The 57,347-nt window shown below is 64.9% G+C and carries 50 protein-coding genes (2 of these 50 only partly in view); 35 read left to right on the top strand and 15 right to left on the bottom strand.

Translation table 11 applies throughout. The annotated features are described in order from the left end of the window. A protein-coding gene (locus tag ACVWYP_RS36375; RefSeq protein WP_304496703.1) for a cupin domain-containing protein crosses the window boundary here: on the bottom strand, positions 1–12 show its beginning. It extends 636 nt beyond the left edge of the window; 12 of the gene's 648 nt are visible here — the first part of the coding sequence; the start codon lies at positions 10–12; its stop codon lies beyond the left edge, outside the window. 182 nt (positions 13–194) lie between these two features. Here ACVWYP_RS36375 and ACVWYP_RS36370 point away from each other — a divergent pair, with 182 nt between their 5' ends. The 7 genes from ACVWYP_RS36370 (at position 195) to ACVWYP_RS36340 (ending at position 8,541) form a co-directional block, all read left to right on the top strand. Beyond that, on the top strand, positions 195–962 hold the full coding sequence (locus ACVWYP_RS36370) for an ABC transporter substrate-binding protein (protein WP_304496702.1): 768 nt from the start codon (positions 195–197) through the stop codon (positions 960–962). 153 nt (positions 963–1,115) lie between these two features. Beyond that, positions 1,116–1,769: an amino acid ABC transporter permease gene (locus ACVWYP_RS36365; RefSeq protein ID WP_028341235.1), complete on the top strand. Its 654-nt coding sequence runs from the start codon at positions 1,116–1,118 to the stop codon at positions 1,767–1,769. Next, the gene (locus ACVWYP_RS36360; protein WP_304496701.1) at positions 1,766–2,497 is read left to right on the top strand and encodes an amino acid ABC transporter ATP-binding protein; all 732 of its coding nucleotides are present in this window, start codon (positions 1,766–1,768) and stop codon (positions 2,495–2,497) included. Before ACVWYP_RS36365 ends, ACVWYP_RS36360 begins: the two co-directional genes overlap by 4 nt. Before the next feature lie 194 nt (positions 2,498–2,691). Beyond that, entirely contained in the window at positions 2,692–3,984 is a 1,293-nt protein-coding gene (locus ACVWYP_RS36355) for an NAD(P)/FAD-dependent oxidoreductase (protein WP_304496700.1), read from the top strand. 80 nt (positions 3,985–4,064) lie between these two features. Further along, positions 4,065–7,295: an adenylate/guanylate cyclase domain-containing protein gene (locus tag ACVWYP_RS36350; protein WP_304496699.1), complete on the top strand. Its 3,231-nt coding sequence runs from the start codon at positions 4,065–4,067 to the stop codon at positions 7,293–7,295. Between the two features lie 48 nt (positions 7,296–7,343). Continuing rightward, the gene (locus ACVWYP_RS36345) at positions 7,344–7,838 is read left to right on the top strand and encodes a hypothetical protein (RefSeq protein WP_028341231.1); all 495 of its coding nucleotides are present in this window, start codon (positions 7,344–7,346) and stop codon (positions 7,836–7,838) included. Between the two features lie 7 nt (positions 7,839–7,845). Beyond that, complete coding sequence (locus tag ACVWYP_RS36340) at positions 7,846–8,541, top strand: class I SAM-dependent methyltransferase (RefSeq protein WP_304496697.1); 696 nt, start codon at positions 7,846–7,848, stop codon at positions 8,539–8,541. A 12-nt stretch (positions 8,542–8,553) separates the two neighbouring features. Here ACVWYP_RS36340 and ACVWYP_RS36335 read toward each other — a convergent pair whose 3' ends face one another. Both ACVWYP_RS36335 and ACVWYP_RS36330 read right to left on the bottom strand, forming a co-directional pair. Next, entirely contained in the window at positions 8,554–8,955 is a 402-nt protein-coding gene (locus tag ACVWYP_RS36335) for a PaaI family thioesterase (RefSeq protein ID WP_453945898.1), read from the bottom strand. A gap of 442 nt (positions 8,956–9,397) precedes the next feature. Beyond that, positions 9,398–10,987: a gamma-glutamyltransferase gene (locus ACVWYP_RS36330; protein ID WP_304496695.1), complete on the bottom strand. Its 1,590-nt coding sequence runs from the start codon at positions 10,985–10,987 to the stop codon at positions 9,398–9,400. Positions 10,988–11,091: 104 nt separating this feature from the next. On the opposite strand from ACVWYP_RS36330, the gene ACVWYP_RS36325 reads away from it, so the two are divergent. Then, the gene (locus ACVWYP_RS36325) at positions 11,092–11,865 is read left to right on the top strand and encodes an enoyl-CoA hydratase-related protein (protein WP_304496694.1); all 774 of its coding nucleotides are present in this window, start codon (positions 11,092–11,094) and stop codon (positions 11,863–11,865) included. 258 nt (positions 11,866–12,123) lie between these two features. On the opposite strand, the gene ACVWYP_RS36320 is transcribed toward ACVWYP_RS36325, so the two are convergent. Next, positions 12,124–13,137: a zinc-dependent alcohol dehydrogenase family protein gene (locus ACVWYP_RS36320; protein WP_304496693.1), complete on the bottom strand. Its 1,014-nt coding sequence runs from the start codon at positions 13,135–13,137 to the stop codon at positions 12,124–12,126. 202 nt (positions 13,138–13,339) lie between these two features. Here ACVWYP_RS36320 and ACVWYP_RS36315 point away from each other — a divergent pair, with 202 nt between their 5' ends. Further along, positions 13,340–14,209: a DUF2066 domain-containing protein gene (locus ACVWYP_RS36315; RefSeq protein ID WP_304496692.1), complete on the top strand. Its 870-nt coding sequence runs from the start codon at positions 13,340–13,342 to the stop codon at positions 14,207–14,209. 30 nt (positions 14,210–14,239) lie between these two features. Here ACVWYP_RS36315 and ACVWYP_RS36310 read toward each other — a convergent pair whose 3' ends face one another. After that, on the bottom strand, positions 14,240–15,193 hold the full coding sequence (locus ACVWYP_RS36310) for an AraC family transcriptional regulator (RefSeq protein ID WP_304496691.1): 954 nt from the start codon (positions 15,191–15,193) through the stop codon (positions 14,240–14,242). Positions 15,194–15,853: 660 nt separating this feature from the next. Here ACVWYP_RS36310 and ACVWYP_RS36305 point away from each other — a divergent pair. The 19 genes from ACVWYP_RS36305 (at position 15,854) to ACVWYP_RS36215 (ending at position 39,028) form a co-directional block, all read left to right on the top strand. Next, positions 15,854–16,189, top strand: coding sequence for a hypothetical protein (locus ACVWYP_RS36305; protein WP_304496690.1), 336 nt, complete (start codon positions 15,854–15,856; stop codon positions 16,187–16,189). Between the two features lie 84 nt (positions 16,190–16,273). Further along, on the top strand, positions 16,274–17,203 hold the full coding sequence (locus ACVWYP_RS36300; RefSeq protein WP_439711216.1) for an SUMF1/EgtB/PvdO family nonheme iron enzyme: 930 nt from the start codon (positions 16,274–16,276) through the stop codon (positions 17,201–17,203). Positions 17,204–17,337: 134 nt separating this feature from the next. Further along, the gene (locus ACVWYP_RS36295) at positions 17,338–18,864 is read left to right on the top strand and encodes an arylsulfatase (RefSeq protein ID WP_304500363.1); all 1,527 of its coding nucleotides are present in this window, start codon (positions 17,338–17,340) and stop codon (positions 18,862–18,864) included. A 90-nt stretch (positions 18,865–18,954) separates the two neighbouring features. Continuing rightward, positions 18,955–19,965: an AAA family ATPase gene (locus tag ACVWYP_RS36290; protein WP_304496688.1), complete on the top strand. Its 1,011-nt coding sequence runs from the start codon at positions 18,955–18,957 to the stop codon at positions 19,963–19,965. 7 nt (positions 19,966–19,972) lie between these two features. After that, a complete protein-coding gene (locus ACVWYP_RS36285) occupies positions 19,973–20,959 on the top strand; it encodes a DUF58 domain-containing protein (RefSeq protein ID WP_304496687.1) in 987 nt (328 codons plus the stop codon). Beyond that, positions 20,952–21,443, top strand: a complete 492-nt coding sequence (locus ACVWYP_RS36280; protein ID WP_304496686.1) for a DUF4381 domain-containing protein — start codon at positions 20,952–20,954, stop codon at positions 21,441–21,443. Before ACVWYP_RS36285 ends, ACVWYP_RS36280 begins: the two co-directional genes overlap by 8 nt. Next, on the top strand, positions 21,436–22,434 hold the full coding sequence (locus ACVWYP_RS36275) for a VWA domain-containing protein (RefSeq protein ID WP_304496685.1): 999 nt from the start codon (positions 21,436–21,438) through the stop codon (positions 22,432–22,434). Before ACVWYP_RS36280 ends, ACVWYP_RS36275 begins: the two co-directional genes overlap by 8 nt. Beyond that, positions 22,427–23,947 (top strand): VWA domain-containing protein, encoded by a 1,521-nt coding sequence (locus ACVWYP_RS36270; RefSeq protein ID WP_304496684.1) that lies wholly within the window; start codon positions 22,427–22,429, stop codon positions 23,945–23,947. Before ACVWYP_RS36275 ends, ACVWYP_RS36270 begins: the two co-directional genes overlap by 8 nt. Then, the gene (locus ACVWYP_RS36265) at positions 23,944–25,335 is read left to right on the top strand and encodes a BatD family protein (protein ID WP_304496683.1); all 1,392 of its coding nucleotides are present in this window, start codon (positions 23,944–23,946) and stop codon (positions 25,333–25,335) included. Before ACVWYP_RS36270 ends, ACVWYP_RS36265 begins: the two co-directional genes overlap by 4 nt. An 85-nt stretch (positions 25,336–25,420) precedes the next feature. After that, positions 25,421–27,091, top strand: coding sequence for an arylsulfatase (locus ACVWYP_RS36260; RefSeq protein ID WP_304496682.1), 1,671 nt, complete (start codon positions 25,421–25,423; stop codon positions 27,089–27,091). 38 nt (positions 27,092–27,129) lie between these two features. Further along, on the top strand, positions 27,130–28,131 hold the full coding sequence (locus ACVWYP_RS36255) for an HAD family hydrolase (RefSeq protein WP_304496681.1): 1,002 nt from the start codon (positions 27,130–27,132) through the stop codon (positions 28,129–28,131). 63 nt (positions 28,132–28,194) lie between these two features. Further along, positions 28,195–29,595 carry a DUF1254 domain-containing protein gene (locus tag ACVWYP_RS36250; RefSeq protein WP_304496680.1) on the top strand — a complete coding sequence of 467 codons (1,401 nt, stop codon included), beginning with the start codon at positions 28,195–28,197 and terminating at the stop codon, positions 29,593–29,595. Between the two features lie 57 nt (positions 29,596–29,652). Further along, entirely contained in the window at positions 29,653–29,892 is a 240-nt protein-coding gene (locus ACVWYP_RS36245; RefSeq protein ID WP_304496679.1) for a DUF3302 domain-containing protein, read from the top strand. Continuing rightward, positions 29,892–30,833: an HlyD family secretion protein gene (locus ACVWYP_RS36240; RefSeq protein WP_304496678.1), complete on the top strand. Its 942-nt coding sequence runs from the start codon at positions 29,892–29,894 to the stop codon at positions 30,831–30,833. Before ACVWYP_RS36245 ends, ACVWYP_RS36240 begins: the two co-directional genes overlap by 1 nt. Before the next feature lie 16 nt (positions 30,834–30,849). Then, a complete protein-coding gene (locus ACVWYP_RS36235) occupies positions 30,850–32,277 on the top strand; it encodes a DUF1254 domain-containing protein (RefSeq protein WP_304496677.1) in 1,428 nt (475 codons plus the stop codon). A 29-nt stretch (positions 32,278–32,306) separates the two neighbouring features. Beyond that, positions 32,307–33,332 carry a DUF1254 domain-containing protein gene (locus tag ACVWYP_RS36230; RefSeq protein ID WP_304496676.1) on the top strand — a complete coding sequence of 342 codons (1,026 nt, stop codon included), beginning with the start codon at positions 32,307–32,309 and terminating at the stop codon, positions 33,330–33,332. A 69-nt stretch (positions 33,333–33,401) separates the two neighbouring features. Further along, a complete protein-coding gene (locus ACVWYP_RS36225; RefSeq protein WP_369525538.1) occupies positions 33,402–35,831 on the top strand; it encodes a DUF1214 domain-containing protein in 2,430 nt (809 codons plus the stop codon). Between the two features lie 47 nt (positions 35,832–35,878). Then, positions 35,879–36,904, top strand: a complete 1,026-nt coding sequence (locus ACVWYP_RS36220) for a SphA family protein (protein WP_304496675.1) — start codon at positions 35,879–35,881, stop codon at positions 36,902–36,904. A gap of 21 nt (positions 36,905–36,925) precedes the next feature. Beyond that, entirely contained in the window at positions 36,926–39,028 is a 2,103-nt protein-coding gene (locus ACVWYP_RS36215) for an adenylate/guanylate cyclase domain-containing protein (RefSeq protein ID WP_304496674.1), read from the top strand. 139 nt (positions 39,029–39,167) lie between these two features. Here the strand turns inward: ACVWYP_RS36215 and ACVWYP_RS36210 are convergent, their stop codons facing one another. The 7 genes from ACVWYP_RS36210 to ACVWYP_RS36180 all read right to left on the bottom strand — a co-directional run bounded on the left by ACVWYP_RS36210 (position 39,168) and on the right by ACVWYP_RS36180 (position 44,952). Further along, positions 39,168–39,449: a hypothetical protein gene (locus ACVWYP_RS36210; protein WP_028341211.1), complete on the bottom strand. Its 282-nt coding sequence runs from the start codon at positions 39,447–39,449 to the stop codon at positions 39,168–39,170. Positions 39,450–39,645: 196 nt separating this feature from the next. Continuing rightward, entirely contained in the window at positions 39,646–40,158 is a 513-nt protein-coding gene (locus ACVWYP_RS36205; RefSeq protein ID WP_304496673.1) for a MarR family winged helix-turn-helix transcriptional regulator, read from the bottom strand. Positions 40,159–40,235: 77 nt separating this feature from the next. After that, positions 40,236–41,549, bottom strand: coding sequence for an MFS transporter (locus tag ACVWYP_RS36200; RefSeq protein WP_304496672.1), 1,314 nt, complete (start codon positions 41,547–41,549; stop codon positions 40,236–40,238). Between the two features lie 41 nt (positions 41,550–41,590). Next, positions 41,591–41,914 (bottom strand): non-heme iron oxygenase ferredoxin subunit, encoded by a 324-nt coding sequence (locus ACVWYP_RS36195; protein WP_304496671.1) that lies wholly within the window; start codon positions 41,912–41,914, stop codon positions 41,591–41,593. A gap of 8 nt (positions 41,915–41,922) precedes the next feature. Continuing rightward, a complete protein-coding gene (locus ACVWYP_RS36190; RefSeq protein ID WP_304496670.1) occupies positions 41,923–42,441 on the bottom strand; it encodes an aromatic-ring-hydroxylating dioxygenase subunit beta in 519 nt (172 codons plus the stop codon). Beyond that, the gene (locus ACVWYP_RS36185; protein WP_304496669.1) at positions 42,438–43,811 is read right to left on the bottom strand and encodes an aromatic ring-hydroxylating oxygenase subunit alpha; all 1,374 of its coding nucleotides are present in this window, start codon (positions 43,809–43,811) and stop codon (positions 42,438–42,440) included. The genes ACVWYP_RS36190 and ACVWYP_RS36185 overlap by 4 nt, the downstream gene beginning before the upstream one ends. A 244-nt stretch (positions 43,812–44,055) precedes the next feature. Then, complete coding sequence (locus tag ACVWYP_RS36180) at positions 44,056–44,952, bottom strand: LysR family transcriptional regulator (RefSeq protein ID WP_304496668.1); 897 nt, start codon at positions 44,950–44,952, stop codon at positions 44,056–44,058. A gap of 109 nt (positions 44,953–45,061) precedes the next feature. Here ACVWYP_RS36180 and ACVWYP_RS36175 point away from each other — a divergent pair, with 109 nt between their 5' ends. From ACVWYP_RS36175 to ilvA, 5 genes are all read left to right on the top strand, one after another. Beyond that, positions 45,062–46,681 (top strand): FAD-dependent monooxygenase, encoded by a 1,620-nt coding sequence (locus tag ACVWYP_RS36175; RefSeq protein ID WP_304496667.1) that lies wholly within the window; start codon positions 45,062–45,064, stop codon positions 46,679–46,681. 11 nt (positions 46,682–46,692) lie between these two features. Next, positions 46,693–47,484 (top strand): alpha/beta fold hydrolase, encoded by a 792-nt coding sequence (locus ACVWYP_RS36170; RefSeq protein WP_304496666.1) that lies wholly within the window; start codon positions 46,693–46,695, stop codon positions 47,482–47,484. 18 nt (positions 47,485–47,502) lie between these two features. After that, entirely contained in the window at positions 47,503–48,921 is a 1,419-nt protein-coding gene (locus ACVWYP_RS36165) for an MFS transporter (RefSeq protein WP_304496665.1), read from the top strand. 19 nt (positions 48,922–48,940) lie between these two features. Next, a complete protein-coding gene (locus tag ACVWYP_RS36160; protein ID WP_304496664.1) occupies positions 48,941–50,131 on the top strand; it encodes a M24 family metallopeptidase in 1,191 nt (396 codons plus the stop codon). 331 nt (positions 50,132–50,462) lie between these two features. After that, positions 50,463–52,004, top strand: a complete 1,542-nt coding sequence (ilvA, locus tag ACVWYP_RS36155; RefSeq protein ID WP_304496663.1) for a threonine ammonia-lyase, biosynthetic — start codon at positions 50,463–50,465, stop codon at positions 52,002–52,004. Between the two features lie 24 nt (positions 52,005–52,028). On the opposite strand, the gene ACVWYP_RS36150 is transcribed toward ilvA, so the two are convergent. Genes ACVWYP_RS36150 through ACVWYP_RS36140 form a run of 3 tightly spaced genes read right to left on the bottom strand, consistent with a single transcriptional unit; the run spans position 52,029 to position 55,214 of the window. Beyond that, positions 52,029–53,057 (bottom strand): class II aldolase/adducin family protein, encoded by a 1,029-nt coding sequence (locus ACVWYP_RS36150; protein ID WP_304496662.1) that lies wholly within the window; start codon positions 53,055–53,057, stop codon positions 52,029–52,031. 10 nt (positions 53,058–53,067) lie between these two features. After that, the gene (locus ACVWYP_RS36145; protein ID WP_304496661.1) at positions 53,068–53,937 is read right to left on the bottom strand and encodes a TIGR01459 family HAD-type hydrolase; all 870 of its coding nucleotides are present in this window, start codon (positions 53,935–53,937) and stop codon (positions 53,068–53,070) included. Further along, entirely contained in the window at positions 53,934–55,214 is a 1,281-nt protein-coding gene (locus ACVWYP_RS36140) for an FGGY-family carbohydrate kinase (RefSeq protein WP_304496660.1), read from the bottom strand. The genes ACVWYP_RS36145 and ACVWYP_RS36140 overlap by 4 nt, the downstream gene beginning before the upstream one ends. Positions 55,215–55,346: 132 nt before the next feature. Between ACVWYP_RS36140 and ACVWYP_RS36135 the strand changes: the two genes are divergently transcribed. Both ACVWYP_RS36135 and ACVWYP_RS36130 read left to right on the top strand, forming a co-directional pair. Then, positions 55,347–56,363 (top strand): sugar-binding transcriptional regulator, encoded by a 1,017-nt coding sequence (locus ACVWYP_RS36135; protein WP_304496659.1) that lies wholly within the window; start codon positions 55,347–55,349, stop codon positions 56,361–56,363. Between the two features lie 28 nt (positions 56,364–56,391). Then, positions 56,392–57,347 carry the 5' portion of an extracellular solute-binding protein gene (locus ACVWYP_RS36130; protein WP_016846935.1) on the top strand. It continues 484 nt past the right edge of the window, so 956 of the gene's 1,440 nt are visible here — the first part of the coding sequence; its start codon is at positions 56,392–56,394; its stop codon lies off the right edge, out of view.

Raw genomic sequence — 57,347 nt, 5'->3', positions numbered from 1 at the left:
GCCTTTACGCATTCTCTTGCCGCCGCTCACGTCAATCCGCTTCCTTCATGTGCATGAAAACCGCTTGCATTGACCGCGGTTTCGTGACCACAATTTCATATTGGTGAAAATAGGCCGGAACGGCGTCGCCCGCAACCAAAAGCGCGAAACGCGCGGACGATGCGGCGCCAGGGCCAGCTTCGGGAGGTGTTGCGATGTCGTTTCAGCGTCTCGTCCAGGCCGCGGTGGCGGCGCTTGCCCTTGCCTTGAGCGCGCCGTCAGGGGCGCAGCAGGTGCTCAAGGTCGGCTCGACCCCGACCGGCATTCCCTTCACCTTCCTCGACACCAAGACCAATTCGATCCAGGGCATCATGGTCGATCTCGCCACCGAGATCGGCAAGGATGCCGGCTTTACCGTGCAGATCGAGCCGATGCAGTTCTCGGCGCTGATTCCCTCGCTGACCGCAAACAAGATCGACATCATTGCCGCCGCGATGTTCGCCACCGCCGCGCGCAAGGAGGTGATCGACTTCTCCGAGCCGGTCTACACCTATGGCGAGGGCCTCGTGGTGCCGAAGGCCGACACCAAGGCCTATGCCTCGCAGGAGGATCTGAAGGGCACCGTGGTCGGTGCCCAGGTCGGCACTGCCTTTGTCGACGCGCTGAAGAAGACCGGGCTGTTCAGCGAGGTCAAGGTCTACGATACCATTCCCGACATCCTGCGCGACGTGAATGCGGGCCGTCTCAAGGCCGGCTTCGCCGACTATCCGATCCTCGCCTACAATCTGCAGCAGGGCAATTTCGCCGACGTTCGGCTGGTCGACGGCTACAAGCCGGTCACCGTCGGCACGGTCGCGATCGGCGTCCGCAAGAGCGACACCGAGCTGCTCGCAAAGATCAACGCCTCGCTCGGGAAGCTGAAGGCCAACGGCACGATCGCGAAGATTCTTGAGAAATGGGGCCAGAAGGCCAACGCGTCGTGACAGCGCGATCCGTCATCCTGAGGAGCGCGTAGCGCGTCTCGAAGGATGCACGGCCCGGCTGGTGGCCGTCGACCCTTCGAGACGCGCTACGCGCTCCTCAGGGTGACGGGAACAATATTCGAGCGTGTGTCGGGACTGGATATGTTTGAGCCGATGCAAAAATTCTTCCATGACGCCGTCGAGTTCGTGCCGATCCTGCTGCAGGGGGTCTGGCTGACCATCGTCGTCACCGTCGGCTCGCTCGTCCTTTCGACCGTGCTCGGGCTGGTGTGGGCCTTGATGCGGGTGTCCGGGATCGGCTTCCTGGTCGGCCTCAGCGCCTCGCTGATCAACGTGATCCGCGGCATCCCGATCATCGTGCTGCTGTTCTACATCTATTTCGTGATGCCCGATTTCGGCATCGCGCTATCGGCGCTGCAGGCCGCGATCATCGGGCTCGGCATCGCCTATTCGGCCTATCAGGCGGAAAATTTCCGCGCCGGCATCGAGGCGATCGACAAGGGGCAGATCGAGGCGGCGCAGACCATCGGGATGGGCTGGTGGCTCACCATGCGCCGCGTGGTGCTGCCGCAGGCGGTCAGGATCATCCTGCCGCCCTACGGCAACATCATGATCATGATGCTGAAGGATTCCTCGCAGGCGTCCACCATCACGGTCGCCGAACTGGCGCTGCAGGGCAAGCTGATCGCCTCCTCGACCTTCAAGAACACCAGCGTGTTCACGCTGGTGGCGCTGATGTACCTCACCATGAGCATTCCGCTCATCCTGCTGGTTCGGCACTTCGAGAACAAGGCGAACCGCAAATGATCGAGCTCCGCGACATCCACAAGAGTTTTGGCAAGGTCGAGGTGCTGAAGGGCATCACCGCCTCCGTCGCGAAGAGCGAGGTAGTCTGCATCATCGGCCCGTCCGGCTCCGGCAAGTCGACCATCCTGCGCTGCATCAACGGGCTCGAGAGCTACGATCGCGGCGAGATCAGCGTCGAGGGTGCGCGCGTCGACAGCAACGACCGCTCGATCGTGGCGATCCGCACCCAAGTCTCGATGGTGTTCCAGCGTTTCAACCTGTTTCCGCACCGCACCGCGCTCGAGAACGTCATCGAGGGGCCGCTTTATGTGAAGAGGGAGCCGCGCGAGCAGGCGGTCGCCCGCGGCCGCGCGCTGCTCGCGCAGGTCGGGCTCGCCGACAAGGCCGAGGTGCATCCGCCAAAACTCTCCGGCGGCCAGCAGCAGCGCGTCGCGATCGCGCGGGCGCTGGCGATGCAGCCGAAGGCGATCCTGTTCGACGAGCCGACCTCCGCGCTCGATCCGGAGCTGGTCGGCGAGGTGCTGTCGGTGATGCGCAAGCTCGCCGACGATGGCATGACCATGGTTGTCGTCACCCATGAAATGGGCTTTGCCCGCGACGTCGCCGACCGCGTGCTGTTTATCGACGGCGGCGTCATCGTCGAGCAGGGCGCCGCCAAATCCGTCCTCAACCAACCCCAGCACCCGCGCACCCAGGATTTCCTGCGCCGCGTGCTGCATCCGCTGTGATCGGTTCATGATGCCGCTTGGTCAGGCCGTTTCAGCATCGACGGTCCACCTCTCCCCTTGTGGGAGAGGTCGGATTGCATCGTTGGATGCAATCCGGGTGAGGGGTTGCGCTCTCTCGTGGGACCTGAACCCCTCACCCGGCGCTGCGCGCCGACCTCTCCCCGACGGGGAGAGGTGAAATACGAGTTCCTCCCATGACCACACCCACCCGCCTGCCGCTGCCACCGAGCCTCTACGCCGACATCGCGGTGGAGGCGACGCCGACGCCTCAGCTGACATCGGACAAGAGCGTGCCGGTCGCGATCATCGGCGGCGGCTTCACCGGCCTGTCGACCGCGCTGCACCTCGCCGAGCAGGGCGTGTTCGCAACCGTGCTGGAAGCGCAGGAGCCGGGCTGGGGCGCCTCCGGCAATAATGGCGGGCAGACCAATCCCGGACTGAAGCACGACCCCGACCAGATCGAAGCGGATTTCGGCGCCGATCTCGGCCGCCGCATGATCGAATTCTCCTACGGCACCACCAACTTCACGCATGATTTGATCCGCCGCTACCAGATCCCCTGCGAGGCCAGGCAGAACGGCACGCTGCGCGCCGCCTACAACGAAGCCAGCGCGGCAGCGATCGAGACCACGGCAAAGCAATGCATCCGGCGCGGCATGCCGGTGAAGCTGCTCGACGCCGCCGAGATGCGGGCGATGACCGGCAGCGACCGCTACCTCTGCGCCATGCTGGATGCGCGCGGCGGCGACCTGCATCCGCTGAGCTATGCCCGGGGTCTTGCGCGCGCCGCGATCGGGGCCGGCGTCGCCGTCCATGGCGAGACCCCGGCGCTGTCGCTCCGCCGCGACGGCGGCCGCTGGCGGATCGAGACCCCGCGCGCGGTCGTGCTCGCCGACAAGGTGCTGCTCGCGACCAACGGCTTTACCGACGATCTCTGGCCGGCGCTCCGCCGCAGCATCGTGCCGGTGTTCTCGTCGATCGCGGCGACCGCGCCGCTGTCCGACGAGATTGCACACGCGATCATGCCGACCCGGCCGGTGCTCTACGAAAGCGGCCACATCACGGTCTATTACCGCATCGACCAGCACAATCGGCTCTTGATGGGCGGCCGCGGCCCGATGCGCTGGATCAGCAAGCCGACCGACGTCGCCTATCTGATCCGCTACGCCGAGCGGCTGTGGCCGCAGCTCAGGGGCGTCAGCTGGACCCACGGCTGGAACAGCCGCCTTGCCATCACCGCCGATCACTACCCGCATGTCCATGAGCCCGCGGAGAATTTGCTGATCTCGCTCGGCTGCAACGGCCGCGGCGTCGCGCTCTCGACCGCGATGGGCGCGGAGCTGGCCCGCCGCCTGATCGGCGGCCCCAAGGCCGAGATCGACATGCCCGTGACCGGTATCAAACCGATCCCGATGCACGCCTTCTGGCGGGTCGGCGTCACCACGGCGGTGCTGACCGGCCGGGTGCGGGACCGGCTCGGTGTGTGAGGCATTTAACACAATTACAGAATGTGCTGGGCTAATCTCGCGCGTCGGATATATTCGCAGTCTTTACTGAAAGGCTGTTCATGCAGTGCGAGCGATGCGGCCGCGCAAACCGGGCTGGCAACGATTATTGTGAAGATTGCGGTGCGCCGTTAGGCCTCAAATGTGACTCCTGTCAGCATGTGAACGGGCCCTCCAGCCGCTTCTGCGGCCGCTGCGGCACCGCGATCGCCGCGGGCAGCGTCCGTCCCGATGCGCCCTCGCAGCGGCTGCTTCGTTCGCTCAGCACCAAGGGCGGCGAACGCAAGAACCTCACTCTGCTGTTTGCCGATATCCGCAACTCGACCAATCTGATCGACAGCCTCGGCGATCCCGAGCTCGGCATGCGGCGGCTGGAGCCGGTGCTCGACCTGATGAAGGAGGCCGTCCACCGCTACGACGGCATCGTCAACAAGATCCAGGGCGACGGCGTCATGGCGCTGTTCGGCGCGCCGCCGCGCCCGCATGAAGACCATGCGGTCCGCGGCTGTCTCGCCGCGCTCGCCATGCAGGATTCGGTGGCCAGGCTGGCCGATCCCGGCATGCAGATCCGGGTCGGGCTGCACACCGGCGAAGTCGTGGTGCAAACGGTGGAAAACACCATCTACCAGACCTACGACGCCGCCGGCGCCAACGTCCATATCGCCAACCGGATGGAGCAGATGGCCGATGAGGGGACGATCCTCATCACGCGGGACACCTATCTCGGCGCCAGGCAATTCGTCGAGGTCGTGCCGCTCGGCATGCAGACCATTCGCGGCATCTCGATGCCGGTGGAGGTCTTCAAGCTGACCGGGCTGCTCAGCGCGCCCGCCAGCGACGTTTTCCGCAGCGGCCGCCGCCTGACCTCGATGGTCAACCGGACCGAGCAGATGGCGGCGCTGGAGCATGAGCTGTCGCGTGCGGTTGCCGGCGACGGCCGAGTCGTCGGCATGGTCGGCGATGCCGGCATCGGCAAGAGCCGGCTTTGCTTCGAGTTCGCCGAAAATTGCCGCCGCAAGGGCATTCGCGTCTACGAGGCGCGCGTGCTGGCGCATGGCCGCGCAACACCGTTCCAGCCCGTGCTCGAGCTGCTGCGCGACATCTTCGGCATCCGTGTCAAGGAGCCGATCGAGACATCCCGGCGTCGCGTCATCGACCGCTTTGCCGAGATGGCCGCGTCGGAGCAGGAGCTGCTGGTGCTGCTCGAATTTCTCGGGCTTGCCGATCCGGAGCATCCGGCCCCGAAGCTCGATCCGCGCGCGCTGCGGTTGCAGCTGCTCGATCTCGTTCGAACCCTGGTGCACGCGCGCCCCGGGGACACGCCGGCGGTCGTCATGATCGAGGACCTGCACTGGATCGATGCCGCCAGCGAGGAGTTCGTCGAGACGCTGGTCGATGCCATCGTCGGCACCGCGACGTTCCTGGTGGTCAATTTCAGGCCGGGCTTCACGGCACCTTTCATGCAGCGGTCTCACTACCGTCAGATCGCCATCCCGCCGCTGCCGTGGTCCGATTCGAACGAGCTGCTCCGCGAGCATTTCGGCAGGCATCCCTCGCTGGCCTCGCTGAGCAGCAATGTCATTGAACGCGCGCAGGGCAATCCGTTCTTCATCGAGGAGCTTGCCAACACCGTCGTGGAGCGCGGCAATGTCGAGGGCGAACGCGGCAACTACCGGCTCAAGCATGGCGTCGATGCGGTGCCGCTGCCCGCAACGGTGCAGGCCGTCGTGGCCGCCCGCATTGATCACCTCGAGGATATCGCCAAGCAGGTGCTCGAGACGGCGGCGGTGATCGGCCGGCTGGTCGCGATGTCGGTGCTGCGCCCGGTCGCGGCGCTGCCGAACGACGATTTGCAGAACGCCATCGCGCAGCTCCGCCAGGCCGAGCTGCTGTACGACCTGCCGCCCTACGACAAGGGATTGCTGGCGTTTCGCCATCCATTGATCCAGGAGGTCGCCTATGCAACGCAGTTGCGGTCGCGGCTGACCACGCTGCATGCGACCGTCGCCAAGGCCATCGAGGGCTTCGACTGGGGCAAGCTCGACGAGTTTGCCGGGCTGCTCGCCTATCACTACGAGGCCGCGGGCCAGCCGCTGGAGGCCGTCACCCATTTGCAGCGTGCGGCGCGCTGGATCGGCAAGACCAACTCCGCCGAGGCAATGAAGAGCTGGAAAAAGGTTCGCGCCCTGCTGCAGGACCAGCCTCCGTCCGAATATGTCGACCGGCTGCGGGCGATGTCGAGCGGCCAGATCCTCAACTTCGGCTGGCGTGAGGGCATGTCCGCCGAAGAGGTCAAGCCCTACGCCGAAGAGGCGATCAAATACGCACGCGCGGCGGACCCGGTGCACGAGCCGATCCTGCTCGGCGCCTACGGTAGGATCCTGGCCGCGACCGCGGCGGCCGACGACTATGTCAATCTCGTGCAGGACGCCTTGAAGCTCACTTCCGGCACCGGGGACGTCGGACGGTTTGCGACGGTCAATGCCATGCTGAGCCAGGCGTTCTTCCTGTCGGGTCGTCTTGCCGAGGCGCTCGACGCCGGGCAGGTGGCGGTTGCCGCGATTGCCGAGCAGGGCGGTTTTCACAACAACGTCACACTCGGTCTCAACCCGAACCAGATTCTCGGCTTCGACGTCGAGCACTGGATCAGGTGTCTCGGCACCAGAATTCTGGTGCGGCTCGGCCGGTTTGACGAGGCCGAGCGGCGGATCGCCGAGGTGCTGCGGGCCGAGCCGGAGCGCTTCGCCGCCGTCGTGCAGTTCATTCCGCATTTTGCGATGGTGGAGATGGGCTGGAGCCGCGGCCGGCCGGAACTCGCCAAGCCGCATGCGGCGAGGATCGCCGAATTGGCCGAGCAGTCCGGCACGCCCTATCTGCGGGTCGCGGCGCTCGCCAGCGCCGGCCTCGCCAGCGGCGCCGCAGGCGACTTCAAGGTTGCCGCCGCCCAGCTTCAGGAAGCGATCGACTTTGCGCGCTCTGCGCGAGCCGGCCTCGAATTCGAGGCCCGCATGCTGGCGGATCTGGCCGAAGCGCTCTATCGCGCCGCCGACCACCATGCGGCCCTGCAAGCGGTGGACGAGGCGCTGATGGTCGCGCGGCGAAGGACCGATCGCGTCGCCGAGCTGCACGCGACCGTGCTGCGCGGCCTGATCATTTGCGCCTTGGGCAGTACGTCACATGATGAGCTTGACGAGATTGTCGGCGGCGCTCAGAATTTGCTCGACGTCTCGGGGGCAGTCTACTTCACGCCACAACTCGATCAGCTTCGATTGCATCTTGAGCGACGCCGCTAGACGCGACGATTTTTTCATTTCTGGAAACAAGGTATTGAGGGGGTTCTAATGGGACGGATGATTCAAGACGATACGACGCGCGATGTTCTGGATCTGCTGAACAAGCGGTTTGGTCCCGGCGGGATCATGGAGATGGTCGAGCTGCAAAAGGAGTTCGACATCTTCTCTCCCAATCATCCCCTCGAGCAGTCGTTCCGGCTGATCGGGATCGAGCCGGCCGACCGGATCGAACGGAAGCGCTGGTACACCTTCCTCGGCACGCTGAAGGACTATCCTTCCGATCAGCCCAATGTGAGCGGATACAAGCGGGTGGTCCAGGCGTTCCGCCACGCGCTCACGCAGAATCCGTATCTGCCGGTGCTGGTTAGCGTTCACGCCATGAAGGAAAATCCGAAGGTGACGTTTGCGGCCGATGGCCACACGCCGCTGATCTACTCGACCCAGTCGTATCGGGTTCTGTCGATCCCGACCAAGCCAAGCCAGGTCGCCCGCAAGGAGCTTGCCGCGATGGCGAAGCAGCGGCGGGCCAAAGCCAAGAAGTGAGCAAGACGTGAGCATCGCGGCGGAGACCGCAGGTTTCGGCGCCGAAGGCGACCGGGCGCGATTCTCCGACCTCTATGCCGATGTCGAATCCTACTACAGCGCGCGGGTCGCCAAATACGGCGCCACCCCGCGCGGGGTGGACTGGTCCTGCCAGGCCACCCAGGACCTCCGCTTCGTCCAGTTGCTGAAGCTCTGCGACTTCTCCGCACCGTTCAGCCTGAACGATATCGGCTGCGGATACGGCGCGCTGTGCGCCTATCTCGCAAGGCGCCATCCGCAAGCGGAGATCGATTATCTCGGGATCGATCTGTCATTCGCCATGATCAGCCGCGCGCGCCGCCGTTTCTCGGCGCCGGGGCGTCGCTTCAAGGTCGGCAAGGGTAGCCCGCGGCGCGCGACCTATTCGGTCGCGAGCGGCATCATGAATGTCGATGTCGGCGGCTGCCGCCGATCCTGGGAGGCATTCGTCGCCGAGATGCTGGCCGACCTGCGCCGAGCCAGCGTGCGCGGCTTCAGCGTCAACTTCGTCACCGGGGAGGCCGCAGCCACCGCGGATGCGGATGCGGCGCAGGTGCAGCTGTATTGCACGAGCCCCGAGCCGTGGATCCATTATTGCGAACGCGAGCTTGGCTGCACCGTCGAGACCGTCGACGGCTACGGACTGAACGAAGTCACCCTGCTGGCGCGATGCAGGGATTGCTGATCGGGCTGCGGACTATCGCTTGTCCAGAATCCGCAACTCGGCCGTGGCGCTGGCGACCGTCACATCGTTGGCGTCGATCAGATCGGCTTCCACGATCATGTCGCGGTCGGTCTGCGAGATGACCTTCGCCTTGGCCGTGATCGGGCCGATGCGCGCCGGTTTGAGAAACCGCGTGGTGAGGGTCTTCGTCACGACGGTCCGCGTTGCGGGCAGCGCTGCGAGCGCGCCGAGGCCCGTCGCTGAATCCAGCATCGCGGCAAGGAAACCGCCCTGGATCGTTCCATGGCGGTTGGTGAACAAGGGTTGCGCCTCGAAACGGACTGTGGCGGTTTCACCGTCGAAGCCCAGCCACTCGCGTCCAAGAAGTTGCGCGCCGGGCGGCACGTCTGCGCTTGCTTCACTCAAGCCGGTCACCGCAATTGTTGTCGGTCCAAATGTATCAGCCCGTTCGGGTCATGCAATAAACTCGGTGTCGTCCCTGCCTAGTGCGCAATTGCGCACGGGAGCAGGGACCCATAACCACAAATGGCCATTGTTGAACGACGCTGGAACGACGAGCCCCTTTCACAACACCCGCCGCGGAGTATGGGTCCCTGCTTTCGGAGGGACGACGGCGGTGGATGTGGCATCCGCATGCGCGGGTGATGACACCGCATTGTTTGAGCATCTTGAATTGCGAACCATCCCATCGTCGTCCTGGCGAAAGCCAGGACCCATTACCCCGAATCTCAATTGTTGCACGCGCTGCAGCCGCGATCCCGTTCATCACCGATTGCGGTGGTTATGGGTCTCTACTCCCGTGCGCAATTGCGCACTAGGCAGGGACGACGACCGCAATGAACCGCGCGACTTGCCGTCACCCCTCCGCGACCGCATCGCCCCAGGGCTGGAACGGCTCGGTGACGCCGCTGTTGGTGGTGCCGTCGCGCAGCACGACGCTCGGGCAGGCGAACTTCATCGGCAGGGTCTGGATACGGGCCTCCTCGAAGTCGAAGCGGCCGCGCAGCGCCTCGCGCACGCTCGCGGGCAGGCGCTTGTCGCCGATCACCACGGCGCCCTCGCTGGCGTCGATCCGCGGCTGGTGGATCGCGGTGTCGAGATCCATGCCGAAATCCATCACGAAGGAGAGCAGTTGCGACACCGCCGGCAGGATGCGGCGGCCGCCCGATGCGCCCGCGGCTAGCGTGCGGCCGTCGGCTGCCTGCGCCACCACAGGCGTGTAGTTGGTCAGGCAGCGCTTGCCGGGCGCGAGCGAGTTCGGATTGCCTTGCGTCGGATCGAACCACATGATGCCGTTGTTCATGGTCAGCCCGGTGTTCGGCGTCACGAATTTGGAGCCGAAGGTCGACAGCAGCGTCTGCGTCACCGCGGCCATGTTGCCATCGCGGTCGACCGCGGAGAAATGCGTGGTGCAGCTTGGCGCGATCGCTTCGGCGCCGAGCGCGCGGCGGCCGTCGACATCGCCCATGTCCTTCAGCCGTTCGCGATAGGCGGCTTGCAGCGCCTCCGCATAGGCAGCGTAGGCTGACGCATCCGGACCGCCCCGCGCGGGCGCGAGCGCCTTTTGCAAAAGGCCGAGCGTGCGCGCCATGGTCGGACCCGCGGTCAACTCCGGCGTCGCATAGACCGTGCCGCCGCGATAGGGAATCTTCAGCGGCTCGCGCAGATGGGCGCGGAAGGCGGCGAGGTCGCGCACCGACAGCGCGCCGCCGGCGGCCTGGATGTCGTCGGCGATGCTGCGCGCAAGATCGCCCTCGTAGAAATCGCGCGGGCCGGCCGCGGCGAGCTGCGCCATCGTGGCCTTGAGCTTGTCCTGCGGCATGCGGACCACCGACCTGATGCCCCATTGCGCGTTCGGCGGCAGGCCGTCCTGCAGATACGCCGCGGCGCTGGCGGGATAGCGCCGCAGATCGGCCGCGGAGCTTGCGATCATCGCGGTGGTCCACCAATCGACCAAAAGGCCGTCGCCGGCGAGCTTGACGCTCGGCGCCAGCAGGTCCTTCCACGGCATCCTGGCGTGGCGGCGATGCGCTTCCTCCATGCCGGCAACGACGCCGGGCACCGCGATCGAGCCGGGGCCGTGCAGGTTGCGGTCGTCCTTGACCCGCGCCCAGGGGAACAGGTCGGAGGCCGCGCCGCCGGTCAGCGGATAATCCTCGATGCGCAGGCCGTCGGGCGCGCGCATGCCGTAGTCGATCACCTCGACGCGGTTCTCCTTGGCGCGATACAGCACCATCGCGCCGCCGCCGCCGGCGCCGCTCATCCACGGCTCCACGACGCCAAGGGCGAAGGTGGTGGCGATCACGGCGTCGACGCAATCGCCGCCCGCGGCCAATACCTCCGCGCCGACCTCGGCCGCCCGGCGCGACTGTGCGGCGACGATGCCGCCCTTGGCGCTGACGGCCGGCTTGCGGATCACTTGCGAGTTGGAGAACTGGTCGGACATGGCGTTGCTTTCGCTGTTCTTGTTGCGGGTGGGGCACGTTGGCGTAGCATGCCAAGCATGGCATTGTCAGTGCAACAACAAGAACCAATTTCAGGGAGCGGAAAATGACTGGTGTGAAGCGTGAACGGGACGGCAAGATCGGCATCCTGACGCTCAACGATCCCGCGAGCCTGAACGCCATGACGCCGGAACTGCTCGGCGATCTCGCACTCGCCGTCGGCGAGATGAGCCTCGATCCCGGCATCCGCGCGCTGGTTCTGACCGGGGAGGGACGCGGCTTCTGCTCCGGGCAGAACCTCAAGGCGTTCCAGTCGCTCGGCGACAACATCTACACCGGCGTGATGAGACATTATTGGCCGGCGATGCAGGCCTTGCGCGAATGCCGCGTGCCTGTGGTGGTCGCGGTCAACGGCGTCGCGGCCGGCGGCGGCTTCAGCCTCGCGATGTCCGGCGACATCATCCTGGCCGCGCGCTCGGCGAGCTTCATCCAGGTGTTCAGCCGGATCGGCCTGGTGCCCGATCTCGGCTCGACCTGGCTGTTGCCGCGCCTGATCGGCCGCCAGCGCGCGCTCGACCTGATGCTGCTGAACGAGCCGCTGCCGGCCGAGCGGGCCAGGGAGTGGGGGCTGGTGCGCGATGTGGTCGATGATGCAAAACTGCTCGACGAGGCGAAGGCGCTTGCCGGTCGCCTTGCGGACGGACCGACGCGCGCGCTGGTCGCGACGCGGCAGCTGCTCGAGGAAAGCGAGCACGCCAGCTACGCCGATCAGTTCCGCCGCGAGATCGAGCTGCAGCAGGTGATCCGCGAGAGCGCCGACGCGAAGGAAGGCCGCCAGGCCTTCGTCGAGAAACGCAAGGCTCGGTTCACGGGGCGCTAGGCCTTGGTCCACGGCACGTTACAGCAGACGCGATTGAGTCGGGCCATCACGGCATCGGACTTGCGTCCCCTCTCCCGCTTGCGGGGGAGGGCCAGGGTGGGGGCTCTCTCCGCGAATCGCATCGTGGAAAAAGCCCCCACCCGCATCGCATCAGATGCGATGCGACCTGAGAGCGAGCTTCGCTCGTCTCGACCCCCGCAAGCGGGAGAGGTGCAGCGAGCGTGCCGCTGGACTGTTTCGACTTCACATCATCATGCTTTACCCGATCGCAATCGCGATCTTGCCGAAATGCGCGCCGCTCGCCATGTGGGCGAACGCGGCCTTGGCCTGGTCGAACGCGAACACCTTGTCGATGACGGGCTTGACGCCGTGCAGGCTGATGCCGTCGCACAGTGCCTGCAAATCCTCGATCGAGCCGACGGTGACGCCTTGCAGCCGCTGCTGCTGCATCACCATCAGCGGCAGCCGCGTATCGGACGAGGCGGGACCTGCGAGCACGCCGATGAAGGCGATGGTGCCGCCGATCCTGGTGGCGCGGATCGATTCGTTCAGCGTGCCGACGCCGCCGACCTCGACGACGAGATCGACGCCGCGCCCGGTCAGCTCGCGCGCCTTCTTGCCCCAATCGGGCGTGGTCTTGTAGTTGAGCGTGACATCGGCGCCGAGCTGCTTCAGCCGCGCGATCTTGGCGTCGCTGGAGGAGGTCGCGATGACGCGGGCGCCGCACATCTTGGCGAATTGCAGCGCGAACAGCGAGACGCCGCCGGTGCCCTGGGTCAGCACCGTCTGCCCCGGCTTGAGGTCGCCGAGCTTGACCACCGCGCTCCACGCCGTGAGGCCGGCGCATGGCAGCGCCGCGGCCTCGATATCGCTCAGATGATCCGGCGTGCGCACCAGCGCATGCGCGGGGAAGACCCGGTACTCGGTCAGCACACCGTCGACGCTGCCGCCGAGCGCCGCGCGCATCCGCGCCTCGCTCGGCTCGCCGCCGAGCCAGCTTTCGAAGAAGCTGCCGATCACACGATCGCCGGGTGCGAAGCTCCTGACTCCGGCGCCGACCGCCTCGACCACGCCGGCGCCGTCGGAGACCGGCACCAGCGGAAATTTCTGGCGCGAGCCGTAGCCGCCCTTGACCGTGAGCAGGTCGCGATAATTCAGCGTCGCCGCCTTCAGCCGCACCAGGACTTCGCCGGGGCCGGCTTGCGGGACCGCCTTGTCGACCAGCGCCAGCGCGTCGACGCCGCCGGGGCCTTGCAACTCATAGCATTTCACGGAACGTCTCCTGCTCGGTGCTCTTGTGTTGGGCAGCGCTCGCGGCGCCGCCGTGCATGCTCCGAGCATATGTCAGGCCTGCCGCGCGTGGCCATAGCGCGCAGCGGGGCCGATGGAATGGCGCCCATGTCCGAACGTGCTGGCGGTGCCCGAAAATACCGCCAATCTGTGCCGTCAATGAAGTGACCGAGCGGAGGTGACGATGGCTGCCTTGCTTGAGACCAAGCGCGATCTGATCGCCACGCTCGCACGCGGCGCGGTTCGCGTGCTGCTTGCCGCTGCATGGATCGCTTGCGGTGGTGCGATGGCCGCAGCAGACGACGGCCTCTACCGCGCGCAGACCGTCGTCACCGGCCAGGGCGAGCCGAACCGCATCATAGGCTTCGGTGCATGTCTGGAGGACGTCCTGATCAAGGTATCCGGTCAGCCAATGCTGGCAGGCGACCGCCGGCTTGCCGCATACAAATCGAAAGCCAAGGAGTTCGTCAGCAGTTTCGATTATCACGATCAATATGCCGGCAAGCCGCATCATGACGAGCAGGGCACCCGCGACCGGCCCTACGACCTGACGGTGGATTTCGACGACAAGAAGATCGACGGCATTCTCGCCAGGCTCGATCTCAAGCCGTGGCGGTCGCGGCGGCCGGTGCTCGGCGTCTTCGCGGAAATGCAGCACGGTCCGAAGGACTACATCGTCACATCCGACGGGACGCAGTCCGACCTGCAACGCGATGCGCTGGCGGCTGCGGCCGGAAAGCGCGGCATGCGCTTCGTGCTGCCCGATGCAGCGGCGTTGACGAGTGCCAACCTCACCGCCGCCGAACTGTCGAAGACGGCGCCGGCGAAGCTGAGTTCGATCGTCGCGCCGCAGGGCGGCGAAGCCACCCTGCTCGGACGATTGGTCTGGAACGACAAGGACCTCGGTTGGGCCACGCAATGGCGGATGGCCTGGAACGGCAAGGATTACAAATGGCAGTTCCGCGGCGTCACCTTCGACGAAGCCTTCCGCCGCGGCATCGGCGGCGCCGCGCAGCTGCTGTCGGGCAATGGCGATCCGGGGCGATCGAAATAATGAGCTTGCGCGCGCGCAGCGGCTGATTTGCTAGCCGGCGTAGCCGAGCGTTTGCGATGGGTATTCCCCGAACATCGCGCGGTAATATTGCGAGAAGCGCCCGAGCTCGATGAAGCCCTGTTCGATCGCAACCTTGGAGACGGTGGTCTGGTCCGGGGTGCTTTCGCGCAGGATCGAACGGATCATGCAGAGCCGCTTATAGCGCAGGAACGTCACCGGGCCGACCCCGAACACCTCGTGGAAGGCGCGGTGCAGGCTGCGTCGCGACAGCCGAAGCTCGGTGCAGATTTCCGAGACATGGACCGGGCGCGTGCCCGCGGCGTGCAGATAGTCCTCGACATGGCGCACCAGTCGCATCGCCGACGGCAGATAGCTCGTTCCGTCGGGCGGCAGCGACGTGATGACCGTCGCGGTCACGCAGTCGATGATCGCGCGCTTCCAGAAGCTGGCCGACGTGTCCGACAAGGCGTCCGGATAGCGCGCGAGATGCGCGACGATCTGCGGTAGTTTGTCCGCGGCGCCCATGCCGATCATGGGGTCGGCGCGAAAGTGGTTCTTCACTTGCCAGGTTTCGGCGTCGGCGAGCCGCGGCTCGCCGCCGAATATGTCGGGCAGCTCAGCCAGGTCGAAGCGGATGGCCGCGTAGGATGAAGCGCTGTGAAAGACACCGTCATGCTCGACCGACGGAGGAATCACCAGCACATCGGCCGGCTGCATGTCGAACGCCCAATGCGTGACACGGTCGGTCGCGTTCAGCAGCATTCCGATGATCAGCTTGGGATCGGTCGAGATGCGCTGGGTGCGGACCCCGACATTGAACGCGCCGATGCTGAGCGAAAAGTCACCGATCCCGACGTGAGACAATGTGCCGCGCAGCTTGCCGCGCTCAAGCTGCATGACTTCGACATGCGAGCCTTTGACGGCATCGTGGAGACCCTCGAAGCCGTCAAGCTCGCCGGTGCTAACCGTCAGGTGCTGGCCCATATCCACGTTCACAACTGCAGCGCGATTAATCTACTAAAACCAAATGCTTGAAGTCGGTACAAAAAGTGCGGCCGTGACAATGTGCCTAGATTGGTTCGATTCGCATGGCGAGATCGTGGTGTGGATTTGCATACGTGCGGATTTTCGCTTGTTTTTTCGAGAAAGCAACAATGCCGACCACATCGGATTGATCGAATTGGAGCATCTTTCGTTAAGCCTGCACGCCTCGGGGTTGAGATTGGCACAAAGTGCACATCACTTGTATAGTGCGTTCCGCTATCGTTTGAACTGACAGCAGAATTCGCTCGTGACAACGTCCAGTGGAACGGGAGTCGCGATCGAGAACCCTGTGCACGCAAGTGTGCACATGGATTAGCAACGGAGGAGAAAGGGAAGAAGGCCTGACGGATCAACGCTGCCGAAAAGTGCAGCATAGAAAAATGGAAGGGCGCGACAATGCACTCAGGCACGACGCAATCATGCACGAGATTCGATCACCGAGATCATAAGTCTGCGATCTTCAACAAGATTTTCCGTCTGGCGCTCGTCGGAGCAGCCGCGATTGTCGCGCAAGCCGGCCCAGCGTCGGCGGTCAGCATCGGCTCTTCCGCTTCACTGCCGATCATCAAACAGCAAGAAGGCAGCGGTAACGTTGTGCAGGTGCGCGCTGTCGCGCGCCGCGGCGGCGTTGCGGTCGGACCGCGCGGCGGTGCGGTTGCTTATCGTAGCCGGACGGTAGCGCGTCCGGGAGTTCGGCCCGGCTGGCACGGCGGCGGCACGCGCTGGGTCGGGCCCGGACCGCGGCCGGGAGGTTGGGCGCGGCCTGGCTGGTACGGCTGGCCGATCGGGGGCGCGGTCGCGGCCGGCGCGGCGATCGGTTTCGTCAGCGCGGCGAGCGCAGCCGCCTGGGCCGGACCGCCGCCGGCAGCGGGCATGTGCTGGTACTACACCGACCCGTCGCGAACACAGGGCTTCTGGGACTACTGCTCACGGTAATGCGCAAAGAGGTGCATCGCCATGTCCCGGCTAGAGATCGCCTCCGCTGAATCAGAGCGTGACGACCGCGTCCAGGCCGACGACATGGTCTGGATTCCCGGCGGCACGTTCCGCATGGGCTCCGACCATCACTATCCCGAGGAGGCGCCGGCGCATCGGGCGTCGGTCGACGGCTTCTGGATCGACCGCACCCCGGTGACCAACGCTCAATTCCGCGAATTCGTGCGGGAGACCGGGCACATCACGGTCGCCGAGCGGCCGCCGGATCCTGCGCAATATCCGGGCGCGCTGCCGCATATGCTCTATGCCGGCTCGCTGGTGTTTCAGCCGCCGCGCCGGGTCACCACCCTGCGCGACTGGAGCCAATGGTGGACCCTGATGAAGGGCGCCAACTGGCGCCGCCCCTACGGCCCGCGCAGCAACATCAATGTGCTCGGCAGCCACCCGGTCGTCCACGTCGCCTATGCCGATGCGCTCGCCTACGCCAAATGGGCCGGCAAGGAACTTCCGACCGAAGCCGAGTGGGAGTTCGCGGCGCGTGGCGGGCTGGAGGCCGAGGAGTTCGCCTGGGGCAATGCCTTGACGCCGGGCGGCAAGCACATGGCCAACACATGGCAGGGCAATTTCCCTATTCAGAACCTCTGCGAGGACGGCTTCGACCGGACCTCGCCGGTGACCGCGTTTCCGCCGAATGGCTATGGCGTCCACGACATGATCGGCAATGTCTGGGAGTGGACCGCCGACTGGTGGTCCACCCGTCATGAGGCCGACGCCGCGAAGCCCTGCTGCATCCCGCAGAATCCGCGCGGCGGCCGCGAGGAAGCAAGCTACGACCCCGCCCAGCCCGCGATCAAAATCCCGCGGAAAGTGCTGAAGGGTGGCTCGCATCTTTGTGCCCCGAACTATTGCCGCCGCTATCGCCCCGCCGCGCGGCACGCCGAACCGGTCGACACGTCCACCAGCCATGTCGGGTTCAGATGCGTGGTGCGGTCGCGGACGTCTCAGCCAGCTTAAAGAGTAGGGAGCGACGAATGAGCGATGAAGCCGAATTGAAGAACAATGGGGCGGCCAAACTCAATGGTAATGGCCGCGGTTCGTTACTTCGCACCTTGTTCGCGGCAGCGCTGATCGCGACAAGCCTGTCGCCAATGGGCAGGTCGCCCGCGCTCGCGCAGCAGCCGGGCACGGCGAAGCCGAACATCCTCGTCATCTTCGGCGACGACATCGGCCAGTCCAACATCAGCGCCTATACGCGCGGCGTGGTGGGCTACAAGACGCCGAACATCGATCGCATCGCCAATGAAGGGATGACGTTCACGGACTATTACGCCGAGAACAGCTGCACGGCCGGCCGATCCACCTTCATCACCGGGCAGGCTTGCCTGCGCACCGGCCTCTGCAAGGTCGGTATCCCCGGCGCGACCGTCGGCCTGCAGGATCGCGACGTCACGATCGCGCAGGCGCTGAAGCCGCTCGGCTACGCGACCGGTCAGTTCGGCAAGAACCATCTCGGCGACCGCGACGAATATCTGCCGACCAAGCACGGCTTCGACGAGTTCTTCGGCAATCTCTATCACCTCAATGCCGAGGAGGAGCCGGAGCGGCCGTATTATCCGAAGAACGACACAGCGTTCACGAAGAGCAACACACCGCGCGGCGTGTTGAAGGCGTCTGCCGACGGAAAGATCGAAGATACGGGCCCGCTGAACCGGAAGCGGATGGAGACCGTCGACGACGAGACCACGGCTGCAGCGATCGATTTCATGCAACGTCAGGCGAAAGCGAACAGGCCGTTCTTCACCTGGATGAACACCACGCGCATGCATGCGTTCACCCATGTCCGCCAGTCCATGCAAGGGCAGAGCGGCATGCCGGGCAACGAATATGCCGACGGCATGATCGAGCATGACGGCGACGTCGGAAAGCTCCTGAAGGCACTGGACGACCTCGGGATCGCCAACAACACCATCGTCGTCTACACGACCGACAACGGTCCCAACCAGTGGTCCTGGCCGGACGCCGCGACAACTCCCTTCCGCAGTGAGAAGGACACCAACTGGGAAGGTGCATTTCGTGTGCCGGCGATGGTCCGCTGGCCCGGCCACATCAAGGCCGGTGAAGTTTCCAATGAAATGATGTCGGGGCTCGACTGGTTCCCGACGCTGCTGGCCGCCGCAGGCGACACCGACGTCAAGGACAAGCTGCTCAAGGGCGCTGATCTCGGCGGCAAGTCGTTCAAGGTGCATCTCGACGGCTACAACCAGTTGCCGTATCTGACCGGCCAACAGCCGAAGTCCGCACGCAACGACTTCTACTACTTCAACGACGACGGCCAGGTCGTGGCATATCGCTACAACGACTGGAAGATCGTGTTCTGCGAGCAGCGTGAGCCGGGCGGATTCATCGTCTGGGCGAATCCGTTCACCTGCCTGCGCGCGCCGAAAGTGTTCAACCTGCGCATGGATCCCTTCGAACGCGCCGATGTGGTCTCCGACCAGTACTACGACTGGTTGGCCAAGAACGCCTATCTCATTCAATACGGCGTATGGCGGGTCGCTCCGTTCCTGCAGACCTTCAAGGAATTCCCGCCGAGCCAGCGGTCGGCGAGCTTCAGCATCGACCAGATGGTCGATGCCCTGATGAAGACGCTGGACAAGCAACCGGGTGCAAAATAGCGCAAGCAATGCGCGGATCCGGCCGCCGCTCGCCGGCGGCCGGACCCTTTTTCAGGTTCAGTCCACATGTCGGATCTTCGATCGAGTCAGTTGAAAGCCGCGACGGAGCAGGGCGGTCAAGAGAAATCCGCGGCCCGCGAGGCCGTGCTCGATCTCAAGGCGCGCATCGGCAGATCGGTGCTTGGGCAGGATCATCTGGTCGAGAGCATGCTGATCGGCTTGCTGGCCAACGGCAACCTTCTGATCGAAAGCCTGCCGGGGCTTGCCAAGACACGCGCGGTGAAGACGCTGGCGAAGAATCTTGCCGCGGACCTGTCGCGCGTGCAGTTCACGCCGGACCTGCTGCCGTCGGACGTGACCGGCGCGGAAATCTACCTGCAGACCGAGAAGGGCGGCCAGTTCCAGTTCCAGAAGGGGCCGATCTTCGCCAACCTCGTGCTGGCGGACGAGATCAACCGCGCTCCGGCCAAGGTGCAGTCGGCGCTGCTGGAAGCGATGGAGGAACGTCAGGTCACCGTTGCCGGCAAGACCTACAAGATGCCTGACCTGTTCATGGTGCTCGCGACCGAGAATCCGATCGAGCAGGAGGGCACCTATCCGCTTCCGGAGGCGCAGCTCGACCGTTTCCTGATGCATGTCGTGATCACCTATCCCGACGAGGCGACGGAAGGCGAGATCATCAAGCTCAATCGCGCCGAGAATGCGCGCAAGCCGGCAGCCGGAGCTGCCGAGCCGCCGGCGGTGCCGCAGCAGGCGATCCTCGATGCGCGCGGCGAACTCGATGGCATTTTCGTCTCCGACCTCGCACAGAAATATATCGTCGACCTGATCTATGCGACGCGGTTTCCCGGCCGCTACGGCGAGCCCTTGAGTAAATGGATCCAGATCGGCGCCAGCCCGCGCGGCAGCCTTGCCATCGACCGCTGTGCGCGGGCGCGCGCATGGCTCGACGGGCAGGACTTCGTCACGCCCGACCACATACGGGCCGTCATCCACGACTGCCTGCGGCACCGGCTGATCCTGAGCTACGAGGCCGTATCGCAGGGCATCAGCCCCGACCAGGTGATCGACAAGATCACCGAGCTTGTCGCTGCAGCGTGAGGCCGTGATGACGGAGACATCAGCCAGAACGCCCGGTGTCTACGTCAGTCTCGACGACCTGATCGCGCTCGAATTCAGGGATCGCAGGGTTTCGTTCCTGCCGCGCCAGCCGGTGCATAGCTTGCTATCCGGGCGGTTCGCCTCGCGCATGCGCGGCCGCGGGCTGAACTTCGAGGAGATCAGGGACTACCGCCCGGGCGACGATGTCCGCGAGATCGACTGGAAGGTCACGGCGCGGCTGCAGAAGCCGCATGTGCGCGTCTTCAACGAGGAGCGCGACCGCCAGGCCCTGCTCGTGGTCGATCAGCGGCTGTCGATGTTCTTTGGCAGCCGGCGCGCCATGAAGTCGGTCACCGCGGCCGAGACCGCCGCGATCGGCGCCTGGCGTGTGCTCGGCGTCGGCGACCGGATCGGCGCGATCGTGTTCAATGACAGCGATGTCGTCGAGCTGGCGGCGCGGCGCAGTCGGGCGACGGTGTTGCAGATATTGTCCACCATCGTCGCGCAGAACCAGGCGCTCGGCGTCGGCCGCGGCATCGTTCCGGCGTCAGGCATGCTCAACCGGGCGCTCGAACATGCCGAGCGGCGGACGATGCACGACGCCACGGTGATCATCATCAGCGATTTCGATGGCGCGGATACCGCGACGCGCCGGATGATCGGGGCGATCGCCCGGCATAACAACGTGGTCGCGGTGCTGGTCCACGATCCCTTGCAAAGCGATTTGCCTGCCTCGAGCCGGATGACCGTCACCGATGGCGAGCTGCAGATTCAGCTCGAAGTCGGCCGCGAGAGTGTCCGCAAGAGTATCGCGCAGGCGTCGCAGGAGCGGCTGCGCGGCGTATTCGCGTGGACGCGCGAGCTTGGCATTCCGGTGCTGCCGCTGAGCACGGCCGAGGAAACGGCGCCGCAACTCCGGCGTCTCCTGGGCGGGCTGCCGGCCCGGCACGGACGCGGTGGCGGTCACACCAGAGCGGAGGCGGCTCTTGGCTGACACCCAACCCGTCATTGTGGATCCCGTCGCGGGCCTGATCGATATCCCGCTGCCACCGTCGGTGAGCCTGCTTCCGGCGACATGGGCGTCGCGGATCGTGATCGTGCTGGTTGCCGCGGGGCTCGCCGTTGCGGCGTGGCGCCTGCTGCGGCGTTTCCGCGCCAACCGCTATCGGCGCGCGGCGCTCGCGGAGCTTGACCGGCTGCTGCAGACACAAGGCGGCGTCCCGGAGGGAATGGCCGCGAGTCTCGCGCTGCTGGTGCGGCAGACTGCGCTCGATGCCTTTCCGCGCGAAACCATCGCGCCACTTGCCGGCGCGGGCTGGCTTGCGTTCCTCGACCGCAGCTATGGCGGTGACGAATTCTCGCAAGGCGCCGGACGGCTGCTCGCGACCGCGCCCTACGGGCGGACGACGGCGGATGCCGGCGATCTAACGGCGCTGCAGGATCTGGTGCGGCGCTGGATCAGGGGGCACCATGCTTGAGTTCGCATGGCCCTGGATGCTCGCGCTCCTGCCGCTGCCGATCCTGGCGTGGTGGCTGTTGCCGCCGTATCGCGCGCGGCAGGCCTCCGTGATGGTGCCGTTCTTCGACCGCCTTGCGGCGGCAACCGGACAGACCCCGCAGCGCGGCGCCGTCGTGCTGCAGCGGCGGCGCATCCAGATGGTGACGGCGGCATTGATCTGGGCGCTGGTCGTCGCGGCGCTGGCGCGGCCGCAATGGGTCGGCGATCCCGTCACCCGCGAGGTTTCGGCGCGCGATCTCATGCTCGCGATCGACATCTCCGGCTCGATGGAGCAGCGCGATTTCCGAAGCAGCGATGGCGCGATGCTGACGCGGCTCGACGGCGTCAAGCGCGTGGTCGCGGATTTCATCGCGCACCGGCACGGCGACCGCGTCGCGCTGGTGCTGTTCGGCACAAGGCCCTATGTGCAAGTGCCGTTCACGCAGGATCTGCAGACCGCGACCGCGCTGCTGGCGCAGACCGAGGTCGGCATGGCCGGACAGCAGACCGCGATCGGCGACACCATCGGGCTTGCGATCAAGACCTTCGAGGCAAGCAAGGCGCGCGAGAAGCTTCTGGTCCTGCTCACCGATGGCAACGATACGGCGAGCCGCGTCCCCCCGGAGCACGCCGCGGACATCGCACACCAGAACGGTGTCGTGATCGACACGATCGGCGTCGGTGATCCGGCCGCGACTGGCGAGAACCGCGTCGATCTCGGCGTCCTGCGGTCGGTCGCCGCCACGACGGGCGGCCATTTTTATCGGGCCGAGGATGGTGCGCAGCTGCAGGCGATCTACGCGGACATCGACCGTCTCGCGCCGGCCAAGCTCGATACGCTGTCATGGCGGCCGAAGCAGCCGCTGTTCCAGTGGCCGCTTGGCGCCGCCGTGGTGCTGTCGCTGCTGCTGTGGCTCGGCCTTTCGCTGGAAAGCGGCCTGGGACGAAGGAGAGCGCTCGGCCATGCATGACGCGGCCGCCATCCCGTTCCATCTGCTGCGGCCGCTGTGGCTGCTCGCGCTGATTCCTGTCGCTGCCGTATTCGCGTGGGTGCGGTGGCGGCAGAGCCCGCAAGCGCAATGGGGCGGGGTGATCGCGCCGCATCTGCTCAACCATCTCATCGTGCAACCGGGCGCGGGACGCGGCGTCAGCCCGCTCTATCTGGTCGCCGCCGCGATGTCGCTCGGCATCGTCGCGTTGTCGGGCCCGACCTGGCGGCGCGAGCTGCCGCCCTTCGTCGAGGACAAGGCGCCGCTGATGATCGCGCTGTCGCTCGATGCAACGATGGGGCAGAGCGACGTCGCACCGACGCGGCTCGAACGCGCCAAGCAGAAGATCCGGGATCTGCTTGCTGCGCGCGCCGGCGCGCGCACGGGGCTGATCGCCTATGCGGGCACCGCGCATCTGGTGATGCCGCTGACCGACGATCGCGCCGTCATCGAACCCTTCCTCGCCGCGCTTGCCCCCGGCCTGATGCCGTCGCCCGGGAAGAACGCGGTCGCGGCGGCGGCGCTCGCCGCGGAGGCGCTCGCGACCGAAACGGTGCCCGGCACGATCCTGCTCGTCGCCGACGATCCCGGTGAGGAGGAAGCCGCGGCTCGTCAGTCTGCCGGACGGAACGGCCTGGTCAAGCTGAGCGTCACGCCGAACAAGGGCGAAAGGTTCGCGCTCGGTTCGGACGTCGTCCAGGTCAGCATCGACGGCGCCGACATCGCGGCGCTCGAGCGCCGGATCGAAACCCGCTATCAGGCCGCGCAGGGCGACGCGTTCGGTACGCAGTGGCGCGATGAGGGCTATTGGCTGCTGCCGCCGATTGCACTGCTCAGCCTGCTCTGGTTCCGGCGCGGCACGACGGTGGCCTGGGTTGTCGTCTTCGCCTGTCTGTCGCACGTGTCGTCCGCGAGGGCGGAGGAGCCGCGCCGTTTTGCCGACCTGTGGCTGACGCCGGATCAGCAAGGACGCATCGCCTTCGATCGCGGCGACTATGCGACCGCGGCCAAGCGCTTCTCCGATCCGATGTGGCGCGGCATCGCCGCCTATCGGGCGTTCGACTTCCTGACGGCCGCGCAGGAATTCGCGCATGTCGATACGCTCGAGGGACGCTTCGCGCTGGGCAATGCCCAGGCGCAGAACCACGCCTATGAGAAGGCGATCGCCGCCTATGACGAGGTCCTGAAGGTCGCGCCCGGCCATGCCGCCGCGACGACCAACCGTGCCATCGTGGTGGCGGCGCTGAAGGCGAAGGAAGAGAAGCGCAAGAAGCAGGAGCAGGACGACAGCGCGCCGCCGGACGAGAAGGCCGACGAGATGCGGGTCGACCCGACCCAGAAGGGCGGCAAGCGGATCCAGGTGAAGCCGACGGATCTCACCACGGCCGGTGCCGCCGAAGCCTGGATGCGTCAGGTTCAGATCACGCCGGCCGACTTCCTCAAGCTGAAATTCGCGATCCAGGATGCGACGCGGCCGGCGGGGGCGAAGCCATGAGGCGCCCGCTCGCCGCCGCAGCCCTGATGCTCGGGCTGCTCGTACCCTGCGCGGCGCTCGCCCAGCAAAACGCGCCGGAGCCGATCCTGCGGCTGACGATCGATCCGCCGCGCGTCGTGGTGGGGCAGGCGGCCACGCTGCGGATCGACGTGCTGGCGCCGAACTACATGACGGCGCCGCCCGAGCTACCCGACTTCCAGGTCCGCAACGCCGTGACCCGTCAGTTGCGGAGCATCAACGAAAACGAGCAGCGGGACCGCCTCACCTATGCCGGCGTCCGGTTCGAATTTGCCATCCATCCGCAGGAGCCGGGCAGCTACGCGATCGCCGGCCAGGCGATCACCATCAAATACGCCGCCGAGCCGCCGGCGACGCGCGAGGCCACGCTCGCGCTGCCGCCGATCGCATTCGAGGCCTTCATCCCGGACGCGGCCTCCGCCCTGCAGCCGTTCCTGGCCGCGCGCAATCTGTCGATCGAGCAGACCGTCAACCGCTCGTCGGATCAGCTCAAGACCGGGGATGCCGTGACGCGGACCGTCACCATCAAGGCCGAGGGCATTCCAGCGATGCTGCTGCCGCCGGTGAAATTCGCCGCGTTCGAGGGACTCAAGCTCTATCCTGCGCAGCCGTCGCTCCAGGACAAGACCGACGGGCGCACCGATGTGCTGTCCTCGGCGCGTGTCGACAGCGGCGTCTACATGCTCGAGAAGGCCGGCGACTATGTGCTGCCGCCGATCGACCTGCGCTGGTGGAACATCGACGCGCAAAGCATCGATGTGGCGCATCTCGACCCAGTGACGCTGCACGCGGAGGCAAACCCCGCAGCCGGCGGCGCGTCCTCGGTCGGCACGGCCGGCGCACGCCTATGGGGCGCGCTGCGCGATGTCGTCGCCGATCGCTGGAAGTCGGCTGCAGCCGTGCTGCTGGCGCTTGCCGCGCTCGGCTGGCTGATGCCGCGGATGGTGCGGGCGATCGCGGCGCGTCTTCGCCGGCATCGCGAGGCCTATCTGCGCTCGGAAGCGTTCGCCTTCAGCGAGCTGCGCCGCGCCGCGCGCTATGGCGACGCCAAGGCGGTTTACTTCGCGTTGCTCGACTGGCTGCAGCGGTTCGAGCCGGTCGCGCCGCAGCACACGGTCGAGGCTTTCAGGGCCGTCGCCCATGATGCCGCGCTCGATGACGAGATCGGCGCGGTCGAGCGCGAGCTGTTCGCGCCGTCGCCCGGCGCGGCGCACTGGTCACCGCGCCGGCTGCTGCGCCAGGTCGGCGGCGCCCGACGCAGCTTGCGTCGGCGCGCGAGACGCCGCGAAGACACGCGCTCACTTCAGAACCTGAATCCGGTCGGGCTTTCCTCCACCACGTCCTTTGGTCGACCAAAGCCCGCCAGATGAACGAAGCACATTGAGACCGATCGAGCAGAACGCATGATTCGTAGTCACCAGAGCGAGCAACCCTTGAGTAACTAAGGAGTGTCGAATGAAGAGTGAGACGAAGAAACATGACGCCGGCGCCAATTCCGATTGCGGTGCCTCGACCATTGATCGCCGGGCCGTGCTGCTCGGCACGTCATCGCTTGCTGCCACTGCGGCTCTGACGTCGCAGGCTCTCGCGCAAGCCCAGAAGGCTGCGCCCGCCGCGGCGCCGGCCGGTGGCCGCAAGCCGAACATCCTCGTCATCTTCGGCGACGACATCGGCATTCCGCAGATCAGCGCCTACACCATGGGCATGATGGGATATCGCACGCCCAACATCGACCGGATCGCGCGTGAAGGCGCCATCTTCACCGACGCCTACGGTCAGCAAAGCTGCACCGCCGGCCGCGCCTCCTTCATCCTCGGCCAGGAGCCGTTCCGCACAGGCCTGCTCACGATCGGCATGCCCGGCGATCCCCACGGCATCCAGGACTGGATGCCCACCATCGCCGATGCCATGAAGACCCAAGGTTATGCCACCGGCCAGTTCGGCAAGAACCATCTCGGCGACCGCGACGAGCATCTGCCGACCAAGCACGGCTTCGACGAGTTCTTCGGCAATCTCTATCATCTCAACGCCGAGGAGGAGCCGGAAGGCTATTTCTATCCGAAGGATCCGAATTTCCGGAAGCAGTTCGGCCCGCGCGGCGTGATCAAATCGTCCGCTGATGGAAAGATCGAGGACACGGGTCCGCTGAATACCGCGCGGATGCCCACGGTAGACGAAGAGTTTCTCGGCGCTGCCAAGGATTTCATCGGCCGCCAGGCCAAGGCGGACAAGCCGTTCTTCGTCTGGTTCAACTCCACGCGCATGCACATTTTCACGCATCTGAAGCAGGCGTCGCTCGGCAAGACCGGCAAGGGTATCCATGCGGACGGCATGGTTGAACACGACGGAATGGTCGGCGAATTGCTCAAGCAACTCGACGATCTCGGCATCGCCGACAACACGATCGTCCTCTACACCACGGACAATGGTGCGGAGCTCGCGCTGTGGCCCGACGGCGCGATGACCCCGTTCCACGGCGAGAAGGGCACGACCTGGGAGGGCGGCTTCCGCATCCCGATGATGGTGCGATGGCCGGGCGTCGTGAAGCCGGGGACGCAATACAACGAGATCATCTCGTTGATCGACTGGTTTCCGACGCTATGCGCCGCGGCGGGGATGAATGACGTCAAGGAGAAGATGAAGACCGGATTTGCCGGCGCAGGCGGCAAGACCTTCAAGGTTCATCTCGACGGCTACAACTTCATGCCGTTCTTCAAGGGAGAGGCAAAGGAGCCGCCGCGCGATGCGATCTACTATTTCGACCAGGGCGGCAACCTCAACGCGCTCCGGTGGAACGACTGGAAGCTGAGCTTTGCCATCGCATCGAAGGGCAACATTGCGACCGCCACCCGCGAAGTGCCCTCATGGGCGCTGATCGCCAATCTGCGCATGGACCCCTACGAGCGCGGCATGGAGGAAGGCGGCGGAGCGATCCAGTTCCTCGCCCAGAACATGTGGCTGATCGTGCCGGTGCAGGGGAAGATCAAGGAATTCTTCTCTGATTTCGACCAGTTCCCCTATCAGGAAGGCAGCTCGCTGAACGCAAGCGGCATCAATTACGGACTGCTTCGGCAGCAGGCGGCCTTGAAGCGGCTCAACGAGCTCGAACGCATGAAGCCGCAGTGATGCAGGAAGAGCAACGGACAGAAAGAGGGAAAATTGCGATGATGGTTCGGCTTGCCGCTGTGCTGCTCGGGTGTCTTGTGGCCATCTCCGTTGCGGTGGCGCAGCCGGCGGATCCCTTGCCATCCTGGAAAGACGGCGCGGCGAAATCGGCGATGGTCGATTTCGTCGCGCGCGTCACGACGCAAGGCGGGCGGGACTTCGTGCCGCCCGCTGAGCGGATCGCGACGTTCGACAATGACGGCACGCTGTGGACCGAGCAGCCGTTCTATTTCCAGCTCGCCTTCGCGTTCGACCGCGCCAAGGCGATGGCGCCGCAGCACCCGGACTGGAAGACGCGGCAGCCCTTCAAGGCCCTTCTGGAGAAGGACACCAAGGCGCTTGCCGCCGCCGGAGAGAAGGGCCTGCTGCAGATCATGGCGGTCACGCATACCGGCATGACCACGGATGCGTTTGCGCGATCCGTCCGCGACTGGCTCGCGACCGCCAGGCATCCGCGCTTCAACCGGCCGTATGACAGCCTGGTCTACCAGCCGATGCTGGAGCTGCTGGCCTATCTCAGGGCCAACGGCTTCAAGACCTTTGTCGTCTCCGGCGGCGGCGTCGAGTTCATGCGGCCGTGGATGGAGAGAGTGTACGGCATCCCGCCGGAGCAGGTGGTCGGCTCGTCCGGCGTGGTCAAATTCCAGATCGGCCCTGACGGCAAGCCGGTCCTGATGAAGCAAGCCAAGGTCGAGTTCATCGATGATGGCCCGGGCAAGCCGGTCGGCATCAACCGCTTCATCGGCCGCCGCCCGATCTTCGCGTTCGGCAACTCGGACGGCGACCTGCAGATGCTGCAATGGACCGCGGCGGGGCCGGGCGCGCGCTTCGCCGGCATCGTGCACCACACGGATGAGGTTCGGGAATATGCCTACGACCGTCAATCGAAGGTCGGCAAGCTCGACAAGGCGCTGGACGCAGCCACGGCGGGCGGCTGGACCGTGGTCGACATGAAGCAGGACTGGAAGGTGGTGTTTCCAAATAACAACCGTTCGCAGTGACGACGTGGCATCGACAGGCGCAGTAACATCGCGAATGCCATCGGAGCGAGAAAGGAAGCTAGGGTGATTAAAGCAGTCTTCAAACTGGTCCCGTTTGCGCTCATGGCGCTGGTGGGCTCGGCGTCAGCGCAGAACGTCTCCGAACAGGAGGCCTACGCGATCGCCAAGGATGCTTACGTCTATGCATACCCGCTGACGCTGACGCACGCGACGGTCCAGAGGCTGAGCAATTTCGCGCAGCCCGTCGAAGGTGATGCCTATGGGCCGCCGAACCAATTCCACCATGTGCGGGCCTTTGCCAACCCCGAAGCAAAGCTTGTCATCCGCACCAATGTGGACACACTGTACTCGGCTGGCGTTCTCGACCTGAAGGCCGAGCCGATGGTGCTCTCGGTACCGTCGGCCGACCGTTATTTCATGCTGCCGATGCTGAGCCTGTGGAGCGATGTCTTCGCTGTGCCCGGCACGCGCACGACGGGCAGGAATACGGCGCGCGATTTCCTGGTGGTAAGCCCGCAGTGGCGCGGCGATGCCCCGGCGGGCCTGGAGGTGATCAAAAGCCCCACGCGCTATGTATGGATCATCGGCCGTACCCAGACCAATGGAATCGCCGACTATGCGAACGTTCATAAGGTTCAGGACGGCATGAAGCTCACGCCGCTCTCGGCCTGGGGCAGGGCGGATTATGTCCCCGCCAAGGGCACCGTCGATCCCAACATCGACATGAAGGCGGCGCCGCCGGTGGCGGTCGACAGGATGGATGCGGCGACCTATTTCGGCAGCTTCGCCGATTTGCTCAAGGAGAATCCGCCCAACCAGGTCGACTATCCGATGATCCACCGCCTCGAACGCGTGGGCTTCAAGGTCGGCCAAAGCTTCGACCTTGCGAAAGCGCCGGCAAATATCCAGCAGGCATTCAATCGCGGCCATGCCGACGGCAAGGCCCTGGTGCTGGCCGAGGGCAGGAAGGCGGGCGGCATCGGTGGCAAGGGCTGGATCTACACCACCCGCAGCGGCGCCTATGGCGTGGACTATCTCTACCGCGCCGCGATCGCCCAGTGCTGTCTCGGCGAGAACCTGCCGCAGGACGCGGTCTATCCCGCGCTGTCAACCGATAGCGATGGCCGGGCGCTGGATGGCGCCAACAAGTACGTCCTGCACTTCGACAAGGGCAAGCTGCCGCCAGTGGACGCGTTCTGGTCGGTGACGGCCTATGACATCGAGGGTTACTTCATCCCGAACCCGATCAAGCGTCAGGCCATCGGCGATCGCGACAAGCTCATCACCAACGCCGACGGCTCCGTCGATCTCTACCTCCAGGCCGACTCGCCCGGAAAAGACAAGGAAGCCAACTGGCTCCCGGTCGGCAAGGCGCCGTTCACGCTGCTGATGCGCCTGTACTCGCCGCGCGAGGAATTCCTTCAAGGAAAGTGGACACCACCCGACGTGGCCAAGTCGAATTGAGGGGCAAGTGTGGACGACGGCCTGTCTGGTCGGTCGGATGTCATGTGAGGCGGTGCCATGAGCGGCTACGACATCTTTGCCTGGATCGTGCTGATCATTCTGGTCGGAAGCGCGATCGGTGTGTTTTGCATCGCGGGCTGGCTGCCCGGGCATATCGCGAAGTCGCGCAACCATCCCTACGCGCAGGCGGTGACGGTGGCCGGCTGGGTCACGCTGCTGTTCGGCTTCGCGCTGTGGCCGATCGCGCTGATCTGGGCCTATGTCGACGTGCCCCAACGCAAGAGTGGAGCGGTGTGATGGGCGTCGCGATCATCAACACCTATCTGGTGCTGCTGTTCCTGCTGGTGCATTTCAAGGTCGTGCGCTTCAATTTGTTCTGGAAGTTGTCGCCGTTCATCGTGCTGGTCCTGGTGATGTTCGGTCTCCTGGTCCCGATGAACTGGGGCGCACCGCAGGGCTCGGCGCTGGTTGTGCGCAACGCGGTGTCGATCGTGCCTGACGTCGCGGGCGAAGTGACCGAGGTGCCGGTCACCGCCAACGCGCCGCTGAAGGCCGGTGACGTTCTCTTCAAGATCGATCCGACGCCCTACGACGCCCAGGTCAAGGCGATCACGGCGCAGCTCAAGCTGTCGAAGACCCGGCTGGCGCAGATGACGACGCTGTACGAGCGCGATGCGGGGCGTGGGTTCGATGTCGAACAGCGCCAGTCCGAGGTCGACCAGCTCAGCGGCCAGCTCGAGGCCGCGCAGTGGAATCTCGACAAGACGGTGGTGAAGGCGCCGGCCGACGGCTACGTCACCAATGTTGCGCTGCGCAAGGGCGCGCGGGTAGCCAATCTGCCGCTGTCGCCGGTGATGGCGTTCATCGATACCTCGAACACGATCATCGGTGTCGAGATCAACCAGATCGATGCCCGCTACGTCGCGCCGGGACAGGAGGTCGAGGTCACCTTCAAGTTCGCGCCCGGGCAGATCTATTCAGGCAAGGTCGAAAGCGTGCTGCAGGCGATCGCGACCGGCCAGACCCAGACCTCGGGCACCGCCGTGGCGCCGAAAGCGATCGAGGCGGCACCTTTCGTCGTGCGTGTGAAGCTCGACGATGCTACCTTCGCTAATCGGTTGCCCGCAGGCAGCGCCGGGACGGCGGCAATCTATACGGAGCATCTGAAGCCGACGCATGTCGTCCGTCGCGTGCTGCTGCGGCAAGTAGCGATCATCAATTATGTCAATCCGTTTTAGGAGGAGGGAGTTCATCATGAGACGTTCGCTCACGGCATGTGTTGCGCTCGTGCTCTCGATCGTGGCCGCGCAGGCCCAAACGCCCGACGATATCGCTGCACGCAACATTCAGCGCCGCGCAGTTGAAGCGGTGATCTGGGCAATGCCTGCAGTGAACTACGATCTCATGCTGCAGGAGATGCTAAGCAAGACTGCCGGTAAGGTCGGACAAGCCATCTATTGGGGGCGTCCGCTGGATTGGCACAATCAGACACTGACGCCCAATCCCGATGCCCTCTATTTTATGGTGTTCTTCAACACCAAGGATGGCCCGGTCGTGCTCGACCTGCCATCGGGCGACGCCAACGGCTCGTTCAACGGCAACATCGTCACCGTCTGGCAAATGCCGCTGGAAGACGCTGGTCTCCTGGGGGCTGACAAGGGCAAAGGTGGCAAATACCTGATCCTGCCACCGGCATACGCGGGCAAGGCGCCCGACGGTTACATCGCGCTGCAATCTGACACGTTCGGTGGTTACATGTTGCTGCGCTCGAACCTTCGGAGCCATGGCGCCGACGACGTTGCCAGGTCGATCGCCTACGGCAAGCAGCTGAAGATCTATCCGTTGGCGCAGGCGGACAACCCTCCGCCGACCGTGTTCACCGACGTCAAGGACATCGGTTACGACTCGACGATCCGCTATGACGCGAGCTTCTTCGAGCATCTCGATCGGATCGTGCAGAACGAGCCGTGGCTGCAACGCGACCGGGCGATGATCGATCCGCTCAAGACGATCGGTATCGAAAAGGGCAAGCCATTCAGTCCAAGCGACGCTACCAAGGCCCTGCTGACGTCGGCCGCGCGCGAGGCTGGTGATCTGCTCGAGGCGAAATACGACGCCGGACTTCCGCCGTTCTTCTCCGAGACCAGCCGTTGGACATTCCCGGCTCCGGCCGACATGGTCAAGGCGGCTCAGGAAGCCTACGCCGATCCCGACGTGTATCCGATCGATAACCGCGGTATGGCCTACAGCTATGCCTATATAGGGATCAAGCGCCTGGGGGCCGGTCAGTTCTACCTGATCTCAATCAGGGACAAAGATGGGCGGGCGTTCGAGGGAGACGGGACCTACCGTCTGACAGTTCCGCCCAATGCGCCGGTCGAGCAATACTGGTCCATCACCGCGTACGATCGGCAGACGCATGCGCTGATCAAGAATATGTCACGCGCCAGCCGCTCGTCCCAGATCGCCGACATGCAGAAGAACGCCGACGGTTCGGTCGACGTCTATTTCGCCCCGGCCGCGCCGGCGGGCAAGGAGGCCAACTGGGTGCCGACCGATCCGGCACGCAAGTTCGAGCTGATGTTCCGTGCCTATGCGCCAACGAAAGCGCTGTTCGATCACAGCTGGAAACTGCCTGACGTCGAGCGTCTCGCTGCCACGGTTGGCGGGTCAACGCGATGACGCGTCACAATCAACTGCGGAGCATTACTATGAAAGTCGGCTTCTTGCTTGCGATGGTTGCCGGTTCCTGCCTCGCGGTTTCGTCTGCATTCGCACAAGCGCCGGTGCCGGTCACCGTCGACAATTTCGCCCGCGCCGAATCCGATCTCTATTTCGGCAACGCCGTCAAGGATACGAGTGGGACCGGCAAGCTGTTCCATCACCGCGAGCCGATGTCGATCGACAAGCAGGCGGTGATCCGGGCGAATCGCGACACGCTGTACTCCTCTGGTGTCTTCGACCTCGATGCCGGCCCGGTGAGCATCACGCTGCCGGATGCAGGCAAACGCTTCCGCTCGCTGATGGCGATCAACGAGGACCACTATGTGGTCGGCAATATCGAATATCGCCCGGGCACCTTCACCTACGACAGGGCGAAGGCCGGAACGCGTTACATGCTGATCGGTTTGCGCACACTGGTCGATCCCAACGATCCAAAGGACGTCGCTCAGGTCCATGCGCTGCAAGACGCGATCAAGGTCAGCCAGAAGGCACAAGGCAAGTTCGAGGCGCCGAACTGGGACCAGGCCAGCCAGAAGAGCATCCGTGACGCGCTTCTGGTGTTGAACGATCATACCGGCGGCTTCGCCCACGCGTTCGGAGCCAAGGGGCAGGTCGACCCGGTGAAGCACTTGATCGGCACCGCCGCCGGCTGGGGCGGCAATCCCGACAAGGACGCGTCCTATCTCAGCATCACGCCGGCCCGGAACGACGGCACCACGGTCTACAAGCTGACCGTCAGGGACGTGCCGGTCGACGCATTCTGGTCGATCAGCGTGTACGACGCGAAGGGATATTTCGAGAAGAATCCCTACGATGCATATACGCTGAACAACATCACGGCGAAGAAATCCGCCGATGGCTCGATCGCAATCCAGTTCGGGGGCTGCGACGGCAAGATCCCGAACTGCCTGCCGGTCATGAAGGGCTGGAATTACACGGTCCGGCTCTATCGGCCGCGCCCGGAGATCCTGAATGGCAAGTGGAAATTCCCGGAGGCTCAGGCGGTGAACTGAGTAAGATGAGACATCTTGTCGAGGCTTTGACGATCGCATCGGCGATCAGTGCACTTTGAAGGGGCAAAGATGATTGCGCCGCGGACCATGATCATGCTCTCGATCGCACTGCTTTCCGGGACGATCGCAACCACGCCCGTGAGAGCGGCGGAGCCTGCTGCATCCGCTGCGGGGCTCGCGGGCGACGTCATGCAACGGCGCGCGTTTGAAGCCGTCGTCTGGGGCATGCCCGCTGTCAATACCGACCTGATGCTGCAGCAGGCGAAGACCAGGGTCGGCCTGAAGGACAACCAAATCGTCTACTGGTCGCGGCTGCCGAGCTGGAAGAACCAGACGCTGACGCCGAATCCCGACGCGGTCTATCTGATCGCGTTCTTCAACACCGCCCAGGCCGGTCCAATGGTGCTGGAGGTTCCGCCGGCCGGGGAGGAGTCGATCACCGGCAACATCGACACGGTCTGGCAGGTCGCGCTGGAAGATGCGGGACCATCCGGTGCCGACAAGGGGAAGGGCGGCAAGTATCTGATCCTGCCGCCCGGCTATTCGCAGACGCCTCCCGACGGCTACATACCCCTGCGATCCGATACGTCCTCCGGCTACGCGCTGCTGCGGTCCACGCCGAAAAGCGGCAGCGACGCCGATGTCGCCAAGGCGGTCGCTTACGGTCGCCAAATCAAGCTCTACCCGCTCTCGCGCGCCGACAGCCCTCCGGAGACGAAGTTCGTGGATGCGGTCGAGGTCGTGTTCGATTCGACGATCCCATATGATATCCGTTTCTTCGAGGCCCTCGATCGCATCGTCCAGTCCGAGCCCTGGCTTGAGCGCGACAGGGCCATGATCGATCAGCTGCGTTCGATCGGCATCGAAAAGGGCAAGCCGTTCAATCCGGATGCCGGGACGCGCAACCGCCTCGAGGCCGGGGCGCGCGATGCTCATGCCTGGCTCGAGTACAAATACACCACGGCCTTCGCGCCCTACAATGAAGGCCACCGCTGGGGCGTTCCGGCGGCGCCCGATGTCATCGAAGGCCAGTCGGATTCCTACGCCAAGCACGACAGCTACCCGGTCGATGCGCGCGGGCTGACCTATTCCTACGGCTTCGTCGGCATCAAGCGGTTGGGCGCCGGACAATTCTATCTGATGACGATCGCCGACAAGACAGGCAATGCCCTCGTCGGCGCGAGCCAGTATCGTCTGACGGTGCCGGCAAACGCACCGGTCGCGCAATATTGGTCCGCGACCGCCTACGACCGTGCGACGCATGCCTTCATCCGGGATATGCCGCGTTTCAGCCGATCGTCGCAGAATCCCGAACTGCAGAAGAATGCGGATGGCTCGGTCGATGTCTATTTCGGCCCCGCAGCTCCCGCGGGTAAGGAAACGAACTGGATACCGACGCGCGCCGGCGGAGAGTTCGAGGTCCTGTTCCGCCTCTATGGCCCGCAGAAGCCGCTGTTCGACAAGAGCTGGGTGCTGCCGGACATCGAACGCGTCGCGGCAGGGGCGGGGCCTGCGTCGCCGACCGCGGGGACGGCAGCCGCCACGACCGATACGGTCCCGGTGACCGCGGACAATTTTGTCCGCGCCGAAACCGATCTCTACTTCGGCGGGGTGGTGAAGAAGGATGGCTTCGGCAAGTTCGAGCACAACCGCGAAGCCTTGCCGATCGACAAGCAGACGGTGATCCGGACCAACAGGGACACGCTCTATTCCGGCGCGGTGTTCGATCTCGATGCAGGGCCGGTGACGATCACGCTGCCGGACGCCGGCAAGCGCTTCATGTCGATGCAGGTCATCGACGAGGACCAGTACACGCCCGAGGTCATCTACCGGCCCGGCCGGTACACGTTCAGCAGGGACAAGATCGGCACCCGCTACGTGGTGATGGCGGTGCGCATCCTGGTCGATCCGAACAATCCGAAGGACGTCGAGCAGGTCCACGCGCTGCAGGATGCGATCAGGGTCAATCAGAAGAGTTCCGGCAAATTCGAGGTGCCGAACTTCGATCCGGTCAGCCAGAAGAAGGTGCGCGAGGCGCTGCTTGCGCTGGCGTCGACGCTGCCCGACACCAAGGGGATGTTCGGCGCACGGGGCAAGGTGGATCCGGTGCGGCGACTGATCGGGGCGGCGTCGGCGTGGGGTGGTAATCCCGAAAAGGATGCTCTCTATCTGAACGTCACGCCCGCGAAGAACGACGGCGCGGCGATCTATCGGCTCGACGTCAAGGATGTGCCGGTCGACGGCTTCTGGTCGATCAGCCTCTACAACAAGGAAGGCTACTTCCAGGCCAATCCCTATGGCGCTTACTCGCTCAACAGTATCACCGCGAAGCGGAATGCCGACGGCGCAGTGACGGTGCAGTTCGGAGGCTGCGACGGGAAGATTGCCAATTGCCTGCCAATCATGGCGGGCTGGAATTACATGGTGCGGCTCTACCGGCCGCGCGCGGAAGTGCTGAACGGGAAGTGGAAATTCCCGGAGGCGCAGGCGGTGAATTGAACGCCCGCGAATCCGCTATGATGTCTTGAACGAAGTGGGGAGCTCGGATGAAGACAGTCAAGAATCACAAGCGCGCCGTTCTCGGCATCGTTGGCGCAATCGCGCTGTCGACGATGCCGCGCACAGCATTGGCCGACGCCGGTGGATTGAGCTTCTGGCTGCCCGGCGCGTTCGCCAGCCTGACCGCAGCACCGGCGGTGCCCGGCTGGGCGTATGAGACGATCTACATTCATCTCGACACAAGCGCCAACGCGGGAAAGAATTTTGTCATCGGCAACCGCGTGCCGGGGTCCGTCGTCGCCGGTCTCAACGCGCATGCGGACGTTCTCATCGAAGGGTTCACCTATACCTGGGCTCAGTCGGTCCTCGGGGGCCAGGCGGCCGTAACCTTCCTTACCGCGCCGGGAAATATCGGCGTCGGCGTAGACGCCACGCTGACGGGGCCGCGGGGCAATACGGTCTCGGGCGTCGCAACCGACAACCGCAACACGGTCTCCGATGTCTTCTACCAGGGTACCCTGAAATGGAATCAGGGTGTCAACAACGAGATGTTCTACATCTTCGGCAACATCCCGAGCGGGACCTATGACAGCAGTCGCCTCGCCAATCTCAGCTTCGGATTCACCGCGATCGACGTCGGCGGTGCCTATACCTATCTCAATCCTGAATCCGGCCAGGAGTTCTCGGTGCTGGCGGGCGTCACCTACAATGGAATGAACAAGGATCTGCAGTACCAGAACGGCATCGACTTCCACGTCGACTGGGGACTCTCGAAGTTCGTCGCCAAGAATGTGCATGTCGGTGTCGCCGGCTACTATTTCCAGCAGCTCACCGGAGACAGCGGTGCCGGCGCCAAGCTCGGCGATTTCAAGGGACGCGTTGCCGGCATCGGCCCGCAGGTCGGATTCATCTTTCCGGTGGCCGACGGCTATCAGGGCTATCTGAACGTCCGAGGCTACAAGGATTTCGCCGCCGAGAACCGGCCGGAGGGATGGACGGCGTGGGTGACGTTCCAGCTCTCGCCGGCCGCGCCGGCTGCGACACCGACGAAGCCGATCGTGCGCAAATATTAGCGGAGGCGAACGACGAGTTCGATGAGTGATGCGCGCGAGACCAGCCGGGGGCCGGTTCGTATCGGCTTCCGCACCTCGATCATCACGGTGGTCATCGCCGCGGTGCTGGTGGTCGGACTGACGCTGGTCTATCTCAGCTTTAGGCGGGTCTCGTCGATTACGCAGATGGCGGCGAGCACCTTCATCGACAAGGTGGGGCAGATCGGCGCCGATCGCATCGACGCGCAGTTCAAGAATGTGCGCGACAGCCTCGAGATCCTGGCAGGCCTGCCGGCCATCCAGGAGGCCGACGTCGCCGATAATGTCAGGCTCTACGCCCTGCTGGCCTCGATGCTGCGCAACAATCCGCAGATCTTTAATCTCTATGTCGGCTATGAAGACGGCTCCTTCCTGGAGATGGACGTCATCGATCGCGCCAAGCCGCAATTCCGCACCGTGCTGAATGCTGCCCCCGACGCCGTCTACCGCGTCGTCGTCATTGCCCGCTCGGGGGCGGCCGCCGCGGCGCCGGCGACGCTGTTCCTGTCGGAAAACCTGACCCAGGTCGCGAAGGTGGCGGGGCCGCACAGCTACGACCCGCGGCAGCGTCCCTGGTATGTCGACGCCCTCAAGGATCGCAAGACGCTGCTCACCGGGCCCTATGTGTTCTACGCGACCGGGGAGCCCGGCTACACGCTGCGCACGCCGCTTAGGGAAGGCCGCCGCGGGGTGGTGGCCGCCGACCTGCTGCTCAATCGCCTCGAGGAGATGCTGAGCCGGCAAAAGCTCGGAAAATCCGGACTGGCCTTCCTGTTCAACGACGCCGACCGTATCGTCGGCCATCCCGAGATGCGCGAGCTGATGACGGAACGCAGCGACGCGTTGCCCCGGATCGATGCCATCAAGCTTCCCGGCCTGTCCGCGGCGATCCAGTCCTGGCGCAGCGACGGACTCGCCCAGCAATTCTTCACCGACGCCGACGGACGGACCCTTGTGGCGGCCTTCCACCGCATCGAGACGGCCGGTGCGGCCAACATCCACCTCGCGGTGGTCGCCCCGCTCGACGAGTTTTTTGCCAAGATCATCTCGGAGCGGCGCGCGCTGTTCGCCATCGCGCTCGGCTTTGTGATCGCGATGCTGCCGTTCGCGTTCTGGCTCGGCTCGCTGCTCGCCCGATCGCTGCGCGAGCTGGCGCGGCAGACCGACGAGATCCAGCACTTCCAGCTCGCCGACCGGCCGCGCATGCAATCGGCCATCGACGAGATCGACGAGCTGGGCCGCTCGGTGTTTACGATGCGGACCGTCGTGCGCAACTTCTCCAGCTTCATTCCGCAGCCGATCGTCCGTCAGCTGATGCAGTCCGGAGCCTCGCTGCAGCTCGGCGGTATCAGGCGCGAGGTCACGGTTCTCTTCACCGACGTCGCCGACTTCACCGCGAAGACCGAGAAAGCGGACCCGTCGCAGGTCATGATCTTCACCTCGCGTTATTTCGCCGCGATGTCGGAGGCGATCATGAAACACCATGGCACCATCGACAAGTTCATCGGCGATGCCGTGATGGCGCTGTGGAACGCGCCGGACGAGGATCCCGATCACGTCGTTCATGCCTGCGAGGCCGTATTGGACTGCATTCACCGCAACGCCGAGCTCAACCGCGCGTTCCGCAGCGAAGGCTGGCCGGCCTATGCCACGCGGTTCGGCCTGCATCTCGGCGATGCCGTGGTCGGCAATGTCGGCTCCGCCGCCCGCATGAGCTACACCGCGCTCGGCGCCACCATCAATCTGGCCTCGCGTCTCGAAGGCCTCAACAAGAACTACGGCACGCAGGTCCTGGTGAGCGCAGCCGTCAGGGCGCGTGCCGAACACAGATTTGCGTTCCGCAGCGTCGACCAGATCCGGCCGAAGGGCTTTGCCGACGCCATCACGGTCTACGAGCTGTGCGGCGAACGCGGCGATTCCGAGCTGACGTTCTGCGCGCGCTGGGAAGCCGTCTACAGTTCGATCCGGTACGCGGAGCCCGCAGCGGCGGCGCTGCGCATCGCCGATTTCCTGGTCGAGTACCCCTGGGATTGTGTCGCGCAATACCATGCCGAACGGCTGCGCAATGCCGTTCAGCAGCCGCTACTTGATCTGTCGGTACACTGACAAGCGGGCCGAGGCATATTTTGATCCGACCCTCGAGCTCTCGACGGCCAAGGGCCGCTTCGGTGATCGATCGGGATCGCGCGATCGCCGATGCGATCGCTTCAGCCGCCCGGCAAGTACGGGCGCGCAACGCCGGTGGCTAGGCGGCCATCAGTTGCTGAAGCGCAACAGCCTGCTCACGGGTCTGGAATGCGATGGCGGTGTGGGTAAAGCCCGACGAGGCCTGGGTCTGCGCGATGTGATTGAGGACCTCAGTGCCCTTGACCACGTGAAGTTCCATTCCCGGGCCGGCCGGGAAAATCCCCAGAACGACGTCGTAGGCCTCGACGATGGCCTTCAAGGCGCCACCCTTGTCTTCCGACGCGTCGATAAAGATACGAACATCCGCGGCGATACTACGAAGTTCGTCAAAGTCGATCACTGGAAGTCTCCCATACGCAACTCACTGATCGATCCTAGCTACAACTTGCTTACTGAAACATAAATTACGCGGGTTCCTCACCGGACAAGTATCGCTAGAGCGTTTTCGAGCGAAGTGGATGCCGGTTCGCGTGAAGAAAACGCGTCAAAACAAGAATCTAGAGCCCCGTTCCGATTCCATCGGAACGGGAAAAGCTCTAGCCGCCGGTCGGCAGTCTCCGTTTCGCAATGCGTTTGACCGGCGCATGGGCCGGCACGGCATTCGAGGTCGGGTCGGCCATGTGGGGAATGCGGTGCTCGATATGCGCCACGACGCGGAAGAAGCCGTCCAGCGCCTTGGCGTCGAGGCCGGCCGTGAGGTTGCTGTGCCGGCGCAGGATTTCATCCAGACTGCGGTCGAGCAGCGCGACGCCTTGCGATGTCAGCCGGATCTCGGTGCGGTTCCGGGCGCTGCCTCGCACCGGGGTCAGCTCGATCAGCCCCTTTTTCTTCAGCGAGGTCGTCTCGCGGCTGACGACGGCCTTGTCCAGTTGCGCATTGGTCCAGATGTCGTAGGCGCTTGCCGGCTCATGCTCCCTGAGAAAGGACAGCACCCGCCATTCCGCGAGCGAGACGCCGTAGGCCTGCGGGAAGAAGGCGTTGGCATTGGCGCGCAACTTCGCCACCAGGCTCGAGAGCACGGTCGGCACGTAACGTTCGAAATCGATCACCAGCTCCGAGCTCGCGTCCCCTTGCGGGGCGCGGCGCGGGGCAGGGGCTCTGGTGCGGTTTGTTGCAGTCCGGCTTTTCATTCTTTCACGAGTTGAGTGCGCGCGATCAGGACCAGGGCCGCCGCGACGAGGAGAACGCCTGTTACCACGAGGAACCCGGTGGTGAAACTGCCCGAGGCGTCCTTGGCGCGTCCGATCACGATCGGGATCGTGGCGCCCCCGATGCTGCCGATGGTGCTGACCAGGCCGATCGCGCCCGGCGCGCTCTGCCGCGACATGTAGGACTGCGGGATGGTCCAGAACACGGCCTGGGTGCCATAGACGCCGACATTGGCAACCATGAAGCCGATGATGATCCAGAGCGGCGATGTCGAGAACGCCGCGATGGCGAAGCCGGCCGCTGCGATCACGAAGGTCATCGCTGCATAATAGAAGCGCTCACCGACATGGTCGGAGTGCCGCGACAATGCGATCATGCCGATCAGGCCGGCGACGGGCGGGATCGCGGTCACGAAACCGACCTGTGAATTCGGCAGCCCGAACGACTTGATAATTTGCGGCAGCCAGGGAAACAGCGAAGCCAAGCCGCAGAACAGGCCGAAATTGCACAGGCCGAACAGCAGCACCATCGGCTTGGTGATAGTCCTGAGCACGCCTTCGGCATGCACCACCCCGGTTGCCTTGGCGTCGCGCTCCAGCGCGCCGATCAGCCAGTTGCGCTGCGCCGTCGACAGCCAGCTCGCCTGCTGCGGACGGTCGGTCAGATAGAAGATGCCGACGATCCCGAGAATGACGGGCGGCAGGCCTTCCAGGATGAACAGCCATTTCCAGCCCGAAATGCCGAACGTTCCGTTCAGCTCGAGGATCGCGCCGGAGATCAGCGAGGCGAAGATATAGGAGATCGGCACCGCATAGTTGAACATCGCGTTGTAGCGGGCGCGGTAGCTGAACGGGAACCAGAGGCTCAGCAGCAGCATCACTCCGGGAAACAGGCCGGACTCGGCAAATCCGAGGAAGCCGCGGAATGCATAGAGGCTGAGCGGGCCCTGCGTGAACGCCATCAGCATGGTGGCGATGCCCCACAGGATCGCGATCCGCGTCAGCGTGACGCGCGCGCCGTATTTGCTGAGGATGAGATTGCTCGGGATCTCGAAGATCGAATAGGTGAAGTACATGATGCCGACGGCGATGCCGAACATCTCGGCATTGAGCCCGAGCTCCTTGTTCATCTGCAGCGCGGCAAAGGAGATGTTGCCGCGGTCGAGAATGGCGAGGAAGTACATCGCCATCACGAACCACATCAGGCGCAGCGCGACCTTGCGGATCGTGGTGCGTTCGATCTGCGGATCGGCGGTCGTTGTTGCCGCCTTGTCCATCACGATTTCGGTCATCCCTGTTTCCCCCGATTTTTTTTGAGTTTTGAGCGGTTGCTTTATGCCGGCAGGCAGACTTCCAGCCGGTCGCCCGCCAGGCGTACCGGATAGGTCTGGATGTCGATCTCGACCGGACTGGTCAGCGCCTCGCCGGTCCTGATGTCGAAGCGGCCCATGTGCAGCGGGCATTCGATCTCGCAACCGTCCAGAATGCCGTCGGACAGCAGCGCCTCTGCATGGGTACAGATGTTGCTTGTGGCGTAATACTCGTTGCCGACGCGATAGAGCGCGATGTGATGTCGGCCGATTTCGATGCCGTATGGCTCGCCTTCGTTCAGCGCGCTGAGTGGGACACCGTCGTGCCAAGTGCCTTCGTCTGCCATATACCCTCTCAAATGCTGTAGAAATCGAGCACGGTCGGGACGCGGTCGTTGACCAGCGTGATGACCTTGCGCGCGATCTTCCAGGTCACGCCGTCACGCCGCAGCGTGTGCTCATAGCGCCCGTGCCGCAGATGCTCCTTGGCGACGCGAGGGTCGTAGACGTGGACCGAGAACACCGAGTGGCAGGTGATCTGTTCAGGCCCGGTTTCGGACGCTTCCAGGTTCGAGATCTGGTGCACGGTGCGCGGCAGCGGCAGCGCGGTGATCGATTTGCGCGACTCGATTCGCGCGATCCGCTCTTCCAGCCCGCGGCGGGCGTCGTGGTAGAGCAACGAGACCTGCGTGTCGGGATCGTTGGTGGTGGTGTACTCGTCGAGCCAGGCCGGCACCCAATAGACGGCATTCTCGCTGTACATCGCGACCCAATCGGCCCATTCGCCGGTATCGAGCAGGCGCGCCTCGCGGAAGATGGTCGCGGCTGCGACCGCGGGGGCATCGGTTTGTCTGATTGCGCTGGCAGCCATCATGCCGTCTCCCCGGCGGCGTGCTGCAACAGCCTGCGCCACTCGCGATACCCGGGATGGAAGTTCGTCTCGCCGCCGAAGCTGGTGGGACCGAACGACCATTCGGACGGGGTTATGCCGAGCTCGCGCGTGTGCGCGCTCTCGCCGTGGCCGACCTCCGCGACGCCGCGCAGATAACCCTGCGTGGGCGCGGCGGTCGTCGCGTCGTAGCCGGTCTGGCAGAACTCATACATGACGTTGTCGTCCGAGCTGGCCAACCCGGAGGCATTGAAGAAGTCTTCGTAGTTGCGAATGCGAAGCGTGCGCGCGGCGGCACTTTCGCCGACCGGAGCAAGGCAATGCGACACCATCTCGGTCTTGTCGGGCGCCAGCGGCCGCCAGGTTCGCACCTGCGCCGACAGGATGTCGATGACCTGCAGGTTCGGAAAGATCGTGAGGTTGCGCTGGCGCAGCATCCACTTGGCGCGGGTGCTGCCGACGCGCTGCCGCACGGCGTCGAGACGCGCCGCATCCATGCCGAGCGGCCGGCCATAGAGCTGCGTGCGCTTGATCGACCAGTTGACGGCGTGGCCGTAATCGAAGCTGAAGCTGCCTTGCCCTTCCTGCTCGCCTTCCGGCTCCGCAGTGAATCCGGCATCCGGTCCGGCGCTGGCATTGCGCTTCTTCAGGATATCGACGTAGGAGCTGTGCGTGGTCGCGAAGTGATAGTAGTCGAGCCCGTTCTCGAACTGCAGCTTCCAGTTTGCGTCGAACGTGTAGGTGCTGGCGCCCGGCACGAACTCGACCTCGCCGCTGTCGCTCTGATCGATGATGAGGTCGAGGAACGCGCGGGTGTCGCCGAGAAATTCCTCCAGCGGCGGAACGTCGACTGAGAGGCTCGCGAACAGGAATCCGCGATACGAACCCAGCCGCGCGACCGGAAGCAGGTCGTGATTGCTGTTCGAGAACGACGGCGGATACTGCCCGCTCGCTTCCTCCGTCACGGAGATGTTGCGCCCGCCCGAATCGTAAGCCCAGCCGTGATAGCGGCAGACGTGAAACTTCTGCCGGCCCTGCTTGAACGGACAGACGATCGTTCCGCGATGCCGGCAGGTGTTGAGGAAGGCGCCGACTTTGCCCTCAGCGCTCCGCATCACCAGAATGGGATGCCGGCCGATATGGGTGGTGACGAAGTCGTTGGGCCGGGCGATCTGGGATTCCAGGCCGATGAAATTCCACGTGGCCTCGAAGATATATCGCAGCTCGGCGTCGAACACGTCCGGATCGGTGAAGATCCGACGATCGACTTCGAAGATGCGTTCGCCGGGGCGGTCGTCGATGAGCCGGGAAATCTCGCTCAGCCTTGCCGCGTGGGTCTGCGAAGCAGCGTTCATAACGTCCTCCCTTCGACTAACCGCCGGCCGCGAAAAGTCGCCCGCAGAGCCGCGTCACGGCTCGCGTCTTCTCACGGCGGGAACAGCCGGCTTGATCGCCAATCTTGGAATGACTCTATAGTTGTCATGACAACTATGGTCAAGCCGATTGGTCGATCAGAGCTGGAGCCGGACGCAACGGATACGGCCAGCGCGTCGGGCTACAGCGAGGAATGAGCAGACCGCTTGGCGTGGAGCGGCGGGTTCAGCTCTTGCGCGTCGCCACCGTTAGGATAATTCCCTCATCGATCAGGGCGCGGCAGATTTTCTTCAGAACGGCAATTGCTTCGCGCGTTGCCCGGCTCACCGGCCGCCCGCGCGGCAGCGCCAGCACGCGCTCGGCGCGCATCCACGGCAACAGCGCCGCCGACAGCACGCCGGCGGCCACCTCCTGGTGAATGCCCGAGAAGGGCAGCAGCGCGTAGCCGAGTCCCGATGCCACCATGCGCTTCATCGGTGTGCTGTTGTCGACCCGCACCGCGCAGAGCATGGTCGACGGGAACGGGTTGCGACTGAGCGGGGCCACCGCGGATGGCAAGGCGTCGAACTCCTTGCGGGTCAGTCGGCCGCGCTTCAGCAGCGGATCGCGCGACGGTCCGATCAGGAATACCTGCTCGACGACCAGCGTTTCATAGTCGAGATGATCGTTGGGCGACGGCGTCGTCACGATCGCCAGATCGAGCTCACCGCGCAGCAGGCGCTCGGATGCGCTTTCCGTCGGGCCCTCGCTCAGTTCGAGTCGCACGCGTGGAAATTGCTTGACGAAGGTCTGGGCCAGCGGCGGGTAGAGGATATCGCCGAGGCTCGGTGGCGCGCCGATCCGCACCGTACCGCTCGGCTCCCGATTTTCCGTGCGCACTTCGGCCTTGATGTCGTCGATCGTCCCAAGCAGCCAGCGTCCGCGCGCGAGCAGCACCTTGCCGGATTCCGTGACCGAGACCCCGCGCGCGCCGCGTTCGAGCAGGGCGCCGCCGAGTTCGTCTTCGAGTTCCTTGACGTGGCGGCTCAGCGCCGACTGGGCGATGTTCAGCGTGCTCGCTGCGGCGGCAAAGCCGCCACGCTCGGCGACGGCGACGAAATAGCGGATCTGCCGCAGGTCCATGACGGGCACTCCATCTCAAATCGAGATGGATACCATATCAAACATATTCTTGTGAGATACAAAAAAAGGAGCAGTCTCCTCGCAACGATCAAACGGAGGAGAGACGAGGATGGGCATCGCCACCGATGAGGCACGCCGGACGTCCGTATTCATCGCCGGCGGCGGGCCGGTCGGCCTTGCGATGTCATTGCTGCTCGATCGCTTCGGCATCGACTGCGTGGTGGTCGAGAAAAGCCCGACCACGACCGATCATCCCAAGTCGCGCGGCTGCTGGGTTCGCACCATGGAGATCTTCCGGCAGTGGGGGATCGAGCAGGCGATCCGCGACCGCGGCCTGCAGGACAACTCGGACATGTTCGTGTTCCTCGACAGCATCGCAGGTCACGAGTTCGGCCGCACCCGTCCCGAGCCGAATGTCGGGCATACCCCCGCCTGGAAGAGCCTGGTCGCTCAGGACGCCGTTGAGGAGGAAATCCTGCGGGTGGTCGAAAAGTCCAAGCACGCCACGGTTCTGTTCAACACGGCCTGTGAATCGTTCGAGGAGACCAACAGCGGCGTCAACGTCACGACACGTTGCGAAAAGACCGGCGAGGTGACGCAGTGGACGGCGACTTACCTGATCGCCGCCGATGGTGCAGGCAGCCAGACGCGGCGCAGCGCCGGGATCGAGATGGTCGGGCCCTCGACGCTGGCGGTGATGTCGAACGAGTATTGGCGTTCCGATCTGTCGCGGCTGCCGATCGCGCGCGAGGCCGCCGGCTTCATCATCGTCCCTGACAAGTCCGATCTGCCGCGCGCCGGCATCCTGAACACCAATGGCCGGGATCGCTGGCTGACGGTGACGCAGATCGGCCTGACCAAGGACGATCGCGAGCGACCGTGGACCGACCAGGAGTTCATCGAGATCGCGCGCGGGCATGTCGGCATTCCGGACCTCGACGTCACGCTTTTGAACCGCTCGATCTGGCGCGTCAGCATGCAGGTGGCCGAGACCTTTCGAAAGGGAAGGGTGTTTCTCGTCGGCGACTGCGCACATCGCTTTCCGCCGACCGGCGGCTTCGGCCTGAACTCCGGCGTTCAGGACGCGCACAACCTCGCCTGGAAGCTCGCCTTCGTGCTGAAGGGCCTCGCGGATGAAAAGCTGCTCGACAGCTATTCCAGCGAACGCCGCCCGATCGCGCAATCCAATGCCAATTTCAGCTACGGCAACAGGCTGCGTTTCGGGCTGACCGACGACGCCGTGCGGTCGCGCAATCCGGACCGGATCAGGTTCTGGATCAACGACATGGACAATCATTTGCACAGCATCGGCCAGAACCTCGGCCACAACTACGAGGGGGGCGCGGTGATCCCCGATGGCACCGTCGCGAAGGCGTTGAACTCCCGCTACTACACGCCGACCGACCGTCCTGGCGCGCGCTTTCCGCATATGTGGCTCGAGCCTTCGCGCAAGAAATCGACGCTCGACTGGTTCGACAAAGAGTTCACCGTCGTCGCGGGCCCACTCGGCGGCGAGTGGCTGGAAGCGGGAAAACAGGTATCCGAGAAGACCGCCTTGCCGCTGTCGCTGAAGCAGTTGCCCTCAGCCGATCCGGCGGACGGATTCCAGCTGGGCATGCGCGGCGCCGTGCTGGTGCGCCCCGATGGGCATGTGGCGTGGCGGATGCCGTGGCTTCCGTCGGATCCGGCGAAGGAACTGGCCGGCGCGCTTTCCACGCTGCTGCATTGACGGGGGCTCCGATGCAATCGTTCGAATCCAACGGCGTCGTCACGGCGTTTGAGAGAACCGGACATGGCGAACCGATCGTGCTGCTGCATGGCGGCGAGGCCGATCATTCGATGTTTGACGGCCTCGCGCCTGTCCTGGCGGCAAACTTCACGGTGATCGCTTACGACCAGCGCGACTCCGGCGCCACCAGGAATCCTGCGTCGGCCTATTCGCTGGCCGACCTGGCTGATGATGCCGCGGCCTTGATCATGGGGCTCGGCTACGATCGTGCCCATGTCTTCGGAACCTCGCTGGGCGGGCAGGTCGCGCAAGTGCTGGCGGCCCGCCATCCCGGCAGGATCGACCGCCTCATCCTGAGCAGCACCTGGAAGGTCAACAGAAGCCCGCTGGACGTCAATGCGGATGTCTTTCGCAAGCTCGCTTCCTACCGCGCGGACACCATCGCCAACGCACCGAAGATTGCGGAGTTCTTCTTCCCGCCGGATTATCTGCGCGCGCGGCCAGAACTCATCGACATCTTCCGTGGCTCCAGCCGCGACGACGGCCAGAAGGCGCGACGCGGCGCCTTGCTCGCGCAGCCCGTCGACGCCGATTTGACAGGCTTTGATCGCCCGACGCTGCTGCTGGCGGGCGGCGACGACCGGCTGATCCCGAATCCAGAGACATTTGCGCTCGCCCGCGACCTTGCCTGCGTCGAGACCAGGATCATCGCGGACGCAGGTCACGTCGCGTCGATCCAGGCTCCCGAGCGGGTTGCGGAGGCGGTGACGGCATTCCTGAATTCAAAAAAGAAGGCGGCTTGACAACAACAGGGGGAGACCATGGCTGAGCAAGCGAACGCAGTGCCGTTCGATGAAGCGCCGGTGACGGCGCGCTATTGGCTATCGATCATCATCTTCGCCGTAACCGGCGTCGTCGATTTTTTCGACTTCTTTGTGGTCGGATTTCTGGTGTCGGTGCTGGCGCCGAAGTGGCACCTGACGTTTGGGCAGACCTCGATCATGCTGATGAGCGCCGGCATCGGGGCGATGCTGGGGGCGTTCGTCGCGGGCGTCCTCGCGGATCGTTTCGGGCGCAAGCCGCTGGCGATATCAGGCGTTCTGCTCTGCGGCCTGACCTCGGGCGCGATCGCGTTCATTCCGGAAGACGGCTGGGTTGCGTTTGCGATCCTGCGCTTCTTCGTCGGCTTCGGCCTTGCCGCGGGCGCGGCGGCGGCGGTTCCTGCCATCGTCGAATTTGCGCCGACCCGTCATCGCACGCTGGTCACGAGCCTCGTGGTCGTTCCGGTCGCCCTTGGCGTGCTTTCGGCATCGGTGACGGCGAGCTTCCTGCTGCCGCTGGTTGGCTGGCGTGGATTGGCGGCGGTCGGATTCTTGCCGATCATCCTCGGGATTCTGACCATGATCATCATGCCGGAATCGCCGCGCTGGCTCATCAGCAAGGGCCGCGTCCGCGAGGCGCAGGCGAGCATCCGGAAACTCTACCGGGTCGGCGGCGACGCGTTCGTCCTGCCCGCGCTGCCGCCGGCGAGCTCCGCGACATTTGCCGATCTGTTTGCCGAGCAACGGCGCTTCTGGCTGACCGTCCTGATCTGGTTCGGCGCCAGCACGGCGAATTACGGCGTGTTCTTGTGGGGACCGACGATCGTGGCGCTGCTGCTTGGCGTCGCGCCCCAGGATGCGGCGAAGATGTTCATCTATGTCAGCCTCGCCGGCGTGCTCGGCCGGACCGGCTTCGCTTTCCTCGCCCATCGGATCGGCCGCAAGCCCTGCGGCCAGTTGATGGGCTACGGCACCGCGGTGTCGCTGGCGCTCGCCGCCTATTTTCACAACGACTTTGCCGGCTCGGTACCGTTGTTTCTGGTCTTCCTGGTCGTCGGCGCCGTGTTCTTCGACGGTGGATTTTCGAACATCGGGCCCTATCCGGCGGAAATCTTCCCGGTCCAGCTTTCGGGGCGCGCGGTCGGCCTTGCCCAGCTCTCGAACGGGATAGGCAAGATCGTAGGTCCCCTGTGTCTCGCATTGATCGGCGGTGCGGACAATCTCGTGCATCCAGGTGCGACCGCCTCGGCAGTGATGCCGGCGTTCTGCTTTCTTGCCGGCGCAGGCCTCTTGATCGGGCTCGCCTTTACGTTCCTCGGCGTCGAGCCGCACGGGCGTCCGGTGACCCTGTTCGGCGAAAACGGGGGCACGGGCGCTGCACCGAAGTCGCTGGCCGCAAAAGCGGCAGCGGGACAGTGAAAAGACGAAAGGGCATACGATGGACCATGCGCTCGACACGATCGCAACGGCAGCGCCGTTCGATACCGCAAAGCTCGATCGGCTGATGGATGAGGCGGGGCTCGACATCCTGATCGTCACCTCGCGTCACAACGTGCAGTATTTGCTCGGTGGATATCGTTTCTTCTTCTTCGACGTCATGGAGGCGATTGGCACCAGCCGCTATCTGCCGGTGTTCGTCTATCAAAAGCGACACCCGGAGAATTCCGCCTACATCGGCAACCGGATGGAAAAGTTCGAGCATGAGCTCGGACGGATATGGGCGCCGACTGTCAGAGCAGAGGCGTGGGGAACGATCGATGCGGTCGACCTCGCGATCGAGCATGTGAGAAAGCGCGGGGGCGCGGCCCTGCGTATTGGCATCGAGACAGGTTTCCTGCCGGCCGACGCCAGGGATCATCTGCTCTCGGGCTTGAACAACGCCGAATTCCGTGAGGCCCATTTCACACTCGAGCGCCTTCGTGCCGTCAAATCTGCCGCCGAGCTGGACCTCATCAGGGAGGCTTCCGAACGGGTCGTCGATGCGATGATGGCCGCGTTCAAGGTCTGCGCGCCAGGCATGACCAAGAATGACGTCGTCGCTCGTCTGCGCCGCGAGGAGCAGGAACGTGATCTCGTCTTCGAATATTGCCTGATTGCCGCAGGCAAGAGCCATAACCGCGCGCCGTCGAACCAGCGTCTTGCGGAAGGCGACGTGATCTCGATCGATTCCGGAGGAAACTACCAGGGCTATATCGGCGACCTCAGCCGCATGGGTATCCTGGGTGAGCCCGACAGCGAGCTTAGCGAGTTGCTGCAAGAGATCGAGGACATCCAGCAGGTGGCCCGCCGCGCGATCCGGCCGGGCGCCATGGGTGGCGACATCATCGCGGCGGGCGAGGCTGCCGTCAAATCCTCTCCGCAACGCGCGGTGCTCGACTTCACCGCGCACGGCATTGGGCTGGTCAGTCACGAAGCGCCGCGCCTCACCGCGACCGGCCCGGTCCCTTACGCGCCGTATGACGCCGACCGGCCGCTCGAATGCGGGATGGTGATCTCGATCGAAACCGCGCTGCTGCATCCAGCGCGCGGTTACGTCAAGCTCGAGGACACGCTGATCGTCTCCGAGGTGGGCTGGGAGGCGCCCGGTGACCATGGCAGGGGGTGGAATTCATCGCGTCTCATGGCGTGAAGCGGTCAACGCCAGGGCGGCATTTTTGGCTGGGTCACCGATGCAGCTGCGGTGCTGGAGGCGCTCGCCAAAGTTCGGAATACTAGAAATATATCCCTGAGTTGCCCGACGTGTCAAGTTGCCCGGTCGACGCCGGCCGCCGCCGGCTACTTTGCATGGGGTTGTTTTCGATATTTTGGCAGCGGCTGTCTTTGCTTCACTCCGGCCTCCGGTCATGCGATGCTTCGAGCTGGATGTAGCGGCGGCTCCGTGCCGTCTGCTCGTCAGGTCGGCGCCGACGATGGGCAGGTGCAACCGATAAGGATTGCCTCCCATCGACAGAAGCGACCCGATGACCGCTAACGCGCTCCGCGACTACGCCCAAAGCATCCTGACCGCACGGGTCTACGACGTGGCGGTCGAGACGCCGCTCGATCCCATGCCGCGGCTCTCCGAACGATTGTCGCGCACGGTGTTGCTGAAGCGGGAAGACTTCCAGCCGATCTTCTCGTTCAAGCTTCGCGGCGCCTACAACAAGATCGTCAGGCTGCCGGACGCACAGCGCAGGTTGGGCGTCGTCTGCGCCTCGGCGGGCAATCATGCGCAGGGGGTCGCGTTGTCGGCGCGCAAGCTCGGCATTCCGGCGACGATCGTCATGCCGAGGACGACGCCCGCCATCAAGGTCGAGGCCGTCCGGCGTTTGGGCGGTGATGTTGTCCTGCATGGCGATACGTTCGACGACGCGCAAACCAAGGCCAGGGAGATCGAGGCTGCACGTGGTTTGACCTTTGTGCATCCGTTCGACGATCCCGATGTGATCGCCGGCCAGGGAACGGTCGGGATGGAGATCCTGCGCCAGCATCCCGATCCGATCGAGGCGATCTTCGTGCCGATCGGCGGAGGCGGACTGGCGGCCGGCGTGGCCGCCTTCGTGAAATTCCTCAACCCGTCGATCAAGGTCGTCGGCGTCGAGCCGGCGGACGCCGCGTCGATGGCGGCCGCGCTCGCCAAGGGCAACGTCGTCGCGCTGGATCAGGTCGGACTGTTCGCCGACGGCGTCGCCGTCCGCAAGGTGGGAACCGAGACCTTCCGGCTCTGCCGCGACCTGCTCGACGAGGTCGTGACGGTGGACACCGACGCCATGTGCGCCGCCATCAAGGACATCTTCGACGACGTGCGATCGGTCGCCGAGCCCTCCGGGGCATTGGCGCTCGCCGGCCTCAAGGCCTACGCCGAGCGCGGCGCGCTCAGTGACGGCAGCCTGATTGCCGTCAACAGCGGGGCCAATCTGAATTTCGACCGGCTGCGCACCATTGCCGATCGCGCCGAGGTCGGCGAACACCGCGAGGCGCTGCTTGCCGTGACCGTGCCGGAGAAGCCGGGCAGCTATCGGCACTTCATCCGCATCCTCGGCTCGCGCGCGATCACGGAATTCAACTACCGCTTTGCCGAGACCACCGCGCCGGCGCAACTGTTCGTCGGCATCGCGCTGAGCCGCGGCGAGGTCGAGAAGCGGGAGGTCATGGAGCTGCTTCGGCGCGAAGGCTATCCGATCCTCGATCTCAGCGAGAACGAGATGGCCAAGGACCATGTGCGCTACATGGTGGGCGGTCGTGCTCCGTTGCTCAAGGACGAGGTCATCTACCGCTTCGAGTTTCCGGAGCGTCCCGGCGCGTTGCTGAAATTCCTCGAGAGCCTGGCGCCCGACTGGAATATTTCGCTGTTCCACTACCGCAATCACGGCGCTGACTACGGACGCATCCTGGCGGGAATCGAGGTCAAGCCTCACGAGCGCGCCCGGTTCGTTCAGGCGCTGGATGCGCTCGGCTATCCCTACTGGAACGAGAGCGAAAATCCGGCCTACCGGCTGTTTCTCTCCGCCGAGAAGGGATGAAGCACCGCTTCCGTCGACCAACGGTCAGCGATCGGCCGTCAATTGCTGGCGGTAGCGCTCGGCGTCCCAATTCAGCAGCGCATGCTCGTTCTCTGCCGTCAGATAATTGACCCGTGCGGTCAGGGGCAAGCGGCAGGTGACCAATGCGAGACAGCTCAGCATGGCTTCCGCGCCGTCGCTCGCATCCTCGCGGATGAGGCTGCCGAGGTCGGGGACGAGCAGGGCAACCGGTGGCGGCAGTCCGTTCGCGGTGGTCTGCGCGATCATGACGCTCAGCTTCTCGCGATGCTCTAGGACCGGCAGGCCCGGGCCAAGGAAGACGACGTGATCGGGATACAGCGAGCCGCTGGTCGCGATCGCGCGGCTGTAGCGGTCGGTGGCAATGTCGTGGCCGCGAGGATCTCGCGGCAGGCGGTAATTGGTGCCGTCGCAGATATTTCGAAGCGTGTCATGATCCGCAGCCGGCGCGCGACGCTGCTCCAGTGCTAGGCGCTTCTCGACGTCGGCGACCAGGGCCTCCGCCGCGTCGCAGGTGGCTGCACCGACCACCAGGCCATGATTGCCGAGGATCAGGACGTCGACCGTATCCTGCGCGATTGCCGCGCTGACCGCGCGTGCGAGCGGCAGCCCCGGGTGGTGATAGTCGAGGTAACGCCACGCCAGTCCGTCCAGGCGCCGGGCAAATTCGTCGCGGGCGTCGGTGCGCACCGCCCATGCGATGGTGTTGACGGAATGGACGTGCAGCACGATCCGCTGCGGCATCAGCGCATGCAGCGAGGTCTCGATCGAGGCGCGCAGCGTCGTGGCGGCGTTCGGCGCCAGCGGCACGCGTTCGTCGCCATGCATCAGCGCCGCGCGCGCGGCCGACAGGGCGACCGGGACGAAAATCTCCTTGTCCTCGGCATCGGCGAGCCAGGTACCTGACGCCTTCACCCACAGCACGTCGCCATCCTTGACCGACGAATTGCCGCCGGCGCCTTGCACCAGAAGGATATTCCTGCCGACGCGTGCCGACATGCGGCGCAGTTCATCCAGCATTTGAGGCGGTCGCATCGGGCTGTTCTCACCAGGTCAGATGGTCCATCGTCCAGTGCGGCATCCGCGCCGCTGTGCCGGCTACGGTCTTGATCGCCCGCGGCAGATCGCTCGCCTGCGCAAGCGTCGCGCGGTGGGCGCCGGAGCCGATCAGCAGGGTCAGCATGCCGGCGGTCTGTCCACCGGCGATATCGTGATCGAGGGAGTCGCCGATGACGAGGATCCGGTTCGGCGGCGGCCGTCCCAATTGATCGCGCGCGGCGGCAAACATCGGTGGATACGGCTTGCCGACGAACAGCACGGTGCCGCCGAGCGAATGGTAGAATGCGGCGAGTGCGCCCGGCGCAGGGATCAGCCCCGCGACTCCGAACATCACGAGATCGGGATTGGCGCACAGCATTGGCAGTTGGCGCGCGGCAGCGGTTGCCAGCGGCTCACGCCAGCGCTCGGGCTCGGCCGCGTCATCGTCGAGACCGCCGAGCAAGATGAAGTCGGCGTCGCGCATGTTCGAGACCACCACGAGGTCGGTGCCGTCGACGATCGAGTGGTCACCATCGCGCGAGATCAGGAAGCAGGCGCGTCCGAGCTCGGCAAAGGGAGCCTGCTCGCGCGCATGCAGGCCGCGCCAGGTGACCTCGCCCGAAGACAACACGCCGTCATAGGCGTCGGGCGGCAGGCCGAGCGTCGCGAGCCGCCGCTGGTTGCTGCCGGCGCGCTTGCCGGAATTGGACAGGATCAGGATGCGCTTGCCGGCTTCGCGCAGCCGCGCCACGCAATCCAGCGCTGCGGGGAACACCGCCAGTCCCTCGTGCAGCGTGCCCCACTGGTCGAGCAGCACATGATCGAAGCGGTCGGCGATGGCGTGAAGGCCGGCGATCGCGGTCGCGTCGGCCTTCATGGCGGGCCTCCGTTCAGCGCGAGCAGTGCGGCGCCGTAGCTTGCTTCGGTCTGCTCGGCGACCGAGACGGGAACGCCGAGGACGCGATGCCTGATCCGGGTCCATGCGTCGTTCTTCGCGCCGCCGCCGATGCCGATGACGCGGCGCAGGCGCGGCGCACCGAGCCGCGCCAACTGGCGGTAGGCCAGGGCTTCGACCGAGGCGATACCCTCGAGCAGCCCCTGGAAGAATCGGCAGTCCTCAGCCGGACGTGGCGTGACCCGCGCGGCCAGCGCCGGATCGGCGATCGGAAAGCGTTCGCCGGGCTTTGGCAGCGGATAGTAGTCGAGCCCGGTCGGCTGGTCCGGCGTCATCTGCGGTGTCAGCCGTTCCATCTCGGCGGCGGTGAAATGCACCAGCAGCGCGGCGCCGCCGGAGTTCGAGGCGCCGCCGGCGAGCCAGCGCTCACCGAGCCGGTGCGAATAGACGCCTTGGTCGGCCGCGAAGATCGGCTGGGTTGCAAGTTGCTTCACCACGAGCGTGGTGCCGAGCGAGGTGACGGCATCGCCCGGCTGGTCGGCACGCGTCGCGACGAAGGCCGCAACGCCATCGGTGGTGCCGGCGGCGACCTGCGCTGTTGGCGGCAGTCCCAGCGACCGCGCGACCTGCGGATCGATCTCGGCGAATGGCGTGCCCGGCACCAGCACGTCGGGCAGCAGATCGTCGCGCACGCCGAGCTGGTCAAGCCAGGGCGGCCAGACGCGCGCGACCGGGTCGTAGCCGAGCTTCAGCGCGTTGTTCTCGTCGCTGATGCCGTGATGGTTCGCGAGCCGGCCGGCGATCCAGTCCGCCTGGTGAACGGCATGGCGCGCATCGCCGATATAGTCATGGCTCAGCAGATAGAGCAGCTTGGCGAGCGCGCTGCTCGCGCCATGCGCGCCGCTCTCGCGCGGAGCGGCCGCCGCCACGCGCGTCGCCTCGCGCGTGGCGCGTGCATCATTGTACATCAGCCCCGGCGAGCAGGGGCGGCCGGCGGCGTCGACCAGCAGCAGCGTGCCCGACGTACCGTCCACGACGATGCGCGTGACGTCGCCGAGACCGACGCTCCCGCCGAGCTTGCGGATGGCCGCCACCGTAGCCTGCCACCACAGCTCCGGTGTCTGGTCGATGGCGTTGCCGTCGACGCGCGGTGCGGGCAGCGCGACGGCAGCGAAGCCGAGGATGCCGCCCTGCGGATCAATTGCGCAGGCTCGCACGCCTCCGGTTCCGACATCGATGCCGAGATACAAACCTCCCATGCGACCTCATCGCTCTCTGGTGCGCGCGACGACGTTGGTTGCGCTGCAGCACGTTTGGGGGATTGACGCCCCGTTCGGCCTCTGCAATTTTTTGCAGGACGTGAAGAAATTTGCAAGAGGACTTTTCCTGATATGGCACCCCCGCCCGACAGGCTGCCGGTGATCGACGGCGAGGCGTCGCTCGCGACGCGCGCGGCGTGGCTGTATTTCGCGGCGGGGCTCACCCAGTCGGAGGTCGCCGACCGCCTCAACATTCAGAGCACCAAGGCGCATCGCCTGATCGCGCGCGCCAGCCGCGAGGGCATGATCCGTGTGTTCGTCGAGGGACCGGTCGCCGAATGCGTCGCGCTGGAGAACGATCTCGCGCAGCGCTTCGGCCTCTCGTTCTGCCGCGTCGCACCTGATCTCGGCGAGAGCGACCTGCCGCTGAAGGCGCTGGCGCTGGAAGGCGCGAGTTTCCTGCGCCAGATCCTGGAGCGCGGCCAGGACAAGGTGATCGGTTTCGGCCATGGCCGCACGCTCGCGGCGGTCGTGGAGCAGATGCCGCAGACGCCGGCACGCGACGCGCAATTCGTGTCGCTGCTCGGCGGATTGACGCGGAAATTTGCCGCCAATCCGTTCGACGTGATTCACAAGCTCGCCGAGCGCACCGGCGCGGAAGCCTATCTGCTGCCGGTGCCGGTGTTCGCCAATTCGGTCGCCGACCGCGCCGTTCTGATGCAGCAATTCGGCATCGCCGACGTGTTCGCGCTGGCGCGCAAGGCCTCGCTGCTGTTCGTCGGCATCGGCCAGGTCAGCCGCGACGGCTTCCTGGTGTCGAGCGGCATGATCAAGCCCGACGAGGTCGTCGAGCTGAAGCGCGTCGGCGCCTGCGCCGACCTGCTCGGACATTTCTTCAGCGCCGACGGAACGGTGCTGGACACCGATCTGTCGGCCCGCGCCACCTCCATGAGCATGGCCGATCTCAGGAAGCACCGCATCGTCGCCATCGCCGGCGGGCCGGCCAAGGTGACCGCGTTGCGCGGCGTGCTGCGCAGCGGCGTTCTGCACGGCCTCATCATCGACGAAGCGACCGCAAAGGCGCTCGCCACCGACAAGCCGGAGACCACATCCGGCAAGACAAGAAGCAAGGCCCGGAAGGACACATAAAACAAGCGTCAACAAGGAGAGGAAATACATGTTCGATCGCGAGAAGAATCTGTTCGACTCCTACGCTGCCAAACGCATCAGCCGCCGCGATCTCCTGGACGGCGCCGCCAAGCTCGGCATCGCGGGCATCGCCGCCAACGCCGCCTTCGCCTCCTCGATGTCGAAGGCGATGGCCGCCGACTTCAACTGGAAGGCCCAGAGCGGCAAGAGCGTCAAGCTGCTGCTCAATAAGCATCCCTACGTCGATGCGATGATCGGCGACATCGAGGCGTTCAAGTCGCTCACCGGCATGAACGTCACCTACGACATCTTCCCGGAGGACGTCTATTTCGACAAGGTGACGGCGGCGCTGTCGTCGAAGTCGGACCAGTACGATGCTTTCATGACCGGCGCTTACATGACCTGGACCTATGGTCCGGCAGGCTGGATCGAGGACCTCAACACCTACATCAAGGATCCCGCCAAGACCAACCCGGCCTTCGCCTGGGACGACGTGCTGCCGGGCCTGCGCGCCTCGACCGCGTGGGACGGCGTCGCCGGCTCCGAGCTCGGCTCGGGCAAGGCCAAGCAGTGGTGCATCCCCTGGGGCTATGAGCTCAACAACATCACCTACAACCGCAACGTCTTCGACAAGGTCGGGGTCAAGCCGCCGAAGAACCTCGACGAGATGCTCGAGGTCGCGGCCAAGATCACCAAGGACGCCGGCGGTCCCTACGGTGTTGGCGTGCGCGGCTCGCGCTCCTGGGCGACCATCCATCCGGGCTTCCTGTCGGCCTATTCGAACTTCGGCCAGAAGGATTTCGTGATGGAGGGAGGCAAGCTGAAGGCCGCGATGAACACCAAGGCCTCGAAGGATTTTCACGACAAATGGGTCAAGATGATCCAGACCTCGGGTCCGAAGAACTGGTCGACCTATACATGGTACCAGGTCGGCACCGATCTCGGCGCCGGCGCCTCGGGCATGATCTTCGACGCCGACATCCT

This window comes from Bradyrhizobium sp. USDA 3262, assembly GCF_054060035.1.
The sequence above is the reverse complement of the archived record's forward strand: the minus strand, read 5'-3'. Positions and strand labels throughout refer to the sequence as shown.

Excerpts from the sequence above, each read along its gene's own strand:
- ACVWYP_RS36370 (WP_304496702.1), top strand. The coding sequence starts at position 195 with ATGTCGTTTCAGCGTCTCGTCCAGGCCGCGGTGGCGGCGCTTGCCCTT.
- ACVWYP_RS36365 (WP_028341235.1), top strand. The coding sequence starts at position 1,116 with ATGCAAAAATTCTTCCATGACGCCGTCGAGTTCGTGCCGATCCTGCTG.
- ACVWYP_RS36360 (WP_304496701.1), top strand. The coding sequence starts at position 1,766 with ATGATCGAGCTCCGCGACATCCACAAGAGTTTTGGCAAGGTCGAGGTG.
- ACVWYP_RS36355 (WP_304496700.1), top strand. The coding sequence starts at position 2,692 with ATGACCACACCCACCCGCCTGCCGCTGCCACCGAGCCTCTACGCCGAC.
- ACVWYP_RS36350 (WP_304496699.1), top strand. The coding sequence starts at position 4,065 with ATGCAGTGCGAGCGATGCGGCCGCGCAAACCGGGCTGGCAACGATTAT.
- ACVWYP_RS36345 (WP_028341231.1), top strand. The coding sequence starts at position 7,344 with ATGGGACGGATGATTCAAGACGATACGACGCGCGATGTTCTGGATCTG.
- ACVWYP_RS36330 (WP_304496695.1), bottom strand. The coding sequence starts at position 10,987 with ATGTCCGACCAGTTCTCCAACTCGCAAGTGATCCGCAAGCCGGCCGTC.
- ACVWYP_RS36325 (WP_304496694.1), top strand. The coding sequence starts at position 11,092 with ATGACTGGTGTGAAGCGTGAACGGGACGGCAAGATCGGCATCCTGACG.
- ACVWYP_RS36315 (WP_304496692.1), top strand. The coding sequence starts at position 13,340 with ATGGCTGCCTTGCTTGAGACCAAGCGCGATCTGATCGCCACGCTCGCA.
- ACVWYP_RS36310 (WP_304496691.1), bottom strand. The coding sequence starts at position 15,193 with ATGGGCCAGCACCTGACGGTTAGCACCGGCGAGCTTGACGGCTTCGAG.
- ACVWYP_RS36300 (WP_439711216.1), top strand. The coding sequence starts at position 16,274 with ATGGTCTGGATTCCCGGCGGCACGTTCCGCATGGGCTCCGACCATCAC.
- ACVWYP_RS36295 (WP_304500363.1), top strand. The coding sequence starts at position 17,338 with ATGGGCAGGTCGCCCGCGCTCGCGCAGCAGCCGGGCACGGCGAAGCCG.
- ACVWYP_RS36285 (WP_304496687.1), top strand. The coding sequence starts at position 19,973 with ATGACGGAGACATCAGCCAGAACGCCCGGTGTCTACGTCAGTCTCGAC.
- ACVWYP_RS36275 (WP_304496685.1), top strand. The coding sequence starts at position 21,436 with ATGCTTGAGTTCGCATGGCCCTGGATGCTCGCGCTCCTGCCGCTGCCG.
- ACVWYP_RS36270 (WP_304496684.1), top strand. The coding sequence starts at position 22,427 with ATGCATGACGCGGCCGCCATCCCGTTCCATCTGCTGCGGCCGCTGTGG.
- ACVWYP_RS36265 (WP_304496683.1), top strand. The coding sequence starts at position 23,944 with ATGAGGCGCCCGCTCGCCGCCGCAGCCCTGATGCTCGGGCTGCTCGTA.
- ACVWYP_RS36260 (WP_304496682.1), top strand. The coding sequence starts at position 25,421 with ATGAAGAGTGAGACGAAGAAACATGACGCCGGCGCCAATTCCGATTGC.
- ACVWYP_RS36255 (WP_304496681.1), top strand. The coding sequence starts at position 27,130 with ATGATGGTTCGGCTTGCCGCTGTGCTGCTCGGGTGTCTTGTGGCCATC.
- ACVWYP_RS36245 (WP_304496679.1), top strand. The coding sequence starts at position 29,653 with ATGAGCGGCTACGACATCTTTGCCTGGATCGTGCTGATCATTCTGGTC.
- ACVWYP_RS36240 (WP_304496678.1), top strand. The coding sequence starts at position 29,892 with ATGGGCGTCGCGATCATCAACACCTATCTGGTGCTGCTGTTCCTGCTG.
- ACVWYP_RS36235 (WP_304496677.1), top strand. The coding sequence starts at position 30,850 with ATGAGACGTTCGCTCACGGCATGTGTTGCGCTCGTGCTCTCGATCGTG.
- ACVWYP_RS36230 (WP_304496676.1), top strand. The coding sequence starts at position 32,307 with ATGAAAGTCGGCTTCTTGCTTGCGATGGTTGCCGGTTCCTGCCTCGCG.
- ACVWYP_RS36225 (WP_369525538.1), top strand. The coding sequence starts at position 33,402 with ATGATTGCGCCGCGGACCATGATCATGCTCTCGATCGCACTGCTTTCC.
- ACVWYP_RS36220 (WP_304496675.1), top strand. The coding sequence starts at position 35,879 with ATGAAGACAGTCAAGAATCACAAGCGCGCCGTTCTCGGCATCGTTGGC.
- ACVWYP_RS36215 (WP_304496674.1), top strand. The coding sequence starts at position 36,926 with ATGAGTGATGCGCGCGAGACCAGCCGGGGGCCGGTTCGTATCGGCTTC.
- ACVWYP_RS36200 (WP_304496672.1), bottom strand. The coding sequence starts at position 41,549 with ATGACCGAAATCGTGATGGACAAGGCGGCAACAACGACCGCCGATCCG.
- ACVWYP_RS36195 (WP_304496671.1), bottom strand. The coding sequence starts at position 41,914 with ATGGCAGACGAAGGCACTTGGCACGACGGTGTCCCACTCAGCGCGCTG.
- ACVWYP_RS36190 (WP_304496670.1), bottom strand. The coding sequence starts at position 42,441 with ATGATGGCTGCCAGCGCAATCAGACAAACCGATGCCCCCGCGGTCGCA.
- ACVWYP_RS36185 (WP_304496669.1), bottom strand. The coding sequence starts at position 43,811 with ATGAACGCTGCTTCGCAGACCCACGCGGCAAGGCTGAGCGAGATTTCC.
- ACVWYP_RS36180 (WP_304496668.1), bottom strand. The coding sequence starts at position 44,952 with ATGGACCTGCGGCAGATCCGCTATTTCGTCGCCGTCGCCGAGCGTGGC.
- ACVWYP_RS36175 (WP_304496667.1), top strand. The coding sequence starts at position 45,062 with ATGGGCATCGCCACCGATGAGGCACGCCGGACGTCCGTATTCATCGCC.
- ACVWYP_RS36170 (WP_304496666.1), top strand. The coding sequence starts at position 46,693 with ATGCAATCGTTCGAATCCAACGGCGTCGTCACGGCGTTTGAGAGAACC.
- ACVWYP_RS36165 (WP_304496665.1), top strand. The coding sequence starts at position 47,503 with ATGGCTGAGCAAGCGAACGCAGTGCCGTTCGATGAAGCGCCGGTGACG.
- ACVWYP_RS36160 (WP_304496664.1), top strand. The coding sequence starts at position 48,941 with ATGGACCATGCGCTCGACACGATCGCAACGGCAGCGCCGTTCGATACC.
- ilvA (WP_304496663.1), top strand. The coding sequence starts at position 50,463 with ATGACCGCTAACGCGCTCCGCGACTACGCCCAAAGCATCCTGACCGCA.
- ACVWYP_RS36150 (WP_304496662.1), bottom strand. The coding sequence starts at position 53,057 with ATGCGACCGCCTCAAATGCTGGATGAACTGCGCCGCATGTCGGCACGC.
- ACVWYP_RS36145 (WP_304496661.1), bottom strand. The coding sequence starts at position 53,937 with ATGAAGGCCGACGCGACCGCGATCGCCGGCCTTCACGCCATCGCCGAC.
- ACVWYP_RS36140 (WP_304496660.1), bottom strand. The coding sequence starts at position 55,214 with ATGGGAGGTTTGTATCTCGGCATCGATGTCGGAACCGGAGGCGTGCGA.
- ACVWYP_RS36135 (WP_304496659.1), top strand. The coding sequence starts at position 55,347 with ATGGCACCCCCGCCCGACAGGCTGCCGGTGATCGACGGCGAGGCGTCG.